The sequence below is a fragment of the Prosthecobacter sp. genome (assembly GCF_049294395.1).
GTDB lineage: Bacteria > Verrucomicrobiota > Verrucomicrobiia > Verrucomicrobiales > Verrucomicrobiaceae > Prosthecobacter.
The window spans coordinates 1-57,671 of record NZ_JBAQCR010000402.1; the positions used below are offsets into that span (position 1 = coordinate 1).

Annotated in this window: 51 protein-coding genes (1 of these 51 running past the window's edge); 20 read left to right on the forward strand and 31 right to left on the reverse strand. The window is 57.5% G+C overall.

Features of this window, described 5'->3' with window-relative positions; all coding sequences use genetic code 11:
* Positions 1-189: 189 nt before the first annotated feature.
* The gene (locus WAW39_RS27570) at positions 190-1,350 is read left to right on the forward strand and encodes a DEAD/DEAH box helicase (protein WP_422322601.1); all 1,161 of its coding nucleotides are present in this window, start codon (positions 190-192) and stop codon (positions 1,348-1,350) included.
* Here WAW39_RS27570 and WAW39_RS27575 read toward each other — a convergent pair.
* A complete protein-coding gene (locus WAW39_RS27575; protein ID WP_422322497.1) occupies positions 1,319-2,122 on the reverse strand; it encodes a glycosyltransferase family 2 protein in 804 nt (267 codons plus the stop codon). The two genes, WAW39_RS27570 and WAW39_RS27575, sit on opposite strands and share 32 nt — an antisense overlap.
* Positions 2,123-2,246: 124 nt before the next feature.
* Here WAW39_RS27575 and WAW39_RS27580 point away from each other — a divergent pair, with 124 nt between their 5' ends.
* Positions 2,247-3,632, forward strand: coding sequence for an O-antigen ligase family protein (locus WAW39_RS27580; protein WP_422322499.1), 1,386 nt, complete (start codon positions 2,247-2,249; stop codon positions 3,630-3,632).
* Here WAW39_RS27580 and WAW39_RS27585 read toward each other — a convergent pair whose 3' ends face one another.
* The 25 genes from WAW39_RS27585 to WAW39_RS27705 form a co-directional block, all read right to left on the reverse strand.
* Positions 3,633-4,298, reverse strand: a complete 666-nt coding sequence (locus WAW39_RS27585; RefSeq protein ID WP_422322500.1) for a response regulator — start codon at positions 4,296-4,298, stop codon at positions 3,633-3,635.
* A 131-nt stretch (positions 4,299-4,429) separates the two neighbouring features.
* Entirely contained in the window at positions 4,430-5,596 is a 1,167-nt protein-coding gene (locus WAW39_RS27590; RefSeq protein WP_422322502.1) for an acyltransferase family protein, read from the reverse strand.
* On the reverse strand, positions 5,586-6,986 hold the full coding sequence (locus tag WAW39_RS27595) for a glycosyltransferase family 4 protein (protein WP_422322504.1): 1,401 nt from the start codon (positions 6,984-6,986) through the stop codon (positions 5,586-5,588). The genes WAW39_RS27590 and WAW39_RS27595 overlap by 11 nt, the downstream gene beginning before the upstream one ends.
* On the reverse strand, positions 6,983-8,059 hold the full coding sequence (locus WAW39_RS27600; RefSeq protein WP_422322506.1) for a polysaccharide biosynthesis/export family protein: 1,077 nt from the start codon (positions 8,057-8,059) through the stop codon (positions 6,983-6,985). Before WAW39_RS27600 ends, WAW39_RS27595 begins: the two co-directional genes overlap by 4 nt.
* A gap of 63 nt (positions 8,060-8,122) precedes the next feature.
* Complete coding sequence (locus tag WAW39_RS27605; RefSeq protein ID WP_422322508.1) at positions 8,123-8,803, reverse strand: response regulator; 681 nt, start codon at positions 8,801-8,803, stop codon at positions 8,123-8,125.
* A gap of 50 nt (positions 8,804-8,853) precedes the next feature.
* Positions 8,854-11,898 carry an SLBB domain-containing protein gene (locus tag WAW39_RS27610; RefSeq protein ID WP_422322510.1) on the reverse strand — a complete coding sequence of 1,015 codons (3,045 nt, stop codon included), beginning with the start codon at positions 11,896-11,898 and terminating at the stop codon, positions 8,854-8,856.
* Positions 11,895-12,755: an ExeA family protein gene (locus WAW39_RS27615; RefSeq protein WP_422322512.1), complete on the reverse strand. Its 861-nt coding sequence runs from the start codon at positions 12,753-12,755 to the stop codon at positions 11,895-11,897. The genes WAW39_RS27610 and WAW39_RS27615 overlap by 4 nt, the downstream gene beginning before the upstream one ends.
* Positions 12,756-12,792: 37 nt before the next feature.
* The gene (locus WAW39_RS27620) at positions 12,793-13,950 is read right to left on the reverse strand and encodes a glycosyltransferase family 4 protein (protein WP_422322514.1); all 1,158 of its coding nucleotides are present in this window, start codon (positions 13,948-13,950) and stop codon (positions 12,793-12,795) included.
* Positions 13,947-15,425 (reverse strand): WecB/TagA/CpsF family glycosyltransferase, encoded by a 1,479-nt coding sequence (locus WAW39_RS27625; RefSeq protein ID WP_422322516.1) that lies wholly within the window; start codon positions 15,423-15,425, stop codon positions 13,947-13,949. The genes WAW39_RS27620 and WAW39_RS27625 overlap by 4 nt, the downstream gene beginning before the upstream one ends.
* On the reverse strand, positions 15,412-16,641 hold the full coding sequence (locus tag WAW39_RS27630) for a glycosyltransferase (RefSeq protein WP_422322518.1): 1,230 nt from the start codon (positions 16,639-16,641) through the stop codon (positions 15,412-15,414). Before WAW39_RS27630 ends, WAW39_RS27625 begins: the two co-directional genes overlap by 14 nt.
* 74 nt (positions 16,642-16,715) lie before the next feature.
* Positions 16,716-17,780 carry a hypothetical protein gene (locus tag WAW39_RS27635; protein WP_422322520.1) on the reverse strand — a complete coding sequence of 355 codons (1,065 nt, stop codon included), beginning with the start codon at positions 17,778-17,780 and terminating at the stop codon, positions 16,716-16,718.
* Positions 17,777-19,000, reverse strand: coding sequence for a glycosyltransferase family 4 protein (locus WAW39_RS27640; protein ID WP_422322522.1), 1,224 nt, complete (start codon positions 18,998-19,000; stop codon positions 17,777-17,779). The genes WAW39_RS27635 and WAW39_RS27640 overlap by 4 nt, the downstream gene beginning before the upstream one ends.
* A complete protein-coding gene (locus WAW39_RS27645) occupies positions 18,997-19,872 on the reverse strand; it encodes a glycosyltransferase family 2 protein (protein ID WP_422322524.1) in 876 nt (291 codons plus the stop codon). Before WAW39_RS27645 ends, WAW39_RS27640 begins: the two co-directional genes overlap by 4 nt.
* Positions 19,869-21,167 carry a glycosyltransferase family 4 protein gene (locus WAW39_RS27650; protein WP_422322526.1) on the reverse strand — a complete coding sequence of 433 codons (1,299 nt, stop codon included), beginning with the start codon at positions 21,165-21,167 and terminating at the stop codon, positions 19,869-19,871. Before WAW39_RS27650 ends, WAW39_RS27645 begins: the two co-directional genes overlap by 4 nt.
* Positions 21,168-21,173: 6 nt before the next feature.
* On the reverse strand, positions 21,174-22,742 hold the full coding sequence (locus WAW39_RS27655) for a lipopolysaccharide biosynthesis protein (RefSeq protein WP_422322528.1): 1,569 nt from the start codon (positions 22,740-22,742) through the stop codon (positions 21,174-21,176).
* Positions 22,743-23,047: 305 nt separating this feature from the next.
* Positions 23,048-24,241 carry an alkaline phosphatase family protein gene (locus WAW39_RS27660; RefSeq protein ID WP_422322530.1) on the reverse strand — a complete coding sequence of 398 codons (1,194 nt, stop codon included), beginning with the start codon at positions 24,239-24,241 and terminating at the stop codon, positions 23,048-23,050.
* Positions 24,238-24,645, reverse strand: coding sequence for a response regulator (locus WAW39_RS27665; RefSeq protein WP_422322532.1), 408 nt, complete (start codon positions 24,643-24,645; stop codon positions 24,238-24,240). The genes WAW39_RS27660 and WAW39_RS27665 overlap by 4 nt, the downstream gene beginning before the upstream one ends.
* Complete coding sequence (locus tag WAW39_RS27670; RefSeq protein WP_422322534.1) at positions 24,632-26,404, reverse strand: SpoIIE family protein phosphatase; 1,773 nt, start codon at positions 26,402-26,404, stop codon at positions 24,632-24,634. The genes WAW39_RS27665 and WAW39_RS27670 overlap by 14 nt, the downstream gene beginning before the upstream one ends.
* 6 nt (positions 26,405-26,410) lie before the next feature.
* A complete protein-coding gene (locus WAW39_RS27675; RefSeq protein WP_422322536.1) occupies positions 26,411-26,704 on the reverse strand; it encodes an STAS domain-containing protein in 294 nt (97 codons plus the stop codon).
* Positions 26,705-26,707: 3 nt separating this feature from the next.
* Complete coding sequence (locus WAW39_RS27680) at positions 26,708-28,015, reverse strand: sugar transferase (protein ID WP_422322538.1); 1,308 nt, start codon at positions 28,013-28,015, stop codon at positions 26,708-26,710.
* 2 nt (positions 28,016-28,017) lie between these two features.
* A complete protein-coding gene (locus WAW39_RS27685; RefSeq protein WP_422322540.1) occupies positions 28,018-28,773 on the reverse strand; it encodes a sugar transferase in 756 nt (251 codons plus the stop codon).
* A complete protein-coding gene (locus WAW39_RS27690; RefSeq protein ID WP_422322542.1) occupies positions 28,773-30,026 on the reverse strand; it encodes a glycosyltransferase family 4 protein in 1,254 nt (417 codons plus the stop codon). Before WAW39_RS27690 ends, WAW39_RS27685 begins: the two co-directional genes overlap by 1 nt.
* Positions 30,023-33,010 (reverse strand): ATP-binding protein, encoded by a 2,988-nt coding sequence (locus WAW39_RS27695; protein ID WP_422322544.1) that lies wholly within the window; start codon positions 33,008-33,010, stop codon positions 30,023-30,025. Before WAW39_RS27695 ends, WAW39_RS27690 begins: the two co-directional genes overlap by 4 nt.
* A complete protein-coding gene (locus WAW39_RS27700; RefSeq protein ID WP_422322546.1) occupies positions 33,007-33,222 on the reverse strand; it encodes a hypothetical protein in 216 nt (71 codons plus the stop codon). The genes WAW39_RS27695 and WAW39_RS27700 overlap by 4 nt, the downstream gene beginning before the upstream one ends.
* Before the next feature lie 90 nt (positions 33,223-33,312).
* On the reverse strand, positions 33,313-34,356 hold the full coding sequence (locus WAW39_RS27705; RefSeq protein WP_422322548.1) for a hypothetical protein: 1,044 nt from the start codon (positions 34,354-34,356) through the stop codon (positions 33,313-33,315).
* A gap of 93 nt (positions 34,357-34,449) precedes the next feature.
* On the opposite strand from WAW39_RS27705, the gene WAW39_RS27710 reads away from it, so the two are divergent.
* The 3 genes from WAW39_RS27710 to WAW39_RS27720 all read left to right on the forward strand — a co-directional run bounded on the left by WAW39_RS27710 (position 34,450) and on the right by WAW39_RS27720 (position 37,399).
* A complete protein-coding gene (locus WAW39_RS27710) occupies positions 34,450-35,214 on the forward strand; it encodes a YdcF family protein (protein ID WP_422322550.1) in 765 nt (254 codons plus the stop codon).
* 128 nt (positions 35,215-35,342) lie between these two features.
* Positions 35,343-36,269: a glycosyltransferase family 2 protein gene (locus WAW39_RS27715; protein WP_422322552.1), complete on the forward strand. Its 927-nt coding sequence runs from the start codon at positions 35,343-35,345 to the stop codon at positions 36,267-36,269.
* Positions 36,266-37,399, forward strand: a complete 1,134-nt coding sequence (locus WAW39_RS27720) for a glycosyltransferase family 9 protein (RefSeq protein ID WP_422322554.1) — start codon at positions 36,266-36,268, stop codon at positions 37,397-37,399. Before WAW39_RS27715 ends, WAW39_RS27720 begins: the two co-directional genes overlap by 4 nt.
* On the opposite strand, the gene WAW39_RS27725 is transcribed toward WAW39_RS27720, so the two are convergent.
* The 3 genes from WAW39_RS27725 to WAW39_RS27735 are packed head-to-tail and all read right to left on the reverse strand — an operon-like array spanning position 37,371 to position 39,634.
* Positions 37,371-38,135 (reverse strand): class I SAM-dependent methyltransferase, encoded by a 765-nt coding sequence (locus WAW39_RS27725; RefSeq protein ID WP_422322556.1) that lies wholly within the window; start codon positions 38,133-38,135, stop codon positions 37,371-37,373. The two genes, WAW39_RS27720 and WAW39_RS27725, sit on opposite strands and share 29 nt — an antisense overlap.
* Before the next feature lie 60 nt (positions 38,136-38,195).
* The gene (locus tag WAW39_RS27730) at positions 38,196-38,954 is read right to left on the reverse strand and encodes an FkbM family methyltransferase (protein ID WP_422322558.1); all 759 of its coding nucleotides are present in this window, start codon (positions 38,952-38,954) and stop codon (positions 38,196-38,198) included.
* A 2-nt stretch (positions 38,955-38,956) separates the two neighbouring features.
* Positions 38,957-39,634: a hypothetical protein gene (locus tag WAW39_RS27735; protein ID WP_422322560.1), complete on the reverse strand. Its 678-nt coding sequence runs from the start codon at positions 39,632-39,634 to the stop codon at positions 38,957-38,959.
* 56 nt (positions 39,635-39,690) lie between these two features.
* Between WAW39_RS27735 and WAW39_RS27740 the strand changes: the two genes are divergently transcribed.
* Both WAW39_RS27740 and WAW39_RS27745 read left to right on the forward strand, forming a co-directional pair.
* Positions 39,691-40,602, forward strand: a complete 912-nt coding sequence (locus tag WAW39_RS27740) for a glycosyltransferase family 2 protein (RefSeq protein ID WP_422322562.1) — start codon at positions 39,691-39,693, stop codon at positions 40,600-40,602.
* A gap of 9 nt (positions 40,603-40,611) precedes the next feature.
* Complete coding sequence (locus WAW39_RS27745) at positions 40,612-41,778, forward strand: glycosyltransferase (RefSeq protein ID WP_422322564.1); 1,167 nt, start codon at positions 40,612-40,614, stop codon at positions 41,776-41,778.
* A 4-nt stretch (positions 41,779-41,782) separates the two neighbouring features.
* Here the strand turns inward: WAW39_RS27745 and WAW39_RS27750 are convergent, their stop codons facing one another.
* Together WAW39_RS27750 and WAW39_RS27755 are read right to left on the reverse strand one after the other, a co-directional pair.
* Positions 41,783-43,084 carry a nucleotide sugar dehydrogenase gene (locus WAW39_RS27750; protein WP_422322566.1) on the reverse strand — a complete coding sequence of 434 codons (1,302 nt, stop codon included), beginning with the start codon at positions 43,082-43,084 and terminating at the stop codon, positions 41,783-41,785.
* An 84-nt stretch (positions 43,085-43,168) separates the two neighbouring features.
* A complete protein-coding gene (locus WAW39_RS27755) occupies positions 43,169-44,794 on the reverse strand; it encodes an ArnT family glycosyltransferase (RefSeq protein WP_422322568.1) in 1,626 nt (541 codons plus the stop codon).
* 119 nt (positions 44,795-44,913) lie between these two features.
* On the opposite strand from WAW39_RS27755, the gene WAW39_RS27760 reads away from it, so the two are divergent.
* The 13 genes from WAW39_RS27760 to WAW39_RS27820 all read left to right on the forward strand — a co-directional run.
* Positions 44,914-46,137 (forward strand): glycosyltransferase family 4 protein, encoded by a 1,224-nt coding sequence (locus WAW39_RS27760; protein ID WP_422322570.1) that lies wholly within the window; start codon positions 44,914-44,916, stop codon positions 46,135-46,137.
* 156 nt (positions 46,138-46,293) lie between these two features.
* Complete coding sequence (locus WAW39_RS27765; RefSeq protein ID WP_422322572.1) at positions 46,294-46,857, forward strand: GbsR/MarR family transcriptional regulator; 564 nt, start codon at positions 46,294-46,296, stop codon at positions 46,855-46,857.
* A gap of 153 nt (positions 46,858-47,010) precedes the next feature.
* Positions 47,011-47,892 (forward strand): ABC transporter permease, encoded by an 882-nt coding sequence (locus WAW39_RS27770; RefSeq protein WP_422322574.1) that lies wholly within the window; start codon positions 47,011-47,013, stop codon positions 47,890-47,892.
* Positions 47,892-49,145 carry an ABC transporter ATP-binding protein gene (locus tag WAW39_RS27775; RefSeq protein WP_422322577.1) on the forward strand — a complete coding sequence of 418 codons (1,254 nt, stop codon included), beginning with the start codon at positions 47,892-47,894 and terminating at the stop codon, positions 49,143-49,145. Before WAW39_RS27770 ends, WAW39_RS27775 begins: the two co-directional genes overlap by 1 nt.
* Before the next feature lie 22 nt (positions 49,146-49,167).
* The gene (locus WAW39_RS27780) at positions 49,168-50,073 is read left to right on the forward strand and encodes an FkbM family methyltransferase (RefSeq protein ID WP_422322579.1); all 906 of its coding nucleotides are present in this window, start codon (positions 49,168-49,170) and stop codon (positions 50,071-50,073) included.
* An 88-nt stretch (positions 50,074-50,161) separates the two neighbouring features.
* Complete coding sequence (locus WAW39_RS27785) at positions 50,162-51,082, forward strand: alpha-1,2-fucosyltransferase (protein WP_422322581.1); 921 nt, start codon at positions 50,162-50,164, stop codon at positions 51,080-51,082.
* Between the two features lie 228 nt (positions 51,083-51,310).
* The gene (locus WAW39_RS27790) at positions 51,311-52,267 is read left to right on the forward strand and encodes an alpha-1,2-fucosyltransferase (RefSeq protein WP_422322583.1); all 957 of its coding nucleotides are present in this window, start codon (positions 51,311-51,313) and stop codon (positions 52,265-52,267) included.
* 46 nt (positions 52,268-52,313) lie between these two features.
* Positions 52,314-53,084: an FkbM family methyltransferase gene (locus WAW39_RS27795; protein WP_422322585.1), complete on the forward strand. Its 771-nt coding sequence runs from the start codon at positions 52,314-52,316 to the stop codon at positions 53,082-53,084.
* Positions 53,085-53,129: 45 nt separating this feature from the next.
* A complete protein-coding gene (locus tag WAW39_RS27800) occupies positions 53,130-53,900 on the forward strand; it encodes an FkbM family methyltransferase (protein ID WP_422322587.1) in 771 nt (256 codons plus the stop codon).
* 74 nt (positions 53,901-53,974) lie between these two features.
* Entirely contained in the window at positions 53,975-54,970 is a 996-nt protein-coding gene (locus tag WAW39_RS27805; protein WP_422322589.1) for a glycosyltransferase family 2 protein, read from the forward strand.
* A complete protein-coding gene (locus tag WAW39_RS27810) occupies positions 54,961-56,865 on the forward strand; it encodes an acyltransferase family protein (RefSeq protein WP_422322591.1) in 1,905 nt (634 codons plus the stop codon). The genes WAW39_RS27805 and WAW39_RS27810 overlap by 10 nt, the downstream gene beginning before the upstream one ends.
* Before the next feature lie 13 nt (positions 56,866-56,878).
* Complete coding sequence (locus WAW39_RS27815; RefSeq protein WP_422322593.1) at positions 56,879-57,514, forward strand: class I SAM-dependent methyltransferase; 636 nt, start codon at positions 56,879-56,881, stop codon at positions 57,512-57,514.
* 37 nt (positions 57,515-57,551) lie between these two features.
* On the forward strand, positions 57,552-57,671 hold the start of the coding sequence (locus WAW39_RS27820; RefSeq protein WP_422322595.1) for an NAD-dependent epimerase/dehydratase family protein. 939 nt of this gene lie beyond the right edge of the window; only the first 120 of its 1,059 coding nucleotides appear in the window; the start codon lies at positions 57,552-57,554; its stop codon lies off the right edge, out of view.

A 57,671-nucleotide genomic window follows, 5' to 3' on the forward strand; every position in this document is an offset into this window, starting at 1 on the left:
CGCCCAGAGCGTGATGGCCGCCGCGGCCCGCCGCGTGGCCGTGAGCGCGATGACAAGCGTCCGCCGCGTGGCCCCCGTGAGGACAAGCCTGAACGTGTGAATTACACCTCGGTGGCTCCGCCCGCGCCGCCGCCTGTCCCTGAAGGTCCCTTTCCTGAGGCCTTTGAAGTTCTCGGTCTCTCGCCAGCCGTGTTGGCAGCCATTCGTGAATCCGGCTACGCAAAGCCCACGACCATTCAGGAAAAATCCATCCCCATCATCCTCACTGGCCGGGATGTCATCGGTGCTTCGCAGACCGGCACTGGCAAGACGGCCGCTTTCGCGCTGCCCACACTCACCCGCCTGGGGGCTCCTGGGAAATTCCGAGTGCTCGTCCTCGAACCTGTCCGTGAACTCGCCGCGCAGGTGGTCGAACAGTTTGAAAAATACGGCAAGCACACGGGCCTCCGCGTTCTCCTTGTCCATGGCGGCGTTGGTTATGACAAGCAACGCAAAGGGTTGCAAGAGGGTGTCGACATCGTTGTTGCCACCCCAGGACGTCTGCTTGATTTCATGCAGGAAGGCATCGCTGACCTCCGCGGCATTGAAGTGCTGATCTTGGATGAAGTCGATCGCATGCTCGACATGGGATTCCTTCCCGACGTGCGCCGCATCATTGAAAAAACTCCTCCTGCACGCCAGACGCTGTTTTTCTCCGCCACGATGCCACCGCAGATCAAGAGCCTCGCGGATTTCGCGCTCAAAGATCCCGAAAGCGTCGAAGTGGGCATCCGCTTCTCCGCTGCCGAGACGGTGAGCCACTACATGTATCCGGTGGCCAGCGACCAGCGCATGGAACTGCTGCTGGCGATCCTGAAGCAGACCCATTTCGAGAGCGTCATGATCTTCACCCGCACCAAGGTGCAGGCTGACCAGATCTACTCCGCGCTCAATCAGCTCAACGAATACAAGGTAGCCGTGATGCACTCCGACATCGGCCAGCGTGACCGCGAGCGCGCCCTGCAGGGCTTCCGCAATGGTGAATTTGAAATCATCGTGGCAACGGACCTGGCCGCGCGTGGTCTGGATGTCAGCGGTGTGACCCATGTGATCAACTACATGGTGCCCGAGCATTCGGAAGACTATGTCCACCGCATCGGCCGCACCGGCCGTGCGCAGAAGGAAGGCGATGCCTTCACCCTCTTCGCCGCTGATGAGCTCATGAACGTGGCCTCCATCGAGCGACTGATCAGTCAGAAGATCGAGAGGCGGAAGCTTGAAGGATTCAGCTACAAGTACACCACCGCCCTCGACGACGAAGATCGCGCCCGCGCTATCCTCACCGGCCGGAAAAAGAAGAAGCGGCGGTAAAGCGCATGAGGGCCCAGGCTTTGAGCCGCTCGTAATGCAAAGCGGGCGGCGCTGAGTCTGGCCGGCGCGTGAACAACGCGCGCAGCATCTGCTGCAGGCTGCGCGGAACGCCGAGCCATGTGACGCGGAGTTTGTAGCAGCGTGCGAATTGAAACACGAGCTGCGCAAACTCGAAGGTGCGGTCATGGCCGCTGCGCTCGTAGCCGAAGCGAAGAGCCAGCCGTTTGCAAACGTGGCCGCGCTGGAGCTGCTCAATGGCCCAGGCGTAGTCTTCGGCGGTGATCAGGCTTTCATCGAATGGGACAGTCGTCCAGGCTTTGCGGCGGATCATGCCCATGCTGTTGCTATAGATGGAGCCAAACTTGAGGCCCTTGGCGCGGAGTTCGTCCCAGGTGATAGCATCGTTGTAGAATGGATCGTCGTCCCACTTGGCGCTGACGCAGGCGACGCGGGGATCCTCAAAGGCGGCGAGCATGCGTTCCACGGCGTCATCGTCTTCCAGGGTGGTGTGCGAGCTCAGCACGAGCACGAGATCCGTGTGAAGATGCCTGAGGCCGTGATTGAGCACGCGCGCATGATGATAGGGCTGTGACCATGCAATCACCCTGCCTCCAGCCTGAGTGATCAGCGCGGCTGAATCATCCGTGCTGCCGGTGTCCACGCCTAGAATGAAAAGGGGGCGAATGGTTTGCGCCTGCAGTCGTTGCAGCACACGAGGAAGGGTGGCTGCGGAGTTCTTGAAGCGGATAAGGACACCGATGGTGGGACGCATGCAGGAGAAGAGGTGAGGGAAAATCTAAATGCGTGAGGAAGAGTTGGCTCCCCCCTCAATCGGGGGCGGTGAGATGATGCGGTGTCGGGGTTTGATTTCAGCTGTGAAGGATCTTTTCAAACTCTTGATTGCCCTGCTTCTCTACGGCGGCTTTGCGCCGTTGCTGGGGGTGATGATGGCATCGCGACGCGCCTGGCAGCGGGCGTTGTTTGGACTGATGATCTTCATGCCCACGCTGCAGCCGGGAAGATTCACGCTGATGATCGGCAGCATCGAGAAGTACCGTGGTCATACCAAGGGCTATGAGGTTTCCCTGATTGAGGTGTTTGCCATCGCTCTGATCATCGCCGTGGCGCAAAGTCCGCGTGATCCGGCGGTGCCGCCGCGCAAAGGATGGCCGCCTGGAACATGGGTGTATGCATTGTGGACGGTGGTGGGCTTGCTCTCTGTGGCCAATGCCTGGGATGCCTCGCTGGCATGGATGGCTTTTTCGCGATTTGGCAAAGGCACGCTGATCTTCGTGGCTGCGGCGATGTATTTGCGTGATGACAAAGACCTGCGTGCCGCCCTGATCGGGCTTGGGTTCAGCCTGGTTGTGCAGGGCTGGATTTGCATGAAGATGCGCTACCTGGAAGGCTACTTTCAGATCAAGGGCTGGTTTGAGCATCAGAACCCCATGTCCATGTGGGCGTACATGACGGCATGCGTGGTATTTGCTGCTGCTTTACACAAGGAGGTGAAGGGGCGCCTGTTGTGGCTATGTCTGGCCGCATTTGGCGGGGCGGGGCTGTGCGTGCTGCTTTCGGTTTCACGAGCGGCACTGGCCGCCTATGCCGTGGGGGCTGCGATCGTACTTGGCATGGCCTGGCTGCGCGGCCCCGGGGTGCGCACAGCCTTGTTTTCTGTGATGGGGGTGGTGGGTGCCGTGCTGGTGATGATGTTTGCCATGGACTCGCTCAACTCACGGCTCAAGGAGGTCCGGGAGAGCAAGGAGAAGAATACGGAGGACCTGCGTCCGGTGCTCAACCGTCAATGCAAGGCCATGTTGCATGATTACCCACTGCTGGGCATCGGGTGGAACAACTACGGCATCGCCAACAGCCGCCCGTTGGGCGCAAAATACAGCGCTATTCTAGAGGAATGGGACGCCGATCGCGGCTTTGCGATTGTGGACGAACTTTACTGGGGGAATCCGCTGACGGAAAGTCTCTACTGGCTGCTGCTGGCGGAGAATGGATGGCTGGGCTGGTCGCTGTTTCTGCTCTTTGAGGCAGTCACGCTTTGGTGCGCCTTCAGAGCGTGGCTTTACTTTGGGAAAAGCCTGATGGGCTATGTGGCTTTCGGAATTCTCGTGGCGCTGTCCATCTGCTACCTGCATGGAACAGTGGAGCGCATTCTGACGCAGACAAAGAATCTGTCTCACTGGCTCATGCTGGCCGGGATGGTGTCCGGGATGGAGATGAGCCGCAGGGCGGCAGTCCGAAGCAAGAAGCAGGTGCGTGTGCGCTGATCAGAAGGCGAGGGCCGGCCCCTGCTGGTTGCGGACATATTTCAGCACGGCTTCGGTGCGTGATCTGACTTTGAGCTTGTGATAGATGGTCTTCAAATAATCACGCACGGTTTCATAACTGATGCCCATCTCGTAGGCGGCTTCTTTGGCGCTGAGGCCTTTCACAAACAGACCGAGCAGTTCATTTTCACGGTGCGTGATGCCGGGAATGCGGGGCTGGACCTTGACCGCTTTCGTTTGGAAAGCTGAGATCACCACGCGTGAAATGGCTGGACTCAGCGGACCTCCGCCGAGCGCTGCGGCGCGAACGGCTTCAAGTAAATGCTCGACAGGTGCGGTCTTCAGAACGTAGCCGCAGGCGCCGGCCTTCAGCGCGGCGAAGACTTGGTGCGGGGTGTCATCTCCGGTGAGCATGACAAAAGCCGTGGCAGGCATGTGGGATTCGAGCATGTTCAAGCAATCAATGCCGGTCTTTCCGGGCAGCTTCATGTCGAGCAGCACGACATCCGGCCTGGAGTCCAAGATGGATGCCTCGGCCTGCTCGGCGTTGTTGAAGATATCCAAAAGTTCAAAGCCATGCTCTGGTGTCAGAAGCTTTCTCAGAAGCGCCTGGAAATGCGGATCATCCTCGACACAGGCGACGCGAATGGATGGCGGGGTGTTCATGATTTTGGGAGCTCAAAAGGAACACTGGAAGTGTGTTACAATGGTACGCTCCGAACGAAACACGCAGACCGCAAGCCGGGTCGTTTCAAATCAGGCTTTGGAAGCAAGAATGAATCGAGGTTTAGGCTTTGCTAAACTTGATTCAACACGAATGAGCTCGATTGCTTATGCGGTGCAGGATTCGTGCCGCTACAGAGACGGCGTCTCAAGCGCAAGAAGGGCTTTTCGACCCACTGATGCATCATCCAGGAGGCTGCGAGCGTGAGGAGGAATGCAACCGTGCCACGAAGCAGCATGAGCTGGAGATGGCTCAGACCTTCAGGTGCAGGCAGCCAGTGCGCGACGAGTGACAGCAGCAGCGCGTGCGACAGGTAAAAGGCATATGAAAGCACGCCTAGCCGGCTGACCCAGCGCCAGTTCAAGAAACGCAGGGGCAGGGCGTCCGAGTAACGGATGACGGCGATGAAGACAGGCATCAAGGCAAGGCCTTGAAGGGTGTAACGCCATGTCTCGCGAAAAGGGACGCTGCGGATGACGAATGTGGCCAGCAGGAGCGCGAGACAGGAAGGCAGCAGCAGCCAAAGCCAGTGACTGCGGCGAATGCGCGTGCCATCCAAGGCTGGATTTCCCCAGACTGCGAGAGCACAGCCAAAGAGCAGGCCATCCAGACGCGTGTCTGTGGCATGGCAGGTGCGTGGATGGTGAGCTGAGCCGGAGTGCAGATCAATGGCGGAGAATTGATGAACCAGCAGCATGCGCCACGCGAGCACGGCGGCGCAGAGGGTCATCAGCAGGGCGAATTGATGACGGCGGTCCGGCATGAAGCGACGCATGCCGAGATAGAGGAAAGGAAAGAGCAGGTAGAAATGCTCCTCCACGGCGAGCGACCAGAGAATCTCCGTGCCGGGTGGCTGCACGCCACCGGTGATCTCCCAGTAGTTGGCGGCGAAGAGGGACTGCGCCATCAATGCCTGACCATGAAAGCCTCCTGGCAAAACACTCAGAGCAGTGAGCAAGGCAATGACAGCCAAGATCAGATAAAACGGCGGGAGAATGCGCAGGGTGCGACGCAGGAAGAACTGGCGGAGATTGGCACCGCCATGCTTTTCGCATTCCATTCGCAGCAGAGTGGTGATGAGGTAGCCGCTGAGAAAGAAGAAGACGGTGACTCCGAACAAGCCGGGAACCACATGGGAGAGACCGGCATGGCTGAGAAAGACAATCAAGATGGCCACAGCGCGCATGCCATCCAGCGAAGGGATGTGAAACGCGCCCTGGCTGGGTGCTTTAGAAGCCATGGTCTGGAATGAGCAGAGGTTGAGGCATGGGCTGCATCGACTCTTCAGAATCGACTATCTGGCTCGCAAAGCCCATGGGGGTGCCCCAGTCGGGTTTGGCTGCACGATGGCCCAGCACCCAGCGATAGACTTCATGGATCTGCACTGCCTTGGCGTCCCATGAGTAAAACTTGCGAACGTGCGCCTGCGCGAGCTCGCCTGCAGTGTGAAGTTGTGAGGGATCTTCGCGCAGCTCCGTGAGCAGCTGGCGCAGGCGGGTGACGATGTCTTCACGCGTGGTCATGGGAAGCACGTAGCCGGTTCCTGGTGGCACCAATTCGGGCGGGCCGCCGTGATCCAGCACCACAGCTGGGATTCCCAACGCCATGGCTTCCAACACGACGCCGCCGCCGAATTCACGAATGCTGGGGAATACGAAGAGATCGCTCTCACGAAGGCGGGCGCCGAGCTGGGCATGTGGAATCCAGCCGTCCATGCAAACGCCAGAGGTGATGTTCTCGCTTTGCGCCATGGCTTGCAGACGCTCGCGTTCGGGACCGTCGCCAATGATGTCGAGGTGCAGCGCGCCACTGCGAATCAAGGGGGCGGCGGCGGCAATGAGCATGTCCACGCCCTTCAGGGCCACGAGGCGGCCCACAAAGGAAATGCGGAGCAGTTTGGAAGGATCTGTGACGGCGGGTGCTTTGGGCGTGAGCGGAAATTTTTCCAAATCGACCGCGTTCTCGGGCATGAAGATGCAGCGGCTGCGAAGATGTGCGGGCATTTCATGGAGGGTGGTGCGTGAAGCGGTGAGAATGGCGTGCGCGGATTCACGTGTTTGTTTCAAGCCCGGTGAGAAACGGTAGAAAGCACGCAGGCGACCCGCGCCATCGCGCTCCTGCTGACGCAAATCATCAAAGCCCTGCGGCCATGGCACGCCACCATTCAAAGGACCCAGCACGAAGGGAACGCCGATCTTTTTCAGCCGGGGCGCGATCCAGCTTGCCGTGGTGGGAGAGAGGGGCAGCAGGCGGTGTACGAGATCGAATTCACCAGCGCGGAGTCTGGGGCCGAAGGTCTGCCAGAGTTTGCGCTCAAAGAATGGATAAACGAGATTGGAGAGCACGGCATAGAGGCTCCAACTGAAGCTCCCTTTGCGGCTGAACTTCGTGGCCAGACTCCATGAGAGGTGCTGCAGGCGGCGGTTGTTGATGGCGGTGAAGTCGGTGCCCTCCACCATGCCGGCGCGAAGAAAATCATCGCGATTGCGCCACTCGGTGACGATGTGGGCATCGGTCTGTGCGGCGATGGCCTTCGCGCAGGACCAGCCGACCAGCGCCGCGCTGGTGAGTGTCGGATTGGCTGCCTCGGCAATGATAAGCGGGCGGATGCGACGAGGGGAGGTGGTCATTGTGTGGGGCTGGAGGGGCCGATGTTGAGGTTCAAACCAATGGGTGTGGCATTTGGCGCTCCGGCTGAGTTGCCTTCATTGGCCGCGACCAGGCGCGTGAAGGTATTGACCGCATCACGCAAAAAACCGCCGGGGGACATGCTGCCACTGCCGGGCACATAGACGATGTCTCCGGGTTCCAAACGGACATTGGTGGCTTTGCCCTGGATGATGTCTCTGGCATTGACCGTGGCGATTTTGGGCTCCGTCAGTGAACCGCGCACAATGGTGACGTGAGTAAGGTCAGCCTCAGGCCGGATGCCGAGTCCACGACCGAGTGCGGTGATCAAGTTCATTTCGTTCATGAAACCCACGGGGCGGGGCTCGGTGACGGCACCCAAAACATAGATTTCATTGGTCATGGAGGACGGGAGATAAATGAAGTCATCGGGCTCGATGTAGATGTTTTGGGACATGTCGCCTTCACGGATGAGCTTCTGAAAATCCACCGGCAGCATTTTGCCGCCGCGCATGAGAAAGCTGTGGCTGAGATCGGCGAGTTCTTCGGTGGTGCCGGTGAAGCTTGAGGCGAAAAGACCGCCGGCCTGAGTGACTGCATCCAGCACGCGCATGGGCCGGTTCAATGGGTAGATGCCAGGAGAATTGACACGCCCCAGCACCCACACCCGCTGGCTGCTGACCTCACGCAGCGTCACTGAAACCTGCGGCTGCTTGTAGTAGCGTGTGAGCATTTTTTCCATTTCCTCACGGAGCTGTGTTGTCGGCTTGCCCTTCACATCAATGCCGGGAAGCAGGTCGAAATAGAGCTTGCTGTCAGGCGTGACAAAGGTGTCCGCGCGTGTGCCGGTTTCACCGATGATTTCGATCTCCAGCTTGTCCCCTGGCCCCAGCGTATATGGTTTGGGCGAGGGCTTGAGCCACTCGGGATGGATGGGTTCCTGGCGCTTGGTCTGTGTGAAGGCGGCGTCCGTGATGGTGCCTTGTGAGCGGGCATCGAATTTTTTCTGCTCCTTCATCATTGAGCAGGCATTGAGCAGCGCAAGGCAGCAGGGGATCAGAGCGGTAAATCTCATGCGCAAACATCCCTGCTGCACAATCCGTCGACAATCCCCGCAGCTGTGGGGTTGCTGAAAAGGCTACTTGGTTTGATCAAGGTATTTGATCACGGCCTCGGTGCGGGAGCGCACGTGCAGCTTGGCATACACCGACTTGAGGTAGTCGCGCACGGTGGCATAGCTGATACCCAGTTTGTCAGACACTTCCTTTGGCACCATGCCCTCAGAGAGCATTTCGAGAATCTGGCATTCCCGAGGCGTGAGGCCCGGCATGCGTTTGCGCACGGTTTTCGCCGGGTTTTGAAACGACTGGATGAGCAGGAGGGCAATCTCCTGGCTGAGCGGGGCTCCGCCTGCGCTGGCTTGAAGGATGCCGGCGATGATCTCGGATGATTTTGAACTCTTTAACAAATAGCCGCTGGCACCTGCACGCAGCGCCGCGAACACCCTTTGTGAATCATCATGAATCGTGAGCACCACAAATGCCGTGGCAGGCATGCGCGGTGCAAGATGGCGGATCAGATCCATGCCACACATGTGGGGAAGCTCGAGATCAACGACCACGACATCAGGCCGCGTTTCGAGCAGCGGTTTCGCGGCGGCTTCGGCGCTCTCCCATGCTCCCGCAAACGCCAGCTGGCCTCCAGGTTTGCTGATAAGCTTCTTTAGAAACAATCGCAGAGTCGGATCGTCCTCGATCACGGCCACTTGCAGAATGCGATTGGCGACAGGTGTTGCAGCAGGCTCCAGAGTGGCGATCATGAATCCAATGAACTGAAGGAAATAATGTGCAGCTATTGCGTGAACCTTTATTAGCGCAGCTGTGGCAGGATCGGCTGCTGAATGTAGGGGCCGATGTTGGCGCGGGTCCAGCCTGATACGGCCCCCTGAAGGAAGGCGTTGATCGCCATGTGGAGCAGTTCCTCGGCACGGGCCCAGGGCTTGTCAGCGACAAACAAGATGTCCTTTGGTTCCAGGTGGAAACCCTTGGCGCGTGCAGTGAGCACGTCCTCCATATCCACCACGAAGCGCTCGGGTTTTTCAAAGGAGCCGCGCACCACGAGCACACGCCGTGTGTAGGCTTTCGGCGTGAAGCCGCCCGCCTGAGCGATGGCGCTGTGGACGGAAGTGTGGGCCAGCAGACCTTGAGTGCCCTGCATTTTCACATCCCCGAGCACATAGATTTCGTTGGAGTTGGCGGAAGGGAAGTAGAGGTAATCCCCCGGCTCGACACGGGCGTTCTGCTTCATGTCGCCGTGCAGAAAGAGCGCCTCCAAGTTGACCGGCAAACGAGTCTGTCCGCGCATGACGAAACTGCGGCCGAGGTCTGCGAGTTCCACGGTGTTCTGCTGAAACAAGCCGGTTTCCAAACCACCGGCTTCAGCCACCACTTCGAGAATGGTGAGAGGGCGGTCCAGATTGATGGCCCCTTTTTTCACCACTTTGCCGAGCACATAAACTTTGCGGCTTTGAAAGGTGGATGGAGTGACCACGACGCGGGCGTTGCGGTAGTAGCGCCGCAGTTCGGTGACCAGTTTTTCGCGCAGTTGATCCAGGCTCAATCCAGACGCCTGGATGTCGCGCGCCTGCATGTAGGTCAGTTTGCCATCTGGGCCGACCGGCACTTCCTTGCGCTCCAGACCTTCAAAGCCGGGCATGTTGATGTTCACCGCATCTCCTGGACCAAGCGGGAGGGCCGTCTGCGCCGAGGCTGAGGAAAAGCTGCCGAGCAACAGGGCGAGTGCGCCGAAACGAGCCAGTGCGGCGGGGCGCAGCGCTGGTGCACGGTCCAGCACGGCGGCGATGAGCCTGCAACCTGCGTCACGATACATGCGCAGCGCATCCTGGACCTTTTGCACCAGGCATGTACCGCTGGAACCGGCCCAGAGGAGGTTGGGAAGCTGCTCAGCGATAAGCAAGGCCTCCGGCTGCTCCACAGCTGGGAGTTCGATGAGGATCACCACGCCTGGCAGTGTTCGCCAGTGTGCGAGTGCAGCCTGCCATTGCTGTCTTTGTGAGGGAGTCCACTGCCATTCTTCATCCATGCCGATCCGGTAAGGGCGGTCGGTGATTTCGCGGGTGATCTTTCCGGGACGTTCAGGCTGATCCACGGCTGCCGTGAGCGTGAGGGCATCCTCAGTGAGCTCTCGTGTGATCGTGATGCATGCCAGACCACGCCGGATGGCGGCATCAGCGAGCAGTCCGATCAAACGGGAGGCTGCGTTGTCCTCAGCGGCATGCAACACACCGCAGATCATGGCGCCGCCACTGGTAGGCGTTTGCAGCATGGGCTGCAGCCTTGTCCAGGTGCGGAAGGCCCAGGACTCTTCATTTTCAGTGGCGGAATCAAGCCTCAATGGCAATGCTCCCAGAACAGGAAGACCGGTGGCGCGTTTCAAATCACCGCTGCTGCGGATGTAGCCGTCAAGCAGCGTCAGAATTACAACGATGGCGGCCACCAGCAGCGCGCCGCCGCCAAATCCACCGGCGCCTGCCATGATGAGTTTCTGTGTTGGCTTTACGGCGATCACGTCCTGAGCACGTGACATGGAAAAAAGCCGGAAGTACCCTTGTGAATTCTCTTCGTAGAGCGCTGCTTCGCGCTGACGTCCGGCCAGCAGGGCGCGGGAGGTCTCCAGAGTCTGCTTGCGAGATTTGATGTGGGCGTATTCCATGGCCTGGCGTGGGAGCAGTGCCAGGCGCTGATTGATTCCTTCACGCACTGCGAGGAGCTTCGTCAACTGATCGCCCATGACCTGCTTTTCAGAGCGAAGACGCACCAGATCGAGGTATAAACTTTCCGCCACATTGCTTTCGCCGGGTTTGGGCGGTGCATCAGTGCGCATGCCGGAAGACTTCATCTGCTGTTCCAAAGAATTTAGCTTTTCCATGGATTCGACCACGGCAGGATGTTCGTCGGTGTATCGAACCCGCAGGTCGGCGAGTTCTTTTTTAGCGGTGTCTACTCTTGCTGCATTGGTGTCCACCTTGCCCAGTTCACGTTCAATGCCCAGGATGCGTACGTCGAGGGTGTCATGGTCGAGCTTCAAGGTCTCATACTTCAGCGTGAAATTGCCCAGTTCAGCCAACCATGCATCCATCTGCTTGTCGGCATCGAGGAGATGGGACTGGCGGCCATAGGCCAGCAGTTCTTCATTAACCTTGAGCAAATCGGCATCGGTGCGCTCAATCTGCTTTTGCAGGAAGGCCTTCATGTTTGAAGCATCGCTGCGCTGAAGCTCCCGTGAGAGCTGGAGCACGGTCTCGGTATAGGCCTTCAGCATCTCAAGCACGGCATCGGCACTGACATTTGAGGTCATGCTGATGTTTACAATGTCGGTATTGCGTTCAGCAGCGACAATCAATCCTGAACGAAGCGCACTCTCTTCATAGCGATGCTCCAACTGAATGGCGGTGGCTGCGATGGTGGCGCCCGAGTACATGAGCGACATGAGCGTCGGAATCGTGAGGTCCGTAGGTTTGAACGATTCTCCGGAATCCGACTGTCTGAAGGCGGAGGCTAGCTGCTGCTTGATGATCTGGGACTTGACGGTGTAAAGCGTTTCAAACCGCAGCCAGCCCACGGTCAGCATTGCCGCAGAGAAGATCAAACCTGCCAGCAACATCAGCCACCAACGACGGATGAGGGCGTCGATCACACGAAGTGGATCGAATGGGAGTTTGATGGAAGGTGCTGCTGGTTCGGCGGATGCTGCCGCCGGTATTGCAGAGGTGGGGAGTTCCAAGGGCTCGATGAGCGCGGGGGCCTCACGCTGCCGGGTAACAACCGGGCAGCTGATGCCGCGTTTACGATTGATCGCAGTCAGGCTGAGGGAAGTTGGAGGCACTGCGTTCATGAGACACAGGAAAGAGCCGTGGAGATGCCGAGCAGCTGGTCTTGGCGGTACAAATCACAGGCCACATCATGCAGGATTTGTGCGGTGACTATAGTGCTGCCAGATGCCCAGGCATGTTCCAGGCACAGTTTCGCAGTGCGGTTGATCTCGCGCGGAATACCGCAGGTCATATGATGCAGCTGAATCAACGCATCTGCTTCGAACACTGAGCCGTCGGCATGGCCGGCTGCTTTCAAACGATGTTCCACAAAGTTTGCGGTATCTGACTCAGCCAAAGGCATGAGATGAAATCTAAGTCCGATGCGTTGCTGGATAGCCTGATTGCTGTTTACCAGCCTGCGCAGCGGAGGCTGGCCGATCAGCAGCAATGTCAGCAGTGGGCGTCCAGCGCCGTTGAAATTGGTCAGCCAGCCGAGCTGTCTGAGAGTTTCTTCAGGCATGTCCTGCGCTTCATCGAACAGAATGATGACGTGCCGGCCACGCTCTGCCGCATTCTCACACAGGGCTTTCATGTGTTCGCAGCGGCCAAACCTTCCTTTGGGCAGTTGATCTGCGTCCGGATCGAGCTGAGAGAGGATGGATTGCAGCAGTTCATCAAAGCTGAATCCTGAATTTTCACAGCTGACGACAATAAACGAGCAAGGATGCAGGCTCTGGGCCAAAACAGCACTGGTGATCGTTTTGCCGCAGCCGATGTCGCCTGTCAGCATGCCCAGGTTCATGGTTTTTTCGCTGGCGAGGTAGAGCAGGCGGTCGAGGGCCTCCTGATGCTGGGGACTGCGATAATAAAAACGCGTGTCCCATGTGGCCTCAAAGGGCTTTGAGTCGAGCTGCCAATGGTGAAGAAAGTCGGACATTTTTCGTGAAGAAACTTCTGCCCCGATCCCCCTGCCCTCAACCCCCCCAACTGCGGGAACCAGTGAAGGGTTTTTCATAGACCTCCATGACGCGTCTGGCATTGTCGTCCCAATTGAAGCGTCTGGCATTTTGCAGGCCGGCTGGAATCAGGGCCTCCCGCTTTTCGCGATGCAAAGCGACCTCCTGCAGAGCCTGAGCCATGTCTCCGACGTCCTCGGGGTTGATGATGCGTGCAGCAGTGCCGACGACTTCAGCCAGCGAGCCGCACTTCGAAGTGATGACAGGGCATCCGCAAGCCATGGCCTCGATGGGCGGGAGGCCGAATCCTTCAAACAATGAAGGGTAAACCATGGTGGAGGCCGCACGGTACAGATCAGGCAGCACGGTGTCTTCGACAAACCCAAGGAAACGAATGTCCTTGGCGTGGCGGGAATCCCGTGCTGCCGAGTGAATGTGTTCTGCGCCATGCCAGTCACTACCTGCCAGCACAAGCTGCCAGGGGGAGCCGGTGCTGGTTTTGAACTGATCAAAGGCCTCGATGAGACGAGTGTGATTTTTGGCCGGATGCTCGAGCCGCGACACATAAAGAAAGAAGGGCTCCTTCAGCTGCCAGCGTTGTTCCACCTGGGCACAGGCGGCGGCGCGGTCTCCCGGATTAAAACGTGCGTGATCAATGCCGTTGAGAATCACATTCTGTTTCTGGACCGGCACGCCAAAGTAGTGCTCAATGTCCTGGGCCGTGCTGGTGCTGACCGCAATGATGCCATTCTGCCTGCGGGCAAGATGTTTCACGATGACACGGCCGTAAATCATGCGGGCGAGGTCATATTTTTTCTTCACATGAAACGGGGCAAGGTCATGAATGGTGGAGACGAGATGACAATGTGCGGTGTGAACCATGCGGCGGTAGCTGGGCACGTGCAGTACATCGATCTCCTGCTTTTCGAGCCATCTTGGCAGCACCTGCTGATGCCACCAGATGTTTCGCACGGCGGGACGCCAATGCTCGTCGACCGGGACTATCTGCATTCTTCCTCGCGCAAATTCGAACAGAGGCACATCCTGGGCCAGGGCGAGGATGTGAAATTTGACCACGTCCGCGTAAGGCAGGAGCGCCTTGGTGAGGGCCAGAACGTACTGAGCCACGCCGGTTTTACCGCGCTGGATGACGCTGGTGGAGATGGCGATTTTCATGATGCGAGAAGATGTTCCATTTGTTCGTGACGCAGGGATTCATGCACGACCGGGCTGGCATTGGTGAAGCGCAGGTGGATGTGCTGGCTGCTGGCATGATCCTTCAAGCGGGCCATCAGGCCCAGGCCGCCGCTGTCCATGAGCTGAACCCCTTTCAGATCGATAACGACCGGATTGCGGGCATCGGCAGCATTCTGGATGACTCCCAGTGCGCCACGCCAGAGGCCATCCACACTACTAGTGGTGACTGCGCCGCTCCAGTCGAGGTGAAGTGGCACGGTCTTGGTGGGGGATGGAGAAGCAGGTGCGCTGGCGTTCAAGATTTTGTTCAGCGCTTCCTCACGGCTGGCCGCCTGGCTGAAGATGGAGTTTAGCCGGGTCATCTGCAGCAGTTTGAGTATTGCGGGCGAGACGGTGGACAGCACCAACTGCTTGCCAGACTGACGGCAGCGTTTTTGCATGCGCATGAGCAGGCCAAGACCGGTGCTGTCGATGAACTGAGCGCCGCCGCAGTCGATGATGATGCCCTCTTCTGGTCCTTCGAGGGTGTGCATCCAAACTTGCTCGATGACGCGCACCTCCGCTGCATCCAGGCGCTCGGGGCAGAAAAGTTCCGGAACACTCGAAAGCTGTATATCCGAGGTTTTGGCAGGTGTGGGAATGAGCGGAGGGGCCGGGGTGGTGCGTCTGCTGCTTCGAGTCAACCACCACTGTTTCACAATCGTCAGTCCGAATATCACGAAATCCGTGGCGTAGCGTTTGAACAAACGCCGTGGCTCCTGGAGCAGCCGGTACAGCCATTCGAGTCCGATCTTTTGCATCCAGAGCGGCGCGCGCTGCATGTGGCCTGCGAGAAAGTCGATCGTTGCCCCGACGCCGATCGTCACCGGTGCTCCGGCGCGCTGGTAGTTCATGGCGATCCACTTTTCCTGCTTCGGACAGCCGAAGGACACAAACAGCAGATCAGGATTGGTGGAGTGAATGTCAGCGCAAATGGTTGCATGATCCATTTCATGCAGAGGCTTGAACGGCGGAGACATGACGCCTGCGATCTTTAGCCTTGGGTGGCGCTCCTGGACGACCTGGACTGCCTTCTCTGCCACCTCTTTCTTCCCACCGAGAAAATAAACGCTCCAGTTTTTTTCTTCTGCGAGAGCCAGGAGCTTTGGGACAAGGTCAGAGCCAGCCACGCGTTCTGGAAGCGCATTGCCGAGCCAGCGCGAGGCCCAGACAAGGGGCATGCCATCGCATACCACGAGATGTGCATCGAGCAAAATGCGACGCAGATCCTCGTCATACATGGCGAGCGCGGTGAAATCGACATTTGCGGTAGCGATGTAATGAGGTTTGCGCGAGGCAATCATTCCGGAGATGGCCTCCAGAGTCTGATCAGTCGTCACGTTGTCGAACGGGACGCCGAGCATGGACAACGACGGTCCGCTGCGTGGTGTGAATGCTGCTTCAGTTGTGTTCATGGGAGTTCTTTGCCGGCTGGAAATGCTGTGAGTAGTAGCTGCTGAGCTGCTGACCCAGACCGGGCCAGCCAAAGCGTCCGCGACAGGTCTGCATGCCGCGCTCCTCGATTTTCTGGCGCAGCGCTTCGTCATGGAGCATGCGCTCGGTGTAGTGTGCGAACATTTCAGGGGTGTCAGCCAGGAGAATGTCCGTGCCATGGGCCAGATGCAGGCCCTGCGCGCCGATGGTGGTGCTGATCACCGGAGTCCCCATCGCCATGCTTTCCGGAATCTTGAGCCTGGTGCCGCCGCCAATGCGCAGCGGCACGATCTGCGCCCAGGCACGACGATACCATGGCCGCACATCCGGAACGCCGCCTGTCACGGTGACGTCTGGCAGTCTGCTGTAAGCTTTGACTTCTTCGGTCGGTGATTTGCCAACAATCAACACCTGCAGGTCTGGCACCAGCTTTTTCAGACGCGGGTGAATTTCACCAAAATACCAGCGCAGGGCATCCACGTTCGGCATGTAGTCCATGGCGCCGCAATAAAGAACCGTGGGTGCTGCATCGCGGGAGACCTCTGCGGAATTGGGGCTGAAGTAGTCGAGATCGACCCCGTTCGTAACCACTTCTACTGGCACATGGGTGCTCACCTGGGAGCGGATGAAAGTCTCGTCATCCGGGCCGCACACCACCTGCACAGAACTGCGGCGGGCGACCTTGTGCTCGAACCGGCGCAGCTTCCAGACCTGCTCGCGGTAAAGGAGGGATGATTTGATGCCTTTGGGCATGCGCGCGTACTGCTCCTTCTGAAACTGCAGATCCACCCGACTGCGGTCCACGCTCAGCGGTATCTCCAAATGGTCTTTGAGGAAGTACTGCGCCATGACGATGTCGCACACATGCACCATGTCGTATTCATTTTGGTCGAGCATGTTGCCGATGGTGTCGGCAAGCTGAGGCAACCACCAGTGACGGATTGTCGTTGGCAGAGAGTTGAAAAGACGGTCGGGAAACAAGCTTGGCCATGGTGGATGCTCGAAAGGAACGAAGACCACCTTGCGGCAGAAGCTTTCGAAGATGCCGCGATGCTCCACGCGCTCGCCCTTTTCGGAGAGCGCAATCAAATCGATCGTGTGATTTTTGGCCAGCTCACGCAGCAGATGAAACACCCGCTGATAGGTGCCGCGGTCGATCGGGTAGGGGATGTAAGGGTAAACAACCAGGATGTGCATGAGCAGGGAGAACTGCACGTACCAAAGCTGAAATCATGAACGAATGCATCGCCCGCAAGTGGGGGGAAATGGACCTAGTTAAACCGGTTCCAAAGCGCCGCGTACTGCTGGATGGCAGACGGGGTGGCGTGGCGTTTAGTCCAAAGCATTGTCACCAGCTCATGGAGGAGATGCTCACGAGGATAACGGGTGATGCTTGATGGTATGTCTCGTGCGCGGAGATGGATGAACACGTTTTTCCACAACGGTACTTCAGGGCACTTGTTGGTCTTGCAGGTGGTATAATCCACAGGTGTTGACAACTTGATTTCCAAGCGGCGGCTTTCGAGCTGGAGAAAGATATTCTGGGCGAGCTGAGACAGCGCCGAATGCTGCTGGCGCAATTCGTCGCGCGTGTGGGGTGAGCGCTGAGGATGCAACTTAAACTCCACTCCTGCGGCATGATGAGAAATGAGGGAGGGATCGACTCCGGCTAGCTCCAGAAGCCTGCGGTGGCGTTCTCGGCAGCTCCAATGATAAAGGCCAGCCATCGTCAACACGACATCACCGAGGGCCAGCTGTGCCTTGGCGAGATTACGCCCGACAAAATCGGCGTCTGCGGCGCTGAACTGTTCCTGGGCGAGTCTTTCGTTTGCAAACAGCAGGCCGGAGCAGCGATTGAAGAGCAGCCGTGTGGCTTCATGCAAGGGAATACGGCTGGCGTCGCGGTGGTGTTCGCATCCGGCGAATAGGTTTTCTCCGCCGATGATCCAACGATGCCCCATGACCAGATCATAATAGAACATGCTAACAGGGCTGCGACGGAGCCGCGCGGTGGAAAGAATTTTGAACTCGACATCCAGACCCACCGCATGAGAAAGCGACTCCCCGAGCTGGTGCAGTGCAGCATTGAAAAGGCGGTCATTGATCAATGTGCTGCCGCGGATGAACACGAAGAACTCCATGTCGTTGTAGGGAAGGTCCTGGCCATGTTCGCGCAGTACGCCGCCTTCGCCACGGCCATAGCCGCCGGCAAGCGCAAGGCCTTCGAGTTTGCCCGCCGGGACGATGCGTTCAACACCAGCACGCACGTGAGTGCAGGTTACAGCCAGGTGCTGTTCCAGCTTGTCATTGCCGTCGATGGTGAAGCGGGCACTCATACTGGAATGGATTCACGCAGGTATTGTTCGACCTGATCAACGATGGGAGCCATGGCAAAGCGCTCATGCACTTCGTGGTGGCCTGTTTGGGCGATGAGAGTGCGCAGATGGTCTTCGGTTTGCAAAAGCAGGATGCGCTCCGCCAGCTGAGTGGCGGCTCCAGCATCATACGTGACGGCGTTTTGACCGTGACGGAAGAGTTCGCGGCTGCCGCCGGTCATGGTGCCGATGACCGGCAACCCGCAGGCCATGGCTTCAAGGGGGGTGAGTGCAAATGGCTCCTCCCACTCCGAGGTGAAAAGCAGGGCATCATGAGCACGATAGACATCAGGCATTTCTGAGGGCGTGGCGCTGTGCCATGTGACCGGGAGGGCGTTTCCCGCGGCGAAGTTTTTCAGCATGGTCACGTAGGCGTCGTCTCCTTTGCCATAGACGTGCAGTTCGCCTGCAAAGGAGTTTTTGATGAGCAGCAGTGCACGCAGAGCCGTCAAGATGCCTTTGTCTTCGGCGAGGCGCCCGACCCAGAGCCAGTTTTTTGGAGGGCGGGTTATTGGGGTGCCCTTAAAATGCTGGGTATCCACCGGGCAGTGGATGACGCCTCCATGCATCACATCGTAGCCCTGCTGGGCCGTGAGCTCGCGCAGGCGGGCGCTGGTGAAATAGAGCCGTTTAAAACGGATCTCGGAGACGGGGCTGGTGGGAGCAATTTCATCGCACCGCCTCCGGACTCCGCACAGGGTCCAAAGCATGCGCTGCACGCGTGATGCGAATGATCCCTGGCTGCGATTCCACCAGTCGAGCCAGACATCACCTGTGAGGCTACGCAAAATCCAGTGATCACTGACATCATAGACTGTCGGCACGCCGCTGCGCTGAAGGGTGAGGCAGAGGGACTTGGACAGGCCGCCCATGCACCAGACATGGACGACATCTGGCCGCAGTATGGCGAGAGCCTCACGTACGGTATGATTGTTGTGGAGTTCGAGATGCTTGAGCGCACTCAATCCCAGCCACGGGTGACCGTAGTAGCCGTGAATGCGCAAACTTCGATCAACGTGAGGTTCTGCGAGCGGACGGCTGCCTTGAACTCCATGATTCGAAGTGATCACATGCACGTCATGGCCGCGCAGCCGCAGCGCCTCGGTGATTGCAGCGCAGCGCAGTTCATAACCGCCAACGTAGTGAGGTGGATAGAGATTGGTAAGAACGAGAATTTTCATGAGGACACCTCCTGCTGTTCACGCCATCCCTGGTGGAATCCAGCCAGCTTGCCCCTGCGCTGCTGCCAGCGAATGCGCATGGCGTGAGCGATCTCATGCAGGCGACCATGGGTGAGGCACCAGCGCAAGTCATGCCGCACATCGTTCAGCCAGCCGAGGAAAACAGTCTGGGGCCAGTTGAAGACGCCCGGTCGCTGAGACCATGCCTTGCCGATGGAGCGGGCGTCCCCAAAGGAACGCTTCCAGCTTTGCTGCGGTGTGTAGTTGTGGCTGTGCATCACCACTGACTCCTGGACGTAAGCCACCTTGTAACCCTGCGCCCGGCACCAGCGTGTGTACTCGTCGTCTTCAGCGTATTGAAGGTCTTCGCGGAAACCGCGCAACTGCCATACGTCTTTGCGCAGGCCGCTGCTGACCATGCTGAAAAAATGATCCCAGTGCGCGGATTCACGTTCAGGCCCAAAGCAGCGGTCGTAGTCACAGGCAAACACCGCCTGGCAGTCGGGGCGTGGAATCTGCCGCCCAAAACACGCGGCGACTCTGGAGTCGGCGAGTGTTTCTGCCAGGGGCCTCAACCAGTGATTATTTTGCGGTGTCGCATCAGCGTTGAGAAAGATGACGCGTTCTGCGCTGGCGAGCCGCATGCCGTGATTCATCACGCGGCTGGGATTGTACTCCTGAGGCGTGATTTGGATGAAGTGTGCCGGATTCGCGGCACGGATCAGCTCCTGGGAGCCGTCAGTCGAGCCACTGTCGATTACGATCAGTTCCTGGTTCTGCCAGTTTTGCGCGATAAGCGCAGGCAGTGTTTCCTTCAGCGCCCAAGCCTCATTGAAGGAGCGCATGACGATGCTGATGAGAGGATCACTCATGAGAGTTTGGCGGCGAAGTGAACTGGCTGGCGGTGAGTTTGACTTTTAGAGCCTTTAAGGTTTTTCGCTTCGACCAATTCCTCGTAAACACGTGCGACACGAGCTGCGACAGTGGGCACATCATATTCCGCGCGAACATGATCCAGAGCTTCCGAACTGAGATGGCGGTGCAGCTTGTTGTTCATCATGAGGGTGTCGATGCCGGAATGAAAATCGGCGGTCTGATCAAGGTCGTAGAGCAGGCCTGTGCGGCCATGTTCGATCAACGATGCAGGGCCGGAGGTGCGCGAGGAAAGTACCGGGCTGCCTGCGGCCCAGGCCTCCAGGATGACGATGCCGAACGGCTCTGCGGTCGAACAAAGGACAAACAGGCGTGCGGACTGGATAAGGCCGATCAATTCAGCGCAGCCTGATTCAAGGCCCCCGGTGAGAAGGATGTCATTGCTCAAGCCCAAACGGGCGATCTCGCGATGAAGCTCTTCGACTACGGACTGAGTGGTCCCCGCTCCGATGAGCACGAGCATGGCGCGTGGATGGCGGCGTTTGATCGCGGGCAGTTGTCGCACGAGCCATGGCAGGTTTTTGGCTGGATCAAGGCGTGCGACTTTGACGATGAGATCACGGTTGGCGATCTGCGGATAGGCTTTGAGCGCGGCTGCGCGGCTGTCCACCGCGTACTGGGCGGCGGGAACTGAGTGTGGCTGAACGATGATGCGTGGCCGGGGGTATTTTTCCTGGAGCAGGGCTGCTTCGCGAGGATTGCAGGTGAAGACGGCATCCGTGTTTTGCAGCACATGACGGCTGCGCACGAGTGCGCCGAGGGCCTTCCCCCACTCGAAGCCACCTTTCAGCGGAGCGGTGAGCTGGGCATTTACTTCATCAGGAATATCGAGTGCACCTCCGTGCAAGGTGATGACATGAGGGACGCCGAGTGTTCTTGCTGCCATCAAGCTGATGCCAGCGATTCGATTGAGTGCATGTGAGTGAATCACCTGTGAACGGCTGGCCCGGAGCTGCCGGAAGAGCTCAAACGAAAACAAATTGCCGCCCCATGAAACGAGCGCGTCGCGTTGTGCGGCAGAAATTCCCAGCACGGGAACAAAGGCACGATAACGCTGAATTTTGGCACCTGCATCGCGCAGAGGATCGATGCCGTCGGGCCCGGCATTTTGCGGCGCGTGCACCACGGAGGAAATGCCGTGCGTTTGCAACCCTTGAATAAGGCGTTGCACGGCCGTCTCGGTTCCGCCCCACTGGACAGGATCGTATTTGCGGAGAATGTGGGATGCTTGCATGACAGATCACGCGGTCTGAAGCGCGGGTGGATTTTTACGGAAGGGGGAGGGGAATCGTGAGCGGAGCATCTGGCGCTCTGAAGCTGTCAATGACCAGCACCACATGCAGAGGAGAGCGGTTAGTCCGCCTGCGCTTCCCATGAGAAGAATGCGCAGCCAGGTGTTTTCGATCTGCAACTCTGGGAAGAAAAGCGGTGCGCCGAGAATGAGGGCGGAGGGAATGCAGGCAATCCAGCTTGGCAGCACCGTTTCACGAAACAACTGCCATGGGTGGAGGCTCACATCCCGGGCCACCCAGGGCCAGAGCAGGCACCAGCCGAAGAAAAGGGTAGGAATGAGCGAGCCCACCGCCACGCTGACCACATTTTTAAAGATCAGCGCCAGGGTGATGCTCAATGCGAGATTCACCGCCGCCTCTCCAAGGCCCAGCCACATCAGGCGACGCTCATGACCAGACATCATGTAGATGCGTTTGCTGACGCTGTGAGTGAGCGCTGAACTGTAGAACCAGAGCAGCAGCACCTGGGCGACCTGCCAGGTTTCAGTGGCGATGTGCTTGTCTCCCGTGAGCACTTTGAGCAGGGGCTCCAGCTCAAAGGCGCAGAGCACATACAGCGGTGTGGCGATGATGGCGCTCCATCGCGTGCCGCGTTGCAGCAGATCGCGAAGCGCAGAGTGGTCGCCGGTGGCATGAAGATGCGCCGCAGCGGGGGACAGGGTATCCTGCAACTGCTTGGTGAACTGAGCAAATACTTCGGCGACTTTGGCCCCGGCCTGATAGATGGCCACGGCACCGATGGAAAGAGTGGCTCCGAGCACGAGCTGGTCTGTTTTTCCCAGGACGATGTTGGTGGCGGTGCTGATGTAGGCGAAGATGGAGAAGCCCATCGTTTCACGCATGATGGACTTTGAAAAAAAGCGCGGCCGCAGCTTCACCTCTGGCATGTGGCGCAGCGCGAAGAAGGCGGATACAAGGTCTGGTGCCAGGGCAAAAAATAATGCCGTGAGCATGATGGCCAGCAGGCCCCAGCCTGCGTAAACTGCCCAGGCAATGACGGCCATGCGCAGGAGCATGGCCGTTGTGATGATGTTGTTGACGGTGCTGATGCGCTGCTGACCCCGCAGAATTTCCGGGAATATGCCCAGAGGGAACGCTAGGCCGATGGCGGCGAAGAACACGATCAGCACGATGCGAAACTCAGCATGATTGGCGGCGGACACTCCAAACGCGCGCACGATGCCATCGGCCCCGAGCGCCACGGTGGCGGCCATGAGAGCGGCCACGCCGAGATAGAAGAACAAGATGGTGCTCAGCACCTGGCTGAGCTTGTGCCATTCACCTGTGACCGAGAGTTCGGCGACACGTTTTTGTGCGGCAAAGCCAAAGCCAAAATCTAGCAAGATGCCGTAACCGAAAACGCTCCAGAGCAGAGACCAAAAGCCAAACGATTCGCGCGGAAGAGCCTGGTATAACAACCGAAAAGTAACCAGTCCGACAACGATGCCGACAAAAGTGCGCAGGTAGTTGGAGATAGCATTGCTCCAAATGTTTTGTTTGACGGTGGCGTAGGTCATCGTGAGGCTAAAAATCTCGCGGTGAGTCCTGCGCTCAACAATCCCCGCAGCTGCGGGGAATGGGTTAATAACATGGGCTCAGTGAAGGGGGAACTGAGTGTTCTCCTCACGATGGACCTGCATCATTCGAGGGCATGAGCCTGCTGTAGCAGCTCCTTGCCGAGCCTCAGCCGGAGGTTGGGAGCAACAGCAATGATGATGCGGATGGCTGCCGACGGCCGCAGGATTTAGCCACGAAGTGGCAAACATGGATTTTTGGAACCCATCCAACTTTTTCGATAGTACTGTGCCTGAGTCTGCTGATGTCAGGCTGCCAGGGCGTGGATGGAAGGCTCGGCACATTTGACCTCCGGTCGTTCCAGAGCTTTTTCCATCAGGCGATGAATGTGCGGAATGTGCGTGATGTCAGGCGGGACACTGGACGTGTTGCTAAAGAGCGTCGCGTAGCTCTGGGGATCATGCGGATGATAGCCATGCATGGCACGGATGGGACGCTCGCCCATGTGGCTGGGGACAATCAGCACGCCCTCCTGGACGAGGAAGATGAGTTCCCCAAAACGTCCGTCTGCAAAGTGAGCGCGGAAACGCTTCAGCTCTTCATCTGGCATGATGCGGCCTTCCGGAACGCCTTGCAAAACGAGGGGGATCTTCTGGCGTGCCACGTCGCTGAAAAACCAGAAGCGGGCCATCGTGCTGTCATAGACCACATTGTAGTCGGTGCCGATGCGCAGACCCAGCGCGTCGATTTTACTGCGGAGATCCAGATGCTGATCGCAGTTTGCCATGCCGTGGTCGCTGAAGACGTGAAGATTGACCTCACGGTAGTGCTTTTGAGCCACCGCCATGGTCTGGGTGATCCAGGCTTCGTACTCAGCAAGTTTGGTGTCAATCTCCGGCGATTGATTGCCCACACGATGCAGCAGGCCATCCAACCCGGCCCAGTACTGAAAGGCGAAGTCGATGCGTTCGTCTTCGATGTCGGCAATCAAGCAATCACGATTGGTTTCTTCGCTTAAATTGGGCTCGGTGACAAAATAAGGCACGCCTTTTTCCACCAGGAGATCAAACACATTGGGGCCGCGGTTCATGCCGCGTGGCTGCAGCGGGCTTTTCTTCTCGGTGAAGTCAAACAGGTGGATGAGATGGAAGGGAATGTTGTAGAGATCGAAGTAGCCTTTGAACCCAAGCGTCGATTTTACAATCTTGGTGAGATAACGCCGAACGATGCGGCGGCTGGTCAGCGCTTTGGGGAGCCAGCGCAACCAGCTCAGACTGCGGAAGGGGGAGTTCTTTGGATCATGGATGAAGTAGCACCAGTTGTGATGCTCATCTGGCCAGTGACCGCTGAGAATGCTAGGAACGCAGGTGCTGCTGTAACCGAAGACGCTTTCGAGTTTGCGACGATGCGGCGCCAGTGTGCGGAGAAACTGAGGTCGGTCCTTGATGATCTCCCACCCGCAGGCGTCGATCATGATGAAAAGATCCAGGCGTTGTTTCATACGGTGGCAAGTTGAGGTTCCAGAGGCTCGGAGGCTAAGATCAACCGCTCGACTTCACGGCGGAGCAGGGCGGGGCTGAAAGGCTTGGAGACAAACATCGTGGCGGTCTCAAATCCCTGGTACTGGCCCACTGCAAGCTGACCCCTGGAGCTGAGAATGATGACGGGAATGTCGCGTGTCGAGGGATCGGACTTCAACTCCTGCAGGGCGGCCTTGCCGTCCATCACCGGCATGATGTGATCAAGCAGAATGACGCAGGGATGCTGGCTCTTTGCCAGTGTCACAGCTTCCTGCCCGTCTCCAGCAAGCAGGATGGGGTGACCGAGCGGCTTCATGCTGAGTTCGGCCACCCGGCGCATGTGTGGCTCGTCATCGACGACGAGTATGGGTCTATCCTTTGGCATGAGACAGTGAGTTTTGGGTGTTGGCGGTGAGCGTCTGCGCACCACGGGTGATAATCATAAAGGTGGCATCGTCCTGCTGGCTTGCGGCATCGACCGCACTGCGGTGCAGACGGTGCAGGCTGTCGCGTGAAGTGCCGGCATCTGAGGCCGCCGCTGCCACGCCCCGAAGCCAGGTGTGGAGTTCATCACGACTTAGAATGCCGCCACCGGAAACCACGTCACTCAAGCCATCCGTGTGCAGGAGCACATGGGTGTATGAGGCGAGGCTGACAGAAAAATCCTGGTAGTCGGCATCAGCAGTGACACCGAGCGGTGGGCCGTCGGCGCAGACCTCTTGAATTTGACTGCCACCACTGAGGAGAAGCGGAGCATGTCCGGCACCACAGACCTGCAGCGTGAGGCCGTCTGCGCTGATATGAACGAGCTGTGCTGTGATGAACATGTCGGCCCGATCCAGCTCGGCAAACATCGCCTTGTTCAGGCGTCGCATGAGACGTGATGGCTGCGAAGCCAGATCGAGATGAGAATGCAGCAGGCTGTGAAAGGCGGTGGCAAACAATGCGGCAGGGACGCCTTTGCCCATGACATCAGCCACGACAAACAAAAGGCTGCTGTCCGGCAGGAGGATGGCGTCCAGATAGTCTCCACCCACTTCCCCCACGGTGGCCAGGTGGGCCGCACAGTGGACGAAAGGTGTCTGCGGCAGCTCAGCCGGAAGCAGGGAGCGCTGAATGTCAGCGGCGATCTGCAGTTCCCGCTTCATGAGGCGGGATTGATTGGCTTCATCCCGCCGGTGCAAGCCGTGCAGCAGAGCACCAAGAAAATCGCCAAGGCTGCGCACCACATTCAATTCACGTGCAGAAGGCTCCCAGCGGGGTTTGAAAACGCCCACAGTCAGCACACCGGCAAGATCTCCACCACTTTCGAGCGGATGCGAAAGTCCGCTGATATGTTCGCCTGCTTTTCGCAGCGGATCTGCGGTGGCAAAGGTGGTGCTTTCATCAAACCATTGATCTTGACGTGTGACGGCAGCACGGGTTTCAACGGCATCGTTGTTGCGAAGTTCCAGCAGAGGCTCCCAGGCGATGGCTGATGGCACACCGCCCACGATGGGAAGCCTGCCAGCTTCGGTGCCTGCCATGCGCAGCACCAAAAAATCTGCGCCTGCAAGTTCACGCAGTTCTTCAAGCCAGCGCGAAGCGAGTGCGACGGGTTCCACATCATTGCCTGCATCGGCGATGAGCCGGAAGATGTTGGCAAGCGTTTCGTAACATGAGGCGACCTCGGCGGTCATGAGTTCGAGAGTTGCCTCGGTGTCCTCCTGGGGCTTTGGGATGGATTTGCGCTGCGACTTCAGGCAGAGCACGTTGTGCCCCTTGCCACGAAGGTAAGACACGTGATCGGTGAGAGAACTGATGATGAAGAGGCCGCGTCCATGATCGCACTCATCGTCTTCAGGCAGCTCCACATGGTCAGGCCAGTCAAAGCCGCTGGTGTGATCGGTGATGCGTACTTCGATGTCGTGCGCGGACAGCGCTGCCTCGATGCGGACCGTGAGCAGAGACTGTGCGTGGGGGGCGTAAATTACTGCATTGTTCGCTGCCTCTGCCAGCACCAGTTCCCATTGCTGGCACTCGTCCGGGAGGATCTGCTGATCTGCCAGCCATTCAATGACCGAGCGAACGGCATTGCGCGCATCATCCAGCGTTGCTGGAAAATCGAGCCGAAAGCCGTCGAATTGCTGCTGGGGAACCGACATGAGCGATCAATCGTGGATCATTTCGAAAACGCGATGAAGTCTTGTCAGCTCTATCAGCTGGCAGACGGCGGATGAAGGATTGATCAGTTTCAAGCTGGCTCCACGGGCGCGGAGGTTTTTGTTCAGTGTCAGCAGGACGCCGAGGCCTGAGCTGTCGATGAAACGTGTCTTGGACAAATCAATGCAGACTTCTTCATGCCCGGGTTTGATCTCAAGATCAAGGCGGTCGCGCCATAGGCGTGCGGTGGCGGCGCAGAGTTCGGCAGGGGCGGTGATCTGGGCGGATGCGGTGAGTGTCATGGATTAGGTGCAGGTTTGGGTTGAGCTGTTGGTGGGAATGCCATGGTCCTTGCGGGACAGAGGCAATAAAAAGCGTGGCAGGCAGTGCATCAGAATGCGGATGTTCAACCGCAGGCTGCGATGAATGGCGTAGCATGCGCTGTGCGCGGTGTCGTTGTCAGTGCTGTGCATGCCGTCGTTCATGATGTCGGCGTAGGAGAAGACGCCAGCGGGGGCGTCGAACCACATGCGTTCAAATTCGTTGGTCAGCAGCGACGCGCGTGCCTGGGAGAGGGGACGGTTGCCCACGAGGTGCATGTCGCCGCGCCAGACGGACCACAGTTCAGGCCAGCGGGAAAATAGACCTGGTGCAGAAGTAAGGGAGTATAACCGTGTGCTGGGGCTGAAGCGGTCCTGCTTGTTTGGCGGAGGCAGCACGACCTGCCGGCTCTCCAAGGCCGACTGCCATTTCACAATGCGGGTCCAAAGTGCATACAGCAGAGCCAGCGGAGAAGTCAGCAGCATCAGCAGGAGCCCGGCAATGCGGGTAAGCCAGCCGCTGCGAACGCCGCCAAAAGGCTGATGGGTGAGGTTCGCGAGCAGAAAGTCATCTGTCACCTCCAGGAACGAGCCCTTGCTCCAGTTTTCGATGCCGCCGCCCCAGGCAAAGGAGTTGTGAACATTGGTCAGGGCGCCCACATAAGTATTCGGCCCCACCCAGCTCTCACTGATGATGGCGTTGTGGTCAATGTAAGCGGCTTCTTCGATGACCGTGCCCGCGAGAATCTGTGCATTGTCTCCGACGATGACCTGGGGGCCAATCCAGACCGGGCCTTCGATTTTTGCCGTGGCAGCAATGCGCGCCCGTGTGCTGACATGCACCTCTAGCGCGATCTCGCGCATGGTCAGGTGCGATTCGGGCGGGGTGCCACGCAGATTGCCGAGCATGGTTTCGAACAAAGCAGCGGAGCTTTCCCACAGCGGCTTGTGCGGCATCGACGGCAGGGTATCCAGCGTGATGATGTTGGGAGCTGTTCCCAATGAGTCTTTGCCTGTGAAACGCAACCGTGTTTCTTCAATGCTGGGCTCGCGTTTGACGGACAGAACGGTGATGGACAACCCCCAGCGTCCCCCTTGATCCACGGCATGCCGAATCTCCTGCGGCCGGTCGGCTGCCAGAATGGTGGCGTGCTTGACTCCTGCTGCGGCGAGATGCTCGAGCCAGAGGTCCAGCAAAGTGCGGCCCAATACGGGCCAGAGAGCGAGAGGACGAATGCGGCGGGCAAAGCCGGCGCATTTACGATAATCCGGGCAGATGATAAAAACGTCCATGGTTACATGCCTTTGCCCAACACGATGGCTGGAATGGTTTTGAGCAGAATCCAGAGATCCCGCAGGAAGGAGTGGCTTTCGATGTAGCGCACATCGAGGGAGACCTGCTCGCCGAAGTCGATGTTGTTGCGGTCGCCGATTTCCCAGAAGCGGCCTTCACGCTCGCCGACCTGCCAGAGGCAGGTGATGCCTGGCTTGGCATGCAGACGGCGGCGGTCGGCGCTGGAATAAAGCGCCGCCTCACGTGGCAGGCAGGGACGCGGCCCGACGATGGACATGTCTCCCCTGAGCACATTGAGGAACTGGGGCAGTTCGTCGATGGACGCTTTGCGAATGAAGCGTCCGATAGGAGTGACGCGCGGGTCGTTCTTCATCTTGAAGGTGACGCCTTGAGATTTTTCGTTTTGGGCAAGGAGCTGGTTCAGCCTGGCTTCTGCATCAATGCACATGGAACGGAACTTCAGCATTTCGAAGTCACGGCCATTGAATCCGATGCGCCGCTGTTTGAAAAAAACGGGACCTCCGTCCCTGCGGATCAGAAGGGCGATGACGGTCATCAGCGGTGCGGCAAGGATCAATGCGATGATGCTGATCAAGATATCGAACAGTCGTTTGACGGCGTGTGTGCCGTTCACGACAGCGAGCCACATGCAGCGTTTGAAACGCATGGCAAAGCGCATTCTCAGGCGCCCCAGCCGGCTCTGGGCCTTGAGGATGCGCCGCACTTGGGGTTCATCGGAAACGGACGTTTTTTTCATTACGCAGGAACTGTAATGGCGGGCTTTGAACTGTAACCCCCCTCAAGTGGGGGACTGTGTGGGGCACACTGGCTGGATTCGTCGATGGCACGCTCAAACATCGTCTCAAGACCGGCGATATAGGCGGGGAAATCGTAGCGTGCGCTGACAAGCCGGAGGCCGTTTTCACCCAGTTGTTTTGCCCGCGCTTTATTTTGCAGCAGATCATCGAGGCCGGCGGCAAATGCGTCGCGATTCATCCATGGAATGAGATGGCCGTTGAATCCGTCTTTGAGCCAGTCCTTGATGCCACCGGCGTCAAACGCCACGACTGGCAGTGCATAGCGCATGACTTCGAGACCGATGGTTGCGATCGGCTCCGGCCACACGCTGCTGAGTGCGACAACGCTGCATTCGCGGTAGTAGGCCTTGAGTTCCTCCTGCGGAATGAAGCCCTTGAAATGAACACGGTCTTCAAGGCCAAGTTTGCGGCTCAGCTCCTCGCAGTAGGTCTTGTGATTGCCATCTCCTAGAATAATGCACTCAAACTTGGACTTTACCCGGGCGAGGGATTCCAGCAGCACATCCACTCCTTTGCCACGAATGATCTGGCCTGCGTAGAGAATGAGATTGCGATCGCTGAAGGAGCTGCGCAGGCCGGGGTCGCCCATGCGTGGCACGGGGGCATGGATTTCGATCCGTCCGGCGTCGAAGCCATTGTGAAGCAGTTCATCCCGCATGTATTCCGTGACAACCGCCATGCGATGAAAGCGACGGTTGAGAGCGATCTCGCGCTGCTTGGCTCGGTAGCTGACCCATTTGAGCGGGAAGCCGCCGCTGTTATTTTTAACGACACAGGCTCCACAGCCAAACACGCAGTAGAGGGATGCTGCACGAGTGCAGATTTTGCGGGAGAAGTAATGATACTTGTAGCTGCGCATGCAGTAGATGTCGTGATCATGCACCATGCGAACGAGCGGCAGTCCGCTATTTACCAGGGTCTGAATCACTTCGAGATCAGCCATTTTGTGCACATAAACTGCGTCAGGCCGAAATGCTGCGAGGGCGGCACGAGTCTGGGCGGCGCAGTCACCAGTCAGCGCAAAGCGTTCATTAAACACGCGGCTCCAGCCGTCCTCATTTTTGCCGGTGCCTGGGCCGTGCAAAATGCCTGTGTGATGGCCTCGTGCACTGAGTTCTTGAGCGGTGATGAAGGCGTTGGCCTCGGCACCTGCAAGGGCACCAAACCGTTCGTGGACGTATAGAATTTTCATGAGGTGATGGTGGTGGTGCGGAGATGAGTCAATTCTTCACGCAGGGAGGGTTCGGCCGTGGCAAAACCACGCCTGATCTGCGCTACTAGAAATGGCTGGTCGGCACGACTGTTAGATTCAGCCAGGTGCTCGAGATCGCGGCACAGGGAATGAATGTGAGTAAGGCCGAACAGCGAACTGCTGCCTTTCAATGAATGTGCGGTGCGCTGAAGCGCGGGCTGATCCTGACCCGCCGCGAGCTTTTCAAGATCGGTGATGCGTTCCGGCGTGTCTTTGAGCCAGTTTTCGATCAATTCTGCTGTGTCTTCGACGCTCAATTCGTCCGCCAGCAGTTTGACGGCATCTTTGGCGGTGCTGACTTCTTCTTCGGTCCAGCCGCTGGCGTTTTCCGGCTCTTTGGCCGGCTCCAGCACATGAATACGCGCAAGAGCCTCGGTGAGCGCCTTGGCTCGCAATGGCTTGGAGATGTAGTCATCCATGCCCGCTTCGAAGCAGCGCTCACGCTCGCCATCCATGACGTTCGCCGTCATGGCGATGATGCGGCAGCGCGGGCGCTGCCAGTGTGTGCTGGCTTCGATTTCACGAATGGCACGTGTGGCCTCGTGGCCGTCCATGTGTGGCATGTGGCAGTCCATCAGGATGGCGTCATAAGCACGCGCGGCAAATTGATCGACGGCCTGCTCTCCATCACGGGCCACGTCGGCGCTGAAGCCGTGCTTTTCCAGCATCATGATGGCCATGCGCAGATTGACTTCATTATCTTCGACGACCAGCAGACGTGGTTTGAACGCGCAAGGTGGATGGAGCGACTCTTCTTGAGATTTTGCGTTGAGTTCATTTTCGGCCTGCTTTTCAGCCTCGGAGTCTTCACGCACAGGCAGCCTGAACCAGAAGCGCGAGCCGAGACCCGGCGTGCTGACCACGCCGATGGAGCCTCCCATCAGCTCCACGAGGCGTTTGCTGATGGCAAGTCCCAGGCCCGTGCCGCCGAAGCGCCGGGTCGTGGAGCTGTCCACTTGTGAGAATGCTTGGAAGAGCTTGCGTTGCTGCTCCTCATTCATGCCGATGCCGCTGTCGATCACACTGATCTCGATCTGCTCAGGCGCGCCTTCTGGAACGGCCACGCGGCTGACCTGAATGCAGATGCTGCCGTGATCGGTGAATTTGATGCCGTTGCCGACGAGATTCATCAGAATCTGGCGAAGGCGGCCGGGATCACCTTTGAGGGCGAGAGGCACATTGGGATCAATCTCTACCTTCAAATCGACGCCGCGTGAGTTGGATTTGTGCTGCAGCAGACCCACGACACCATCGACGATGGAATCCAAGCGGCAGCTTTCATCGACGAGGTCCAGTCTGCGCGCCTCGATTTTGGAAAAATCGAGGATGTCTTCGATAATGGTCATGAGTGCTTCACCGCTTTGGCGCACGGCATCCACCATTTCATGCTGCCTGGAATCCAATTGCGTATCGAGCAGCAAGGAGGACATGCCGATGATGCCGTTCATGGGTGTGCGGATTTCATGGCTCATGGTGGCCAGGAACTCGCTTTTGGCGCGATTGGCGCTCTCTGCGGCCTCCTTGGCACTCACCAGATTCTGTTCCACGCATTTGCGCACGATGAACTGGCCCAGCTGGTTGCCGATGCCGGAGAATGCCTCCAGCAGAGATTCCTCCGGGGCGTGTGCGTCACAGCTGAACAATTCAAGGACACCGAGAATGTCTCCTTGGGCCACGATGGGGAATGCGATCGCGCCGTGCAAATGGCACTTCTTGGCCATGCCTGAGCGCGGGCACTCGGCGTGTTCCGCCACGTCCCGTATCCACTGCGGCTCTCCACTATGCAGAACGATACCCGGCAATCCGTGGCCGGCTTTAAAGGTCAAAGACAGTGAAAGCTCCACAAAGGGGGTGATGTCCTTGAGCGGTGAATGCCAGATTTCCGCGAGATGCAGATTCTGCTGATCAGCATCCAGCATCCATAGTGATCCTGCGATCCAGCCGAGCTGGTTGCAGATAAGCTGAATGACCTTTGCCGCAGCCTGGCGAATCGAATCAGCCTCGGCCAGTGCGCGACTGGTGGAGAACTGCAACGCACGACGATGATCTGCCTGCCGACGCTGGGTGACATCGCTTTCGATGGACATGAAGTTGACCACTTCGCCTGCTTCGTTGCGAATCGGCTGGATTTCGATCGAAGACCAGTATTTGCTGCCGGAGCGGTGATAATTGAGCATCTCGACGCGAAACCCGCGCTGCTGCTGCAGGCATTGGTTCATGAAGTTGTCCGCACCAGGGTCTGCCTCAGGACAGCGCAAAAAGTCTCCGGGCTGACGTCCAATAACTTCCTCCAACTGCCAGCCGGTCATCCGGGTAAAGCCTTCATTCACCCACTCGATGTGCCCCGCTGCATCCGTGACGATCACTGCGTTGTCTGTTCTTGCCGCGACAAGTGCCAGCTTGTGGGATTGTTCCTCCTGTTCGCGCATTTGGATGCGCTGCTCTGTGAGCTGGCTGGCCAGACGCTGCAAATCCGTGGTCACTTTGCGCTGGATCTGCAGCACCTGCAGCAGATCCAGAGTCTGGTCATGCACGGCAAAGTCCTGGGTCGTCAGGCCCATCTGATGGGCCTGGTCCGGCTCCGTAAGCCAGGGCGAGGCAAGCATGATGCCGCGCCGAGGACGCTCGAGGAGCATGACCTGGCCACGCAGGATCACTCTTTGTCTCCGGTCTTCGAGTAGAAAGAGGCGTTCCGGATTGGCACGCGCATGGGCGTCACAAAATTCCCCTTCGGGACTTTGTGAATGGAAGACATCCTGCAACCGAGCTCCGGGCACTGCCCGCGGGCAGATTTTTATCAGAGAGGAACCGGACTCTGTGATGATGTCATTGGCATCCCAGGCAAAGTAGAACGGGAACACCCGGGCGAAGTCCCGCATGCTGACATGTCCGTAGTCCAAAGAGCTGGAACTTGCCCTGTTCATGCCGCGAGTGATGTCCTGCGCACTTCGAAGGCATCAGATCCAGCCCAAGTGGCTTTCGATTCGCTTAAATTGACTGCTGGCGCAGGTTCGGCGGAACGATGTGATGCTAGCACTAAGAAGCAGTTGAAAATTGCGGCATTACCTGCACGAAAATCAATTCCGTGTTTGGTGGCGGGGTCATCTTCAATGCCCTTATTGCGAATGATGTACATGCGAAGAGAAACGGGGTTTCGCAAATATCGCAGTTCATGCCGGGCAGTCATTCCCCGCAGATGCGGGGAATCATTACATGCCAGGCTGATTTATTGACGGCTTGCTCCTTGATTGAGCTTCTCGGTCAGGTCCTCACGCGGCACCAAGCGAAGCTGGTGGATTTGCAGGGAGGCCGCAGGCTCTCCTGCCGCCAGAAAGAGGACCAACTGGTGTACATGCTGGGGCAGATTGGAGCTTGGCCATTGGATTTGAATTTGGTGTCGGCCCGGCTTCATCCACGCTCCGGCCCGAAGGCGTGGCCCTGCTGCACTGTTTAAGTCGAGCCGCAATCCCACTTCGACTGCCGCCGAAGCTTCCAACGTTCCGTCAATCTCCAAGCGATCAAAGGACGTCCAATCACGATCGAGGGTATCTAGATGCGCGCTGGCCGCTTTTTGACCGGTGCGTTCCAGGATCATTTGGCCATGTCGCTTGATTTGCTGGCTGTAGACATCCCCCGCAGGTTCTAATGACCAAAAAAAGCCTCCTAATTCTTCGGTGAAATTAGTCAGCACAGGAAACCATCTCTCAGCAGACTGTCTTGCCATCATGACCTTCGCGGTCCATCCCAAAGGCGGTGATAGAAGGCCAACCATGGCCAGAACGCGCACGATTACTCGCAGCCACATTGAATGAAACATGACGGCACTGTTCCAGAGGGTGGCGGCGCCAATCCCTGCCATGCCCCACATGAAATCCCCCATGTCTGCGGTGCGGTGAAACCAAGGTTGGACGATTTCCACCAAGGCGGCCAGAAGAGATGCGGACAGGGCAGCCGATAACAGGCGGCGCTTGTTCTTGCGGATAATGGATCTGCACAAGACCTCCAGCGCCACACAGCAGACTCCCAGCATGGGTACATGCATGCGGTTGAGGAACTCAGCTCGCCAGCCTGCATTCCAGCCCTCTGGTAATGGCAGCATAAAAGCGACGCCCAAACCGACCAAAATGGATGACCGAACCAAAGAAGGCAGAGATAAACGCTTCAAACCGGGTGATTTCAAATGAGATATAGTGATCAGATTACCGCGGAGAAAAAGTCTGGCAATTGCCATGATGCCGAAGCAACGAAAAGATTTGAGTGGGATAATCAAGGGCGGTTTCCATGGCGAAAGCAGAGGCATTTATTTACCGCAGTGGTTGCAGAGTAAACCTTGGCTATTCTACTCTTGTGGGTGAACACGTTTTTGAAAACCGCCCTGCATTTCACTCAGCCCTTATGTTTAATCTGGCTTCTGCTAGGGCTTTGGCTGCTGCGGCTGTTTTGGAACCGTCGTTGCAGCAGCTTGTGGATGCCTGCTTTATCTTGGTTGTTGCTCACGGTCGTCTCCTGCACGCCAATAGCATCCATTCTCCTGGCAAATCTTGAGGATCAAATTCCCAAGGTTCAATTCAAGCAACTCCCGGCGGCGGATGCGATTCTTTGTCTTGGTGGTGGCGTTGAGCCCTCATTGTCAGAGCCCATGGGATTTCATCTGAAAATTGGAGCTGACCGCCTGAGCACAGCACTCACACTGGCGGCCGCAGGGAAGGCTCCATTGCTGATATTGGGAGGTGGCGGATATCCGCATGAGGGGCGGATGTTTTCTGAGGCGGATGCAGTTCGTGACTACCTCGCGGTTCACGTCCATCTCAAAATCCAATTACACAGCATCGGAGCATGCAGTGACACGCATGATGAGGCTTTGAAGGTCGCGGCGCTGATGAAGCAGAGTGGTTTGAAGCGGCTTCTGCTCGTCACCAGCGCGAGCCATATGCCGCGTGCTGTGGCCACCTTCAGTAAGGCCGGCGTTCTGGTGATTCCAGTCCCCTGCAACTACCTCAGCAGCCTCAATCATCTGGGTGATCTTCACTGGTTGCATTGGCCCAGCTATCATGGGTTTGAGATTTTTGCTTTCTGGATGCACGAGATCATCGGCCATTACGTGTACCTTTGGCGCGGATGGATTTGAGCAGGCATCCCCAGGTTTGGCATTTGGATGAAACAAAGCCTTCTCGTTGCACAAAGGTGTTCTCCGAGTAACTGATCGTACGATCTGCTCTTCCTTGCAGTTCAGGAACAGAAAATCGCTACTCCTGCATGGAATCCGAACCTCACGGTTGCCCGACACCTGTCTTATTTTTGATTCATCGACGTCCTCAACTCACCGCCAGAAGCTTTGCGGCTATTCGGCAGGCGAGGCCTGAGCACCTTTTGGTGGCTGCTGATGGGCCGGAAGACGATGCACTTTGCCAGGAGACGAGAAGGCTGGTGAAAGAGGGGATCGACTGGCCCTGCAATGTTCAAACCCGGTTCTCAGCTGCACGCTTAGGCTGTAGAAATGCCGTCTCGCAAGCCCTCGACTGGGCATTTGCCGAACATGAGCGTGTGATTGTGCTGGAGGACGACTGTCTGCCGGAGCCTTCCTTTTTTTGTTTCTGCACGGAACTGCTGGCGCACTACCAGGATGAAAAAAGGGTGATGCAGATCTGCGGCAGCAATCTCAGCGGTCATGCCGCGCAGGATGGCAGCAGCTATTATAGTTCGCGTTTCGCCACAATATGGGGGTGGGCAAGCTGGCGCAGGGCATGGAAGCAGTACGACGTGACACTGCAACGGTGGATGGAGCAGGGTTCAAACGCACGTTTGGAGGCAGCATGTAAGTTCCAAGGGGAGGCTGCGTGGAGAAAAGAGCTGTATGATGGTGCTGCTACGGGTGCCATAGATACCTGGGATATTGCATGGGAATTTGCCCAGCAGAATTGCAATGGGATTTGTCTAATTCCATCAGTCAATCTGGTTTCCAATCTCGGATGGGGGCTCGGAGCAACGCATACACATGATGTTCACGACGCACGCGCTTGCATGAAAACTAGCCCGATCGATTTTCCTCTCCGGCATCCTTGCCACCTGGCAACCTACGATCAGGCTGACAGGAGCTATTTTAATCATTATTGCCGCCGCCCAGCCTTGCTCATTCGACTTGGTCGGAAGATAGTTCGCCTATTGAGGAGAATGATGCGATGAGCGAGGTGCTTCTGAAAGCGAGGGCGCTGGCCTATCGGCTGGCAGTCACCACGGTGAAGATTTTGGTGCGTCCTCGCCGTCCTGTTTTCTATCGTCTTGCCATTCTTAAACTGGACAGGATTGGCGATGCTGTGTTGTCGCTGGGTGCGGTGAGAAAACTTCTGTCCGTCTTTCGGGAGGATGAGACTCTTTTGATCGTGTCCAGCATGGCCGCCCCCCTTTACCGCATGGAGTTTCCAGCAGTAAAACTGTTGTTGATGCCGGCTTTTTGTGAACGGTTTTGGCCGGACTTCTTGAGCCGGATCGTGCGGTATGCCTGTTCGCTTCGTGCCATTGAAGCTGAGCATCTCGTGTGCTTGCGTCACCAGCACTCGGACTATTTGCATGCAATCGCCATGATGATCAATGCCGATCAATGCCATGCCTGCAGATGGGAGGGAAACATGGAGCGCACGAGTTTGTCATTCCCGAGATGTCTGATGAGTTCTTATCCGGCCAAATCGCCAGATGCTTGTTTGGAATTGGAGGCGCATCGTCGTGTTGTCGAGAGTGTCCTGGCCTCCAGTGTAGTTATCGATGAGATGATGCCCAAGTTAAGGCATGTCAAGGTCGTGGACGGAGACTCGCTCCTTGTATGCCCGGTGGCAGGGGACCCGATCCGCCAGTATCCGGCAGATCTCTTGGCAGAATCCATTCAGTTGTTCCTGCAACAGTGGCCCAGCATGCCAGTGCAAGTTTGTTTGCCGCCCGGTTCGGACCAGAAGCATTGGGAAGTTGCATTGCAAAACAGGCGGATACCTGGGGTCCAATGGCTTCTTCCAAACGATTTAGAAACTCTGATCAATCTCATTGCCCGTGCACGGATCGTCCTCGCACCAGATTCTGCGCCGTCCCACATCGCGACGACTCTTGATAAGCCGGGCGTGTTTATCCTTGGCGGAGGGCATTTTGGAATGTTTGCGCCATGGAGCAAAAGTGAACGCCAAACATGGCTGAACCATGCCATGGATTGCTACCAATGCCGGTGGAACTGCACACAGCCCGAACCATACTGTATCACACAGATTGCTCCTGCTGAGATTGCGCGATCTCTATCCGCAGTCATGGTGTGCGAGGCTCTTTTGAGGTGAGATGATCACTCCAGGTAAGGCTGCGTCCTCTCATTTTGACTCGTGCATAAATGGAAAGCAGTTTGCGAGCCCACTTGTTCTTCAGGATAAGCCGGGTGGTCGGAGAAAAATGGGCGTCGCTAAAGACATGCAGCCCGGGATTGACCTGATAGTAGCGACAGTGAAGACGTGCCGCCAGAAACTCCAAGGAACGACGCTCGTAAAAAGTGATGTGCTGGCCTGCGTCGAATGCATAGTACCACCAGTCTTTGGATGGATAAGTGGCTTGGAATGTGAGGGTTGAAAAGACCAAGGTGCGGCAGTTGTACTTCTCGAACTGCTGTTCAATGAACTCCAGCGGATTGTAAATGTGCTCAAGAACTTCGAATGCAAATAGCGCATCTGCATTGCATGAGGAAGGTGGCTCGAAAGTGCTTGCGAAGAGGTTTGGGCAATAGGGGTCGGTGGTAAAGCAGTCAAACCCCTTGTCCCTCAACAGGCGTGTCAGAAGGCCGTATCCACCTGCCAGATCCACATAACGCGCATTGCCAGAAAAGGTAAGGGGCAGAAATGTTTGCAAAAACTGTCTGTTCTCGATGTTGCGAGCCACCAGACCGGTGTCTCCAGAGGAGATGGGTTCCCGATAGGCTTCTTCCAGCCAGTAGGGTGCTTCCGTTTGAAGCAGGCCGCAGACAGGGCACGAATAATAACTCACGTTGAGTCGGCCAAGCACGGTTTCCCGAAAGGCGAACTCCATCGGAGTTTGCGAAACTGGACAGAGGATGTCCGCTACATTCATCATATTGAATAAAATCTTCTACCGATCAGGGGCGTTCTGGACAAGCTTGAAGAAGCAGTCGGCATAACTCTCGTTGGAAGTGAGGTGGATCGGCTTTTCATAATGGTTTTGGAGAAGACATTGAACTGCGGCCAGGTTTTCATGGCGAACTTCAATGCAGATGGCTTTGGGGCGGAAGCGTTTGAAATCCAAACCGCGCAATACGTCCACTTCTGAGCCTTCCACATCAAGGCTGAGGAGATCGAAATCTGGCGGAGTTCCTGTCATCTCGAGTACGGAGGTCAATGTTTTGATGACCGCGGTGACCAGTTGCTCGCTTGTCGGCAACCCCTGCACGGCAAGCCCCTCTGCTGCACGCTGCCGCTCTTTTTCATCATCCCCCAACACTCCGCATGCCATGGTCATCAGGCCGGCGTGTCTCAACTGCAGGCTGTGACCTTCCGACTCTGGAGCTCCCAATGCACAAGATACCACGAGTGATTCTGGACGCCTTTGCCGGCATATTGCTGCGAGTTGTGGAAGGGGTTCAATCAGAACACCGCGCCAGCCCTTCATTCGTGCGAAGTAGTAGCTGTTGCTCTGCTGAAAACCATCATAAGCACCTGCCTCTACGAACCAGCCGTCACGTTGCGGCAGCAGCCGCTCGAGCGCGGTGTCGAGCCCGTTCAAAGAGGGACGTGACAGGCAAGAAATGCCCAGGAATTCAAAAGCAGGCATCAGCAGGTGAAGCAGGCGATCCCGTCTGGATGAAATGGGTTTGTAGGGAAGGCTGTCCATTTTCAACATTCTTGCTCCAGGGAGCCATACACAGCTGTCGGCCATTTTCCTCCCGAGTGGGGCAAAATACTGTGAGCGCGCATGAAAAGTGAAGTGCACCAGGTGTAGTCGTTTACTGGCCCAAAGCCATGAAAGTCGATCTCCACCAAGCCTTGGGCACGCAACCAGACGCAAACGTGTGGGTGCCAGTCGGCATTGTCCAGAAGGAGAAACCCTCCTGGGGCGAGAAAGGGAAGCGATGCCTTGGCACTGTCAAAGCGCATCAGACCGTCGATGATGATCACGTGATAAGTTTGCCCACTGCCTAACGGAGCCTGCGCGTATGCAGGTGCCTCTACAGGACCAATGACGGTCAGGTTGGCTGGAGCACACCGTCTTAAAGTCGCGGCCCATTCGCCCTCCCCTTCGACGGTGGTGACGGATTCGGCTCTTTCCGCCCACCAAAGAGAGCTTTGTCCGCCGCCGTATTCGAGCACGCTGGCCCGTGAAAAGTCCAGCTGGCTGAGGTAATCGAGCGCCGGATAAGTGATCCAAGGTATCGGGCGGCCCTGCGCATCCACTGGTAATCCCGTCTTGATGCTTTGCCAATGAGCACGCCGGACCATCAGTGTTTGCAGCACTCGCATCGCTTTGCCTGCTCGGGGGAGGAGACGATGAATCGCGCGTTCAAGAAGAGTCATGGCCGCTTTATCAATCCTTGCTTGCGGCCAGACAGGCAAGCTCGTATTTGGGCCTGATGCTGGCTCCTCCTCTCATTGCAAATGTGCAGCACATGGTTTGGATCCTTGTGCCCGTCCACAACCGGCGGGTTATCACGAAGCGTTGTCTGGCACATCTGGAGGCGCTTGGTATTCGTGCCTGGGCCAGGGTGCTGGTCATTGATGATGGAAGCATGGATGGAACTCCCGAAATGCTCAGAGAGGACTTTCCATGGGTTCACACCGTGAATGGTGACGGCAGCCTGTGGTGGGCCGGTGCCATCCGGCTCGGCATGCAGACGGCTCTTTCTGCCGGGGCTGAGTGCGTGTGCTGGCTGAATGACGACAGCCTTCCGGGGCACGGCAGCTTGGAGCGACTGGTGCAGCTGGCGGTAGAGAGAAAGGCTGTTTGCGGCGGGATCTGCAGGACTCCAGATGGAGGCTTTGTTTATTCAGGGGGGATCATGGAGAAGCGCTGGCCAAGATATGCGGCTACTTCCCCAAATTCGACAGAACCTCCAATGCCAGTGGAATGGTTGCATGGCAATATGGTGGCCATTCCTGCATCGGTCTGTGCTCGAATTGGGCTCCCTGAGGGACGGTGGATCAAACATAACTTTGCTGATGTCGATTTCACGCTGCGTGCCCACCGGGCTGGTATTCCTGTTCTTCTGGTCCCTTCGGCTGCAGGCGTGGCTGACCGCAACGATACAGCGAGCTATTGGGCTTGGGCGGACGCTCGTCTTTCATGGCCGGCCATCGTGCGGGGTTTTGGAAGCCCGAAAGTTTGGTGGTATGCGCCAGGCCTCGTGCGCTTCAAAATAGTTCACTTCGGTTTGCTGGGGGCGGTGGATTGTGGCTGGCTTTTCTTCAAGGCCGTGGCGATCATCATTTTGAAGTGCCTGCCCAACCAGTGGTTGACACTCTTTAGCCGGAAGATCATAAATTAGATTCCCTAGATGTCAGACGAATCCAAAACCAGTCACAATCCTCTTTCGGATTTCCAATGGGTGGTTTTCGGACCTGACTGGGGCAGGCATCCTTCATCCAGTCAGCACCTCTTCAGTGAATTTTTGGGGGTCAGTCCGGTGCTATGGGTGGAAACTGTGGGGTTGCGCATGCCGCAATTTACCATGCGCGATTTAAGGCGCTCGGTTCAAAAAATCGTCGATTTTATCTCTGGAAGACGTCGTCGTTTTGCCACAGTCCCAAATGGCTTGACGGTCATCTGCCCACCCACCTTGCCATTCACGAGTTTTAAGTTCATCAGACACCTCAATGTCTGGCTGGTGCGCCGAAGTGTTGAAAAAGCCACAAGGAGACTTCACTTTAGCAAGCACACGCTGGTGGTTACCACGCCGGCACAGGGAGATTTTGTAGGCAGACTGGGTGAAGAAAAAAGCATCTACTACTGCGCAGACCAGTACGCCCTCTGGCCTGGCATGAATCAGCAACACATTTCGCAGATGGAACGCTTGTTGACGGATCGTGTGGATGCCATCGTGGCGGTCTCGGATCTTCTGGCCGCTCAATTTCAACAGTCAGGCAAACCGCTTTACACCCTGAACCAAGGGGTGAATTCGGTTCATTTTTCCCGTTCTCAACCGCAGCAATCCACCGGGCATTTTGAGATTGTTTATTTTGGAATGATTGATGAGCGGCTTGATCTCGACCTCATCTTGGAGGTCGCCCACCAGCTGCCCAAGACGGTCATACGACTCATCGGTCCAGCCACGGTTTCTCTCCACAAGTTCGTCGGTGTGGCTAACATTCGCGTTGAGCCCGCCATACCCTATGAGGATCTGCCCGAGAGCTTGAAGACCTCAAATCTGTTCATCATACCTTTTGTGCTGACTGAACTCGCGTGCAGTTGCAGCCCGCTCAAGATCAAAGAGTATCTGGCATGTGCACGTCCCGTGATCTCCACAGCTCTTCCAGAGGCTGAGAGGCTCTCTTCATTTGTCCATGTCGCCAAGGACCGAAAGGCATTCGTGGAGGCTGTGACCGCAGCCACTGAAGGGAAACTCTCATTCGACGTGCTGGGAACTCAGCGCTTCATCGAGTCTGAAACTTGGCAGGCCAAGGCTGTGGAATTTGGTCAGTTCGTGAGAGGACTCCACGCATAAAAGATCACCAGCAAATCCCCTCGTACTGCCAGGGAAGGGTCGATAATTCCCTCCAGCCATGAACATCGATTATGACTTGATCCGGACGGGCCAATTCCTTCAATATTTCAAACGGTACGCTTTTCTGGGAAACCACTATTACATCACTTGATTGCAGCACCTCCTTGGGATCCTGTTTTAAAAGCTGCGCGAGGTGTGGCATACGGGCCTGGATTTGCTGCTCGTTGGCTCCAATGAGGCGGGAAAGATTGATGTGAGGATCGTAAATGCTGAGTTCATGGCCTCGCCCGAGCAGTGTCTCAGCCGCCGCCACCATGGGGCTGCCGCGCAGGTCGTCCGTGTTTGCTTTGAATGCGAGTCCGAGGAAGCCGATGCGGCGCTTTGCCTTGCCCTCAATCAGGCTCACGAAGAGATCCTGATGAGCAGCATTTGTGGCTGCGGTATTTTCCAGAAGGGGCAGGCTGAGGTTTTCCTGACGAGCGAAGGATTTCAGCGCGGAGACGTCCTTTGGCAGGCAGGAACCACCGAAGGGGTTGCCTGGCTTCATATAATAGCGGGAGATGTTCAGCCGCGTGTCGGCACAAAGCACGTCCATGACGCGAGTGCCGTCCTCGCCCAAGTGTTTGCACAAGCGGCCTATCTCATTGGCAAAGCCCACCTTCAGAGCATGAAAGTAGTTGCAGGAGTACTTGATCATTTCCGCCCCTTCCCACGCCAGGATGGATGGCTGTCCGCCCATGATTTCGCACACAGCCTCATCCACGGGCGCGGTGCCATCGTGGGTGCCGATGACCACCAATGAAGGCTCGCGAAAATCCCGGACGGCGGTGCCTTCCCGTAAAAATTCCGGGCAGTAATAGACGCGCACCTGGCCGGATGCCACCTGGTCTGCCAGCATGTCAGTGACGATCGCACGGGTGCTGCCGGGCAGCATCGTGCTGCGATAGAGTAAAATATGCGTCTTCTTCGACTCCGTGATGGCCTCGACGATCTGAGCGGTGACCTTGTGAACGTAGTCGAGATTCAGTTTGCCGTTGGGCAGGGAAGGAGTGCCCACACAGACGATGCTGACATCTGTCGTCGCAACGGCCAGACGGACATCCAGTGTGGCTCCCAGCCGATTTTCAACAGTCGCCTTTTTGAGGAGCTCATCGATCTCCGGTTCGACGATGGGTGACTGACCGAGGCCAAAGGCCTCCACCTTGGCGGCATGCAGGTCCACCCCGATGACGCGGTGTCCTTGCTCTGCCAGGCATGCCGAGGTAACTGCGCCGACGTAGCCGAGTCCGAAAACTGAAACATTCATTTGGGGAGAGTGATCGGGAAAAAGTAAGCTATATCTTCCGTGCGGGAGTCTCTACAGTCAAACAACGCCATAGGATTGAGTCGATTATTTCTGCACATTTGCAGTGGCCGGGGAATTTCGCTGAAACACATACAGCACTCCCGTTTCCCATGGCCAACGGAAGACAGATTGCTCAAAGGCAAGGTGCCAGCGATCATCGGCCGATTGCATGGCGGTGAGCAACAGCTTTTCGTGAGGTTGCTGTCTATCAGGTGGCACCGAGAGATCCACGAAGACCCGGGTAACCTGCAACTTGTCGAGCTGTTCAAGCAACTGGGCAGTACTCACAAAAGCTGATTGGTATCCGCGACCCATCCAGTCGCTGGAAGACAACTCCTTGCTGCCGCGATAGATGCGCAGCAGGGAAGGCGAGCGTTGCTGGCATGCAAAAGCTGCCGCTGCAATGACCGCGCCTTCGCCGTTTGGATCGGAGGCCACGAGCCAGTTTTGCTTCCTGTCGCCTTGATTGGGCAAGCCGGAGCGTGACACTGCAGTATTAAAACCATGCACGTACTTTGTCGGCCAGACGTCAGAATTCAGCAGCGGCAGCAGTGCAAAGCCAAGCAGTAGCACCGGCGGGCCCCAGCGCTGCAACTTCACCGGCCAAGGCACCAGGGCCAGACCATATGCTGCAGCCTGCATGACCGGCGGTGCCAGCGTGAGCATATAGCGGGTGCTCAGACCCACGGGAACGAGCAGCAGCACCAGCGTCATACCCACAGACATCGCAAAGAGCGATGCTTGCACGGGGGGGAGCACCCGCTGTCGCCAGCCCGTCACGAGGCTGTGACTCACTCCCGCCACTGTCAGCAGGGTCAGGGGCCAGCCAAACACCGCAGGCATCCCTTTGAGGTAAAACGGCACCGCTTGCACGAAATACTGCGCCGGGGTGAAAAGGGTCATGCCTTCCTTGGAAATGCCGGTGGAGTAGATCATCCAAGGGCCGGCGAGGATCGCCACAGGCAGAGCTGCACACCACCATGACTGGGTGAAGATCAGCCGCCAGCGCCCGGCCAGAAGCGTGCCCAGCGGTGGCAGGAGGCATAGCCCCATCCCCGATCCTTTCGTGAGAATGGCCGCTGCCGCGACACAGCCCCAGACAAGTGCTTTGCGCACCGTGGGCGCTCGCAGATACCAGGCCCACAGCATCACCGCCCAAAGGCACAGCACCGCCAGCAAAATATCTGACATGACATGCAGCGTAAGCTTCAGCGCCAGTGGTAGTAAAAGCATGCCCAAGCTCACGGTAGCAGCTGGCAGCGGACTCACCACACGGCATCCGATCAGGTAGGTCAGGGCGGCCAGCAAAGACAGAGTCAGCGACTGAAAAACCAGCAGCATGCCCACACTATTATGAACCAGAAGCAGTGGCGCAGTCACCACATAGTATAAAGGTGGATAGTGTCCCAGTGCCACCCGTGGAAAATCTGCATAGTAGGCTTTGGCAAAGGCCATCGGCGAATGACCAAGTCCGGTGCTCAGGTAATCGCGAAGCATCAGTGCAGTCACTGCATGCGCCGCCTCATCAGGATCCCCTCCCAAGTCCGAGGAGAACCCGCCGCCCCCAATGGCAAAAGCCAGGGAGAAAAGGGCGGAAACTACCAGCACGAGCACCAGCAGCCGGGGGGCAGCAAGAGGACCTGGCTTGAGATGGGTTTCGAGTTCGGACATCGGCATGTGTCCCCAAAAGCATGTGTCATGGCGGGATGTAAAGCAAAGAATCGGCCACAGAAGTGCGGCTTGTCATTTTTGTGCATTGCATAAAGCCCGCCGCATGTCTATGCGCAGAGATGCCCCAAGCCCAGGCCAACGCTTCCACCTCCACCGCAGGCAGATCCGCTTTCTATGGATTGATCGGCAGCGGCTTGGTTGGTCGTGACCCGTTCGACCGCCGCAGTTTCTCAGGCATCAGCTATTATTTCTTCAAAGAATGTGAGAGGCAGGGACTTCTGCTGGGTGCCGCGGGCTGTGAACTGGAAGGCTGGCGCAAGTGGCTCCTGCTCGCGCTCAGCTATCACCGTCAAAAGGCGCTCTGGCGCATGCGCTACTATCTTGATTCGCGCTATCGCGATCAGCTCACGCGCATCCTGGCAACCAAAATTCCACGGGGTCAACCCATCGGCACTCTGCTTCAGATCGGCGCCATGTTTGATGGCGGCGCTCTGCTGCAAAAGAACGCCTATTGCACCTCCTACCACGATGGCAACATTGCTATGCGACTGCGCAGTCCTTATGGCGCGCGCGGTTTTGACGAGCGTCGTGCCGCCCAGGCCCTGGCCTACGAGCGCAAGGTGGCCAAGAAAATGGATCGCGTCTTTGTCATGGGGGACTACCTCGCCAAGTCCTTTGAGGAGGACCTTGGAGTGGAACCTCACCGAATCGTCAACATCAGTCATGGGGCCAATTTTGACGAGATCCCCACACCCGATCCGCAGAAGAATTACGCTGCGCAGGAAGTCCTGTTTGTCGCCGTGGAGTTCGAGCGCAAAGGTGGCCGCGTCCTTCTTCCCGCTTTTCAGCGCGTGCGCCAGCAAATCCCCGGCGCTATGCTGCATGTCATCGGTGTCCGTGGCGATCCACCCGCAGATCTACACCTCGAAAACGTCCGATGGCACGGGTTCAAGCGCAAAGAAGTCCCCGAAGAAGCGGCAGTCATCCAGGACTTGTACCGCCGTTGCTCCGTCTTTGTGCTGCCATCCTTTTATGAGCCGTTCGGGATCTCCGTGTCCGAGGCCATGCTTTATGGCATCGCTCCCATCATTACCGGTGACTGGGGCGTCGCAGAGAAAGTGGTGCCCGGTGTTTCCGGCCTCCATGTGAAAGCTGGGGATGAAGATGGACTCGCCGCCGCCCTGCACGAACTGCTCAGTGATCCCGCCAAAGCCGAAGCCTATGGTAAAGCCGCCCGCCAGCGTGGACTTGATCACTTTACATGGCCCGCTGTTGTCACCAATCTCGGACACGCTCTCGATGCCATGCATCAGGAGCCCTCCCTCGGCAGTCTGCGCAAGTAGCCTTTCTCAGAGGTGGTTCTGCCCGAATCATTTAAATAATGCTAAACGGTATTTACGGCCCCTGCCCGGCTGGTCGTTTTTTGTTGCAAACCGGGCATATTCGTTGCTTTACAGTCCCGGCAAACCACGTTAACAGCGTTTAGCTTTTTCTAAACAATGCCTGCTGTCGTCGACTCCCACAAGCCCCGGACTGACTCTCCTTCCCGGACGCAGGGGGCATGGAATCGTGAGGTCACACGCTTCATTGAGGCCAGCGGTGCCACCACGCATTCCTTTGGTCTCGGTCGTCTGATCGGCAGGCTTTTTGCCCTGCTCTACCTCACTCCCGAGCCAATGTGTCTCGATCAGATAGCCAAAAAGCTCAAAATTAGCAAGGCCAGCGCTAGCATCACCGTCCGTCAGCTCGCCGCCTTGCATGCCGTTCACAAAGTCGCGGAGATCGAAGCTGCCGGCCGCCGTGACTTCTACCAGGCAGAGCTCAGCTTCGGCGTCATTTTGCGCAAAGGGCTCCTGCCCGGATTGCAGAAAAAGCTGCGCTCCGCCGGCGTACAGATTGATCGTACCCTCGGCGTCTCTCCCTCGCAGGCGGATCTGCATGCAGCCCCTGCCGCCGCCAGCGATCACCACAAGGAGATCTGCCGCAGGCTCCGCCTCGCACGCGGCCTCTATCAGAAAGTCAATGCGCTCTTCTCGAACCCCTTGGTGGAGCATCTTCTTTAAACCCTCTTAACGCCGCCGCCCGGCGGCAACGTTGCACACCCACGTGCGCAGCATCCTCATCTCACCCGCCACGCCACCGGTTTTCACAACCGAGGGCGGCAGCGTGCCTGCGGAGGCCGCACGCCGCGCCGTTACATCTTTTTGAATAACAACATGTCACAGACCGCACCGGACCTGGCCACAGCAGCAGAAGAAGAATGGGATATGGTCATCCGTGCCCGTTCCGGCTGGTTTAATCTTCACCTACAGGATCTCTGGCAATACCGCGACCTCCTGCGCATGTTTGTGTGGCGGGACTTCGTCGCCGTTTACAAGCAGACCATCCTGGGCCCCATCTGGTTTTTCATCCAGCCCCTGCTCACCACCGCCACCTTCACTATCATCTTCAGTGGCGTTGCCAAGCTCTCCACAGACGGCCTCCCGCCGCTCCTCTTCTACCTCGCTGGCACCACCCCGTGGAACTACTTTGCCACCTGCCTGACCAAGACCTCCACCACCTTCAAAGATAATGCCAGCCTCTTTGGTAAAGTCTATTTCCCACGGCTCATCACGCCATTGTCCGTGGTCATTTCCACCCTCATTCAGTTTGTCATCCAGTTCGCCTTGCTCGGCATCGCCCTCGCTTGGTTCATCTGGCAGGGCAGGGACATCCGGCCCGACTACGCCGGCATATTTTTCGGCACCCCGGTGCTCATCTTGATGTTGGGCGGCCTCGGTCTTGGTTCCGGAATCATCATCTCCTCCCTCACCACAAAGTACCGGGATCTCGGCTTCCTAGTCACCTTTGGTGTCCAACTTGCCATGTATGCCACCCCCGTCGTTTATCCGCTCTCCATCGTGCCGGACAAATATCGCTTTTGGATCGAGCTCAATCCCATGACCGGCATCGTCGAAGCCTTTCGCGCGCTGTATCTCGGCGCCGGGACCTTCTCCTGGCTGCTCCTCAGCTACTCCGCCTTGGTCACCGGGGTTCTCCTCTTCCTCGGCATCATTGTATTTAACAAGGTTGAAAAATCCTTCATGGACACCGTTTGATGAGCACTCCTGTCATTCACGTCGAAGACGTCTCCAAGCTCTACCGTCTCGGTGAGGTCGGCACCGGCACCATCCAGCATGACATCAATCGCTGGTGGCATCGCATCCGTGGCAAGGAGGACCCCTACGCCAAGGTTGCCACCGTCAACGACCGTACCCGCAAAGAAAAAAAATCCCCCAAGGACGACTACGTCTGGGCTTTGAAAGACGTCAACTTTGAAGTCCAGCAAGGAGAGGTTCTCGGCATCATCGGCCGCAATGGCGCAGGGAAGAGCACCCTTCTCAAGCTGCTTTCACGCGTCACCGCTCCCTCTTCAGGCTCCATCAAGGTCAAAGGGCGCATCGCCTCCCTCCTGGAGGTCGGCACAGGCTTTCATCCAGAGCTCTCCGGCCGGGAAAATATCTTTCTCAACGGCGCCATCCTCGGCATGCGTAAGCAGGAGATCCTCTCCAAGCTGGATGAAATCGTGGATTTTTCCGGCTGTTCCGCCTACCTCGACACCCCGGTAAAGCGCTACTCCAGCGGCATGTATGTGCGCCTCGCCTTCGCCGTCGCCGCCTATCTGGAACCCGAGATTCTCATTGTCGATGAAGTGCTCGCCGTGGGCGATGCCGAATTCCAGAAGCGCTGCCTCTCCCGCATGGACAAGGTGTCCAAACTCGGCAAGACCGTCATTTTTGTCAGCCATAACATGGGTGCCATGCAGTCCCTCTGCACCTCCATCTTGTGCATGTCCAATGGCCAGGCCGGTGTAAAAAGCCGCAACCTCGAGCAGGAGATCAACAACTACCTCCATGACTGCCGCACTGCCCAGCCCTCCTTCCCGGTGGAGCTGGAGGACGGCACCCGCATTCTCGGCCTCGAGATCGCGCCTGCCATCTTCCCCACCGGCCAGTGCACCACGCTTACGTTTGACATGGAGCTCCCTGGCGCGACCACCATCACCGACTTTGCCCCGGTCATTTACAATCATGTCGGCGTCAGGATCGGCATCATGGATGGACGCAACAAGCTCGGCCTCCCGCGCAGCTTCGCCGCCGGTCGCCATCGTTTGCAGTTCAACACCGGGCCTGTGCCGCTGATGCCGGGGGACTACGTCGTCGGACTCTATCTCCGGACTCTTTCCGCTTGGGTGAATCACGAAAATCTGGGCGACTTCAAGCTCACCTCCGAGGCCGGGATGGAGATTACCAACTATCCCGCAGAACACATCGGCATCTTAAACATGAACTTTTCGGCTGCGATGCTCTAAACACCTGCCCCCTGACACCCTTATGGCTTACTCCAAATTCAAGGTCGTTCGCGGACTCCAAAAAGTCCTGTCCGGCAAGCTGCCCGACTTTCTCTTTCCCCTGGTTGAAAAAATCCGTTATCGTGAATGGCATCGCCTCGAGCGCGGCGAAATCACGGAGATCGTCTGGCCCGTCGGTGCCGGCGCCATCCTCCGTTTGCACAAAGATTCCTTTCTCTGCCGCCCCATCGTCCGTGGAAAATTCGAACTTGGCGAGCGCATGCTCCTTGCTCGCCTGCTGAAACCCGGCGATGTGTTTGTGGACGTCGGGGCCAATATCGGCCTCTTCGCGGTGATCGCCGGGAAACGCGTCGGTCCTCAGGGGCTCGTGCTCGCGGTGGAACCATCCCTGCCCACCTGCAAAATTCTCCAATCCCAGATCGTCCTCAACAAGCTGCGGAATGTGAAAATCTGCCAGGTCGGCATATCGAAAGAAAGCGGGGAGCTGGAATTGTTTCAGGGCACCAATACCAACGACACCTTTAACAGCTTCAGCCCGCCCATCTGGGAAGGTGAATACACCCCGACCAAAGTTCCAGTCATGAGCTTTGACAATCTGGTTGCGCAGCATCTCGCAGGGCGCCCAATCCAGCTTGTCAAGATCGACACCGAAGGCTGGGAATGCCAGGTGCTGGCCGGCGGCGGCGCCATATTCGCCAGCCCGGACGCCCCCGAACTGATCATCGAGTTTTGTGACAAGGCCCTGCTCGCCAGCGCTTCTTCTTGTGAGGCGCTTTACAATGCCCTGCGCTCCCTCGGCTACACCACCTTCGTGATTGATATGGAAAATGGCACGCTGCAGCCCCTCAACCAGTCCGAGAAGTTCGAGTATGCCAATATTTTTGCGACCAAAAACCCCTCCCGGCATCGCAGTTTCATCGTGTCTTGAAGTTCCTCTTCTGTCACGCCTCTGGTTGTAAACGATGACTTTGTTTCAAATATCCGGCGGGTTGGGCAACCAGATGTTCCAGTACGCCATGGCGCGCAGACTGGCCCTGCAGGGGGATGGCATCCTGCATGCGGATCTTTATCAGCTCGACGTGCAGGTGCAGCCTCCGCGACAATTCCGCCTCGACCTCTTCCATGCGCGTGTCATGCCCCTCCCTTGGTACTCTGTCTGGCGTTACAGCAAGAGGGAGTTCCTGGACCGGTTGGTGCGCCGTTATCTGCCGGAAAACCTCGGGTGCAGACTTTTGTCGCTGGCTGCCCGTCGGGGCTTCAAGTCCCCCTGTGCCTATCGCTTTGATGCGTGTGTCCCCGGGCGGCCAAAGCCCATGCTGCAAATCGGCAAGGTGGTCTCTGAGCGGCAGTTCCACTTTGATCCAGAGGTGCTGTATTTGTCCGGAGACCTGCTGCTGATGGGTTACTGGCAGACGGAAAAGTACTTTGCAGACATCGCGCCACAGCTCCATGTCGAGCTTCAGGTGAAGACCCCGCAGACAGGACAAAACTTGGCGGTTGGCAATCTCATGCGCGCGCAGCAGTCCGTCTCCCTGCATGTCCGGAGGGGCGACAAGGCGGTGGCAAAAGACTTCAACGGTTCCACTCCGGAGTATCACCAGCGCGCCATGGCATGGTTTCGTGAACGCCTTTCCAGCCCGGTGTTCTTTGTCTTCACCGATGACTGGGACTGGGTCAAGCAGCATCTGCCTGCGGCGCCTGACGTCGTATATGTGAACCACAACGGTCAGGATCAGGACCATGAAGATCTCCGCCTTATGAGCCAGTGTCGGCATCACATCATTGCTCTCAGTTCCTTCAGTTGGTGGGCGGCCTGGCTTAATCCAAGTCCCGACAAGCTGGTGGTCTGTCCGCCACATCAGCGCTGGTTCAATTTTCTCAACTGTGACACCGTTGACATATTTCCGGATTCATGGGTTCAGATCGACGACCTTTGAAGGCCGTGTGATCCGCCCGTCTCGGACGTGAGGTGTGGCAAATATTATCCATGTAAAGACTGGCATAGGTTTAAATTTACTCCTAGATGGGTCGCTGCTAAATAAAGTTTTATCCCGCTTGATCCATTGCTCAAATTCAACTCAAAAAACTCCCCCGCTCGCCAGTGACAGCCTTCAGATTGTTTACGTATGATACTAGTTCAAATAGCAGGTGGATTGGGAAACCAAATGTTTCAATATGCTGCAGCACGCAAACTAGCGGCCAAGGGGGATGGTATCGTCCTGGCAGATCTTTATTTTCTTGGTTTGCAGATGCAGCCTGCCAGAAAATACCGCCTGGACAAGTTCCGCGTTCAGGCTCCCCGTGTCCCCTGGCACCATGTGATCCGGTACAATCCTGGGGAGTTTCTAACCCGTCTGGCTCGCCGCAGCCTGTCTGCTCCACGGGCCAAGAGTCTGCTTTACCGGTTCGAGCGTTTTGGCTTCAAGTCTTCCTGCGACTATCGCTTTTACAATCACAAGCCTGGCCAGCCCCAGCCGCCCTTGCAGGTCGGCAGGACGGTCTCCGAGCGCCAGTTCCACTATGACCCCGAGCTGCAAAATCTCTCGGGTGACCTGCTGCTCATGGGGTACTGGCAGTCGGAAAAATATTTTACCGACATCGCCCCTCAGGTGCGGGCAGATTTCCAGTTGCGTGCGCCGTTCACGGGGGAGGACGCCAAAGTCGCGGAACAGATGAAACAGACCCTGTCCGTCTCCCTTCATGTGCGCCGTGGCGACAAGGCGGTTGCCAAGGACTTTAATGCCAGCGAGTCGGGATACTGCCTGCGTGCCGTCGAGTGGTTTCGCTCCCGGCTGGATGCTCCGAAGTTCTTTGTTTTTTCCGATGACTGGGACTGGACACGGCAGCACCTGCCTGAGGCACCCGACATTCAATACGTTACTCACAACAGCGTGGGCCAGGATTTGGAAGACTGGCACTGGGAGGAAAATCTCAGTCTCATGAGCCAGTGCCGTCATCACATCATCGGTCCCAGCTCATTCAGTTGGTGGGCCGCCTGGCTGAATCCTGATCCGGACAAAATCGTCCTCAGCCCGCCTCACCAGCGCTGGCTCAACTTCCGCAACTGCGACACCTCCGATGTGATTCCTGCATCTTGGATTCAGATAGATGATCGCAGATAGCTGATTGCTCCCATCTTAGCCCCTGCTGTTCCCCCGCCTCTGTCACATGAAACTCAGTCCTAATGCCATCCGGAAACCCAGCCCCTGGTTTGTACTCCGCTGCCTCATCAGTCAAGTGTTGGGGCGCTCCAACCAGGTACTCCAGTCCTACCGCAAGGACCGGATATCTCATGTGGATCTTGAGCAGGATCTTCCGCTGCTTATAACTAAGAAAGATCCGCTGCTTATAGATGTCGGAGCCAATGCAGGGCAAACCATCTCAATGTTCAAACGCGTGTTTGACCAGCCAGTGATTCACGCCTTCGAACCCAACAAGACCCTTGTGGAGACCCGGCTCGCCACGGCCTTTGGGCAGGACAAAAACATCGTCCTGAACGCCGCCGGACTTGGTGCTAAAGAAGGCGTACTGAAGCTCAACCATTTCGAGCAGGATCAGATGTGCTCCTTCCTGCCCTTGGATAATGGCCAGCGCAATCCTTATGCGGGAGAGGCAGTGGTCAGCAGTTCGGAAGTGCCGGTCTGGACACTCGATCAGTATGCGCAAAAGCATTTACTTGGAGCGATTGATCTGCTGAAGATCGACACCCAAGGCTATGACCTGCAGGTGCTGCTCGGTGCGGATGCGCTGCTCACCGCCGGCAAGGTGAACTTCATCATGTTGGAGATAAATTTCATTCCTCTCTATGTTGGACAGCCGGCGTTTTTCGAGTTGGATGCCTTCTTGAACAAGCGCGGTTACGCATTGGTGGACTTGTACGAAAAAATCTGGGTTGAGAACCGCCTTGGATGGTGCAACGGCCTGTACCAGAAAATCTGAAAACTTTCGCCTCTGCAACTGGCTGAATCCCTCGTCCTTCATCTGATGAAACTCACCTCCCATGCCACACACATTTCCAGTCCTTGGTTCGTGCTGCGCTGTCTCATCAGCATGGCGCTGGGGCGATCCAACCAGGTGCTGCAGTCCTATCGTAAAGACCGCATCTCGCATTTGAATCTGGAACAGGATCTGCGCGTCCTGCTGCCGCAGGCCGGCCCGCTTATGTTCGATGTCGGAGCCAACAAGGGGCAGACCCTGGCCATGTTTCAGCGCATTTTTGACAAGCCTGTGATCCATGCGTTTGAGCCTAACAAGTCCCTGGTGGAAAAGGTGCTCTCCCCGGCGCATGCGGGTGGCGCGAAGGTCGTGATCAATGCCGCCGCACTGGGCGCGGAGAATGGCAGCCTCACCTTCAATGAGTGTGAGAATAATGAACTCAGCTCCTTCCTCCCCATGGAGTCCAGCGCGCAAAACCCGTTCAAGGACAAGGTGGTCAGTTCCAGCACCACTGTCCCCGTGTGGACGGTGGACAGCTATGTTACAGAGCACGCTCTGCCCCAGCTCGATCTACTGAAAATTGACACCCAGGGATTTGATCTTCAGGTCCTTCAGGGCGCACGCCAGCAGCTCTCCGCAGGCCGCATCTCCCTGGTGATGCTGGAGATCAACTTCGTCCCCATGTACGTCGGCCAGCCTACCTTCGGTGAGGTGGACGCCCTCCTGCGGGAACATGGTTATGCGTTGGTTGACATGTATGAAAAAATTTATCAGAACAACCGGCTCGCTTGGTGTACCGGCTTGTATCAAAAATGCTGATGATGTCTGTTGAATCAAGCGAGTTGCCGCCCGCTTCCTTTGTGCGATTTTGCAACCAAGGCACTTGTTAAGTCATGGGATTGCTCAGTGTCATTGTTCCAACCTTCAATCGTGCGGGATTGATCCGCAGATCCTATGACTCCGTGGTGCAGCAGCAGCATCGTCCCCTCGAATTTCTCGTGGCAGACGACTGCTCCACTGACGACACCGCCTCAGCCATGCAGCAGCTTCCCGCCAGGGAAGGGGTGTCCGTTGTTTACCTGCCACAGCTTACCAACCGCGGCGTGTCTGCGGCACGCAATGCAGCCCTCCGCGCAGCCCGTGGGGAGCAGATTGCCCTGCTGGACTCGGACGACGTCTGGTATCCAGGACATCTGGCAAAGCTGCAGGCCGCACTGGAGTCCTCCGGCGCAGACATTGCCTATGCCCGTGGCGACATCCGGGCCAGCCCTGAGGCACCGCCCTCCGGTCGCAGCAGCTTCGGTCCCACACCGTATGAGGAGCAGAACACTCCTGAATGCCTGTTTTACTACAACTTTGTCCTCCCCTCGGCTACGCTCGTGCGCGGCGGCTTTTTTGAGAAGACGGGCCTCTTTGACGAAGACCCGCTGATTCAGCACGCGGAGGACTGGGACATGTCACTGCGTGCCGCCGCCGCCGGACTGAAGTTTGTCCATGTGCGTGAAGCGACGCTTTGTTACACCACCCCGGGCCAGGTGCCCGAGGCCAAGCAGCAGATGATGATGCGCCGCTTCAACCACTGCCTGCGTAAGCACCGTGGCTACCCCGGAGCCTCCGCCTCCCGCCGCCGGTTCACACGCGGGTATTATCTCGTCTGGCTCGGTATGATGCTCGGCGCGGTCAATGCTGAATCTCAAGACCTGTTCCGTGAAGCACGGCGGCTGGCATTGGGGGCTCCCTCGCTCCTGCTACCATCCATCTGCGGTCTCCTCCTGCCACGACTTCCCGTCTCCAGCCAGGGCTTGGGCCGCCGCGTGCTGATGCGGCTCTTCCGCAGTCTGCGTGCCAGACATCGAACCCTGCGTGGTTTTCCTGATCCATGGGACTGACGCCGTCCATGAACTACCGGGCTGAAATTGACGGCCTGCGCGCACTCGCCGTGCTTGCGGTTCTACTGTTCCATGCCGGACTCGGCGTGCAGGGAGGCTATGTCGGCGTGGATGTATTCTTTGTGATCTCAGGCTACCTTATCACCGGCCTGATTTTGCAGGACATGGCGCAGGGCAAGTTTAGCCTGCGCGCCTTTTGGGATCGGCGCATCCGTCGCATCATGCCACCGCTGGTGGTAATGCTGCTTGTGACCCTGGCCGCTGGCTGGCTGCTGCTGCTGGCGGAGGACTTCAAAGAACTTGGCCAGTCCGCCGTCGCCCAGGCGCTGCTGCTTTCGAATGTGTTTTTCTGGCGCGAGTCAGGCTACTTTGAACAGAGTGCGGACTTGAAGCCCCTACTGCATACCTGGTCTCTTGCGGTGGAGGAGCAGTTCTATCTGATTTTCCCCCTCGTGCTCATGGCGCTGCGGAAGTTTTTCCCAGCTTTGATGCGCTCCCTAGTTCTTCTCCTGCTTGTGACCTCGCTCGTGATTGGCATTTATTGGTGCCGCACCCGTCCCGAGGCTGGCTTCTACCTGCTGCCGTCCCGCGCCTGGGAACTCCTGATCGGGGCCTTGCTCGCCATGTCACCCTTTACCTTTTCACCGTCTCGCCGCTGGCTGCCCGAGCTGTTGGGCCTGGTCGGACTGGGCATGATCTTGTACGCCGTCTTTGCGTTCAACAACCGCACGCGCTTCCCTGGAGAAGCCGCGCTGCTCCCTTGCCTTGGCAGTGCGCTGGTCATCGCCTGTGGCACGCGATCCATGGCTGGCCGCCTGCTGGCATTGCCATGGCTGGTGGGCATTGGCCTGGTGTCTTACTCGCTGTACCTGTGGCACTGGCCCTTGCTGGTTTTCTCCAAATACTGGGCCTCCGTGCCGCTCACCGTCTGGCACCGCATCTTGCTGCTGACTGCCACAGGCATCCTCGCGGCGCTGTCCTGGAAATGGGTTGAACAGCCGTTTCGTAAACGCGTCGTCTTCGGCAGTCGCCGCTCCATCTATGCCTTTGCCGCCGCCTGCTCGGGCCTCATGATTGTGCTCGGCTGCGCTCTGCACCTCCTGCATGGCGTGCCCGCGCGTATTCCGGCAGCAGCGCAAATCTACGCCGCAGGCAGGTCGGACAGCATCTTCCGCAAGGAGGTCAGTCTGGAGCAGGCGCAGCGCGGAGACTTTGTCACTCTGGGCGGTAAGGAACAGCGCCCTCCGGGTGTTCTGGTCTGGGGAGACAGCCACGCCATGGCCCTTCTGCCGGTCATAGATGAACTGTGCAAAGACAAAGGCGTCCAAGGATTCGCGGCAGTACATTATCAGACCCCGCCGCTCCTCAGCTACCTGCCCACTGGCCCTTACAGCCTGAAGGACAAGACCCCGATGTTCGGCGCTGCGGTTTTGGACTTCGTCCGTTCCAAAAAAATCCCCAAGGTGGTCCTCACCGCCTCATGGAACTATTACTTCGAGGGAGACAACGGCAGCAAGATCCGGCAGTCCCTTCTCGACACCGTCACCGCACTGAAAAACGCCGGTGCCAGCGTCTGGGTCATGGAGGATGTGCCCAGCCAGCCATTCGACGTTCCCCGTCGTCTCGCTGCCGAGGTCATGTTTTACCATGGCGATGTGAACCTGATCGGCCTCCCACTGACCACACATCGCGCCGATTCCGTCCAGCAGCATGACGTCTTGCAGAGCCTGGCACCGCAGCATTACACCCTGCTTGATCCCGCCGGCATCTTCCTCAATCCCCAAGGCTTGTGCCGGGTCGCTGCCAATGGCAGAACACTCTACACCGACAGCAGCCACATCAGCACCCAGGGAGCGCGCTTCCTGCGCCCCTTGGTGACATCCATTTTTGACTAAGACCCGACAGCCAATGAAAAAACTCATTCAAAAATGCCTCGGCGTACTCAAGCGTGGCAATGAGGCAATCCTCAATCGCAAGGAGCTCTCCACCTTCCTCACCTTTTGCCGCCGTTTGCAGCCGGGCTTTGACGGTGCCGTGCAGCCCGAAGAACTGCTGTTTCTGGAGGAACTCGTCCGTCGCGCCCATGACTTCAACGGCCCCCTGATTGAAGTCGGCACGCTCTTTGGCTTCACCACCCAGATGATCGCAACGTGGAAAGATCCGCAAAAAGAACTCATCACTATCGATAACTTCAGCTGGAACCCGGTTGGCATGCTGCCGCTCGCGCATCGCGACTTCACCCGCCGCTGCCTCTACTACTTGACGCAGAAATGCCATACCACCCTGTTTGAGGGGCTGAGCACCGAGTACTTCGCCACGTACAAAGGCCCCGCGCCAGCCATGATTTTCATCGATGCCAGCCACATCTACGAACATGTCCTGGCAGACATAAACTGGGCCCGGCAGGCCGGCGTGCCCATCATCGTCGGCCACGACTACTCCCGCTTTTGGCCCGGCGTGAAGCGCGCTGTCGAGGAGTCCTTCGGCACCGACTTCAAAGTCAGCGGTACCCTCTGGGCCCACGTCAAATCCACCCCCGTCTGATCCCACTCCCACACTCCCTATTCCCACCCCACCCACCATGAAAAGTCTCCTCGTCACCGGTTCCTCCGGCCTGATCGGCTCCGAAGTCGTCACCCATTTCTCCGAGTCCGGCTGGACCGTCCACGGCGTTGACAACAACATGCGCGCCGATTTCTTC

Bases quoted from the DNA above. Each gene is read 5' to 3' on its own strand.
- WAW39_RS27595 (WP_422322504.1), bottom strand. From the start codon at position 6,986: ATGACCACCTCCCCTCGTCGCATCCGCCCGCTTATCATTGCCGAGGCA.
- WAW39_RS27800 (WP_422322587.1), top strand. From the start codon at position 53,130: ATGAAACTCACCTCCCATGCCACACACATTTCCAGTCCTTGGTTCGTG.
- WAW39_RS27620 (WP_422322514.1), bottom strand. From the start codon at position 13,950: ATGAAAATCGCCATCTCCACCAGCGTCATCCAGCGCGGTAAAACCGGC.
- WAW39_RS27785 (WP_422322581.1), top strand. From the start codon at position 50,162: ATGGCGCGCAGACTGGCCCTGCAGGGGGATGGCATCCTGCATGCGGAT.
- WAW39_RS27780 (WP_422322579.1), top strand. From the start codon at position 49,168: ATGGCTTACTCCAAATTCAAGGTCGTTCGCGGACTCCAAAAAGTCCTG.
- WAW39_RS27610 (WP_422322510.1), bottom strand. From the start codon at position 11,898: ATGAACGCAGTGCCTCCAACTTCCCTCAGCCTGACTGCGATCAATCGT.
- WAW39_RS27715 (WP_422322552.1), top strand. From the start codon at position 35,343: ATGGAATCCGAACCTCACGGTTGCCCGACACCTGTCTTATTTTTGATT.
- WAW39_RS27750 (WP_422322566.1), bottom strand. From the start codon at position 43,084: ATGAATGTTTCAGTTTTCGGACTCGGCTACGTCGGCGCAGTTACCTCG.
- WAW39_RS27790 (WP_422322583.1), top strand. From the start codon at position 51,311: ATGTTTCAATATGCTGCAGCACGCAAACTAGCGGCCAAGGGGGATGGT.
- WAW39_RS27690 (WP_422322542.1), bottom strand. From the start codon at position 30,026: ATGAAAATTCTATACGTCCACGAACGGTTTGGTGCCCTTGCAGGTGCC.
- WAW39_RS27655 (WP_422322528.1), bottom strand. From the start codon at position 22,742: ATGACCTACGCCACCGTCAAACAAAACATTTGGAGCAATGCTATCTCC.
- WAW39_RS27590 (WP_422322502.1), bottom strand. From the start codon at position 5,596: ATGGCTTCTAAAGCACCCAGCCAGGGCGCGTTTCACATCCCTTCGCTG.
- WAW39_RS27700 (WP_422322546.1), bottom strand. From the start codon at position 33,222: ATGTACATCATTCGCAATAAGGGCATTGAAGATGACCCCGCCACCAAA.
- WAW39_RS27775 (WP_422322577.1), top strand. From the start codon at position 47,892: ATGAGCACTCCTGTCATTCACGTCGAAGACGTCTCCAAGCTCTACCGT.
- WAW39_RS27755 (WP_422322568.1), bottom strand. From the start codon at position 44,794: ATGTCCGAACTCGAAACCCATCTCAAGCCAGGTCCTCTTGCTGCCCCC.
- WAW39_RS27815 (WP_422322593.1), top strand. From the start codon at position 56,879: ATGAAAAAACTCATTCAAAAATGCCTCGGCGTACTCAAGCGTGGCAAT.
- WAW39_RS27770 (WP_422322574.1), top strand. From the start codon at position 47,011: ATGTCACAGACCGCACCGGACCTGGCCACAGCAGCAGAAGAAGAATGG.
- WAW39_RS27695 (WP_422322544.1), bottom strand. From the start codon at position 33,010: ATGAACAGGGCAAGTTCCAGCTCTTTGGACTACGGACATGTCAGCATG.
- WAW39_RS27795 (WP_422322585.1), top strand. From the start codon at position 52,314: ATGAAACTCAGTCCTAATGCCATCCGGAAACCCAGCCCCTGGTTTGTA.
- WAW39_RS27760 (WP_422322570.1), top strand. From the start codon at position 44,914: ATGCCCCAAGCCCAGGCCAACGCTTCCACCTCCACCGCAGGCAGATCC.
- WAW39_RS27730 (WP_422322558.1), bottom strand. From the start codon at position 38,954: ATGGACAGCCTTCCCTACAAACCCATTTCATCCAGACGGGATCGCCTG.
- WAW39_RS27615 (WP_422322512.1), bottom strand. From the start codon at position 12,755: ATGTCCGACTTTCTTCACCATTGGCAGCTCGACTCAAAGCCCTTTGAG.
- WAW39_RS27720 (WP_422322554.1), top strand. From the start codon at position 36,266: ATGAGCGAGGTGCTTCTGAAAGCGAGGGCGCTGGCCTATCGGCTGGCA.
- WAW39_RS27575 (WP_422322497.1), bottom strand. From the start codon at position 2,122: ATGCGTCCCACCATCGGTGTCCTTATCCGCTTCAAGAACTCCGCAGCC.
- WAW39_RS27680 (WP_422322538.1), bottom strand. From the start codon at position 28,015: ATGGACGTTTTTATCATCTGCCCGGATTATCGTAAATGCGCCGGCTTT.
- WAW39_RS27810 (WP_422322591.1), top strand. From the start codon at position 54,961: ATGGGACTGACGCCGTCCATGAACTACCGGGCTGAAATTGACGGCCTG.
- WAW39_RS27605 (WP_422322508.1), bottom strand. From the start codon at position 8,803: ATGATCGCCACTCTGGAGCCTGCTGCAACACCTGTCGCCAATCGCATT.
- WAW39_RS27805 (WP_422322589.1), top strand. From the start codon at position 53,975: ATGGGATTGCTCAGTGTCATTGTTCCAACCTTCAATCGTGCGGGATTG.
- WAW39_RS27650 (WP_422322526.1), bottom strand. From the start codon at position 21,167: ATGCAAGCATCCCACATTCTCCGCAAATACGATCCTGTCCAGTGGGGC.
- WAW39_RS27745 (WP_422322564.1), top strand. From the start codon at position 40,612: ATGTCAGACGAATCCAAAACCAGTCACAATCCTCTTTCGGATTTCCAA.
- WAW39_RS27635 (WP_422322520.1), bottom strand. From the start codon at position 17,780: ATGAGTGCCCGCTTCACCATCGACGGCAATGACAAGCTGGAACAGCAC.
- WAW39_RS27740 (WP_422322562.1), top strand. From the start codon at position 39,691: ATGCTGGCTCCTCCTCTCATTGCAAATGTGCAGCACATGGTTTGGATC.
- WAW39_RS27725 (WP_422322556.1), bottom strand. From the start codon at position 38,135: ATGGAGTTCGCCTTTCGGGAAACCGTGCTTGGCCGACTCAACGTGAGT.
- WAW39_RS27675 (WP_422322536.1), bottom strand. From the start codon at position 26,704: ATGACACTCACCGCATCCGCCCAGATCACCGCCCCTGCCGAACTCTGC.
- WAW39_RS27630 (WP_422322518.1), bottom strand. From the start codon at position 16,641: ATGCACATCCTGGTTGTTTACCCTTACATCCCCTACCCGATCGACCGC.
- WAW39_RS27585 (WP_422322500.1), bottom strand. From the start codon at position 4,298: ATGAACACCCCGCCATCCATTCGCGTCGCCTGTGTCGAGGATGATCCG.
- WAW39_RS27685 (WP_422322540.1), bottom strand. From the start codon at position 28,773: ATGAAAAAAACGTCCGTTTCCGATGAACCCCAAGTGCGGCGCATCCTC.
- WAW39_RS27735 (WP_422322560.1), bottom strand. From the start codon at position 39,634: ATGACTCTTCTTGAACGCGCGATTCATCGTCTCCTCCCCCGAGCAGGC.
- WAW39_RS27765 (WP_422322572.1), top strand. From the start codon at position 46,294: ATGCCTGCTGTCGTCGACTCCCACAAGCCCCGGACTGACTCTCCTTCC.
- WAW39_RS27670 (WP_422322534.1), bottom strand. From the start codon at position 26,404: ATGTCGGTTCCCCAGCAGCAATTCGACGGCTTTCGGCTCGATTTTCCA.
- WAW39_RS27665 (WP_422322532.1), bottom strand. From the start codon at position 24,645: ATGCCAAAGGATAGACCCATACTCGTCGTCGATGACGAGCCACACATG.
- WAW39_RS27600 (WP_422322506.1), bottom strand. From the start codon at position 8,059: ATGAGATTTACCGCTCTGATCCCCTGCTGCCTTGCGCTGCTCAATGCC.
- WAW39_RS27645 (WP_422322524.1), bottom strand. From the start codon at position 19,872: ATGAGTGATCCTCTCATCAGCATCGTCATGCGCTCCTTCAATGAGGCT.
- WAW39_RS27640 (WP_422322522.1), bottom strand. From the start codon at position 19,000: ATGAAAATTCTCGTTCTTACCAATCTCTATCCACCTCACTACGTTGGC.
- WAW39_RS27660 (WP_422322530.1), bottom strand. From the start codon at position 24,241: ATGAAACAACGCCTGGATCTTTTCATCATGATCGACGCCTGCGGGTGG.
- WAW39_RS27625 (WP_422322516.1), bottom strand. From the start codon at position 15,425: ATGAACACAACTGAAGCAGCATTCACACCACGCAGCGGACCGTCGTTG.